At 66.9% G+C, this 55,686-nt stretch carries 48 protein-coding genes and 12 tRNA genes; 48 read left to right on the top strand and 12 right to left on the bottom strand.

Annotated features, from left to right (window positions below; translation table 11 throughout):
• Positions 1–121 precede the first annotated feature (121 nt).
• The 14 genes from RHOFW104R8_RS05860 (at position 122) to RHOFW104R8_RS05795 (ending at position 10,056) form a co-directional block, all read left to right on the top strand.
• A tRNA-Arg gene (locus RHOFW104R8_RS05860) sits at positions 122–198 on the top strand.
• A 177-nt stretch (positions 199–375) separates the two neighbouring features.
• A tRNA-Pro gene (locus RHOFW104R8_RS05855) sits at positions 376–452 on the top strand.
• A 24-nt stretch (positions 453–476) separates the two neighbouring features.
• A tRNA-Arg gene (locus RHOFW104R8_RS05850) sits at positions 477–553 on the top strand.
• A 13-nt stretch (positions 554–566) separates the two neighbouring features.
• Positions 567–643 (top strand) — tRNA-His (locus RHOFW104R8_RS05845).
• 20 nt (positions 644–663) lie between these two features.
• A tRNA-Lys gene (locus tag RHOFW104R8_RS05840) sits at positions 664–739 on the top strand.
• 274 nt (positions 740–1,013) lie between these two features.
• A tRNA-Leu gene (locus RHOFW104R8_RS05835) sits at positions 1,014–1,098 on the top strand.
• A gap of 92 nt (positions 1,099–1,190) precedes the next feature.
• Entirely contained in the window at positions 1,191–2,483 is a 1,293-nt protein-coding gene (gene tig, locus RHOFW104R8_RS05830) for a trigger factor (RefSeq protein ID WP_068095616.1), read from the top strand.
• 38 nt (positions 2,484–2,521) lie between these two features.
• Positions 2,522–3,151 (top strand): ATP-dependent Clp endopeptidase proteolytic subunit ClpP, encoded by a 630-nt coding sequence (clpP, locus tag RHOFW104R8_RS05825; protein WP_068095615.1) that lies wholly within the window; start codon positions 2,522–2,524, stop codon positions 3,149–3,151.
• 109 nt (positions 3,152–3,260) lie between these two features.
• Positions 3,261–4,553, top strand: a complete 1,293-nt coding sequence (gene clpX / locus RHOFW104R8_RS05820; RefSeq protein WP_068095613.1) for an ATP-dependent Clp protease ATP-binding subunit ClpX — start codon at positions 3,261–3,263, stop codon at positions 4,551–4,553.
• A gap of 175 nt (positions 4,554–4,728) precedes the next feature.
• Complete coding sequence (lon, locus tag RHOFW104R8_RS05815) at positions 4,729–7,203, top strand: endopeptidase La (RefSeq protein ID WP_068095611.1); 2,475 nt, start codon at positions 4,729–4,731, stop codon at positions 7,201–7,203.
• Between the two features lie 348 nt (positions 7,204–7,551).
• Positions 7,552–7,824, top strand: a complete 273-nt coding sequence (locus RHOFW104R8_RS05810; RefSeq protein WP_007511239.1) for an HU family DNA-binding protein — start codon at positions 7,552–7,554, stop codon at positions 7,822–7,824.
• Between the two features lie 19 nt (positions 7,825–7,843).
• Positions 7,844–7,918 (top strand) — tRNA-Val (locus tag RHOFW104R8_RS05805).
• 9 nt (positions 7,919–7,927) lie between these two features.
• Positions 7,928–8,004: transfer RNA gene (locus tag RHOFW104R8_RS05800), tRNA-Asp, on the top strand.
• A 150-nt stretch (positions 8,005–8,154) separates the two neighbouring features.
• Positions 8,155–10,056, top strand: a complete 1,902-nt coding sequence (locus tag RHOFW104R8_RS05795; protein ID WP_068094847.1) for a SurA N-terminal domain-containing protein — start codon at positions 8,155–8,157, stop codon at positions 10,054–10,056.
• A gap of 73 nt (positions 10,057–10,129) precedes the next feature.
• Here RHOFW104R8_RS05795 and RHOFW104R8_RS05790 read toward each other — a convergent pair whose 3' ends face one another.
• On the bottom strand, positions 10,130–11,380 hold the full coding sequence (locus RHOFW104R8_RS05790; RefSeq protein ID WP_235605133.1) for a transglycosylase SLT domain-containing protein: 1,251 nt from the start codon (positions 11,378–11,380) through the stop codon (positions 10,130–10,132).
• Entirely contained in the window at positions 11,296–12,060 is a 765-nt protein-coding gene (gloB, locus tag RHOFW104R8_RS05785) for a hydroxyacylglutathione hydrolase (protein ID WP_068094853.1), read from the bottom strand. Before gloB ends, RHOFW104R8_RS05790 begins: the two co-directional genes overlap by 85 nt.
• Before the next feature lie 253 nt (positions 12,061–12,313).
• Here gloB and RHOFW104R8_RS05780 point away from each other — a divergent pair, with 253 nt between their 5' ends.
• From RHOFW104R8_RS05780 to dnaQ, 3 genes are read left to right on the top strand one after another with little or no spacing between them, the layout of a single operon-like run.
• Positions 12,314–13,000: a class I SAM-dependent methyltransferase gene (locus RHOFW104R8_RS05780; protein WP_068094872.1), complete on the top strand. Its 687-nt coding sequence runs from the start codon at positions 12,314–12,316 to the stop codon at positions 12,998–13,000.
• Between the two features lie 25 nt (positions 13,001–13,025).
• Complete coding sequence (gene rnhA, locus RHOFW104R8_RS05775) at positions 13,026–13,469, top strand: ribonuclease HI (RefSeq protein WP_068094856.1); 444 nt, start codon at positions 13,026–13,028, stop codon at positions 13,467–13,469.
• Positions 13,466–14,176 carry a DNA polymerase III subunit epsilon gene (dnaQ, locus tag RHOFW104R8_RS05770; protein WP_068094859.1) on the top strand — a complete coding sequence of 237 codons (711 nt, stop codon included), beginning with the start codon at positions 13,466–13,468 and terminating at the stop codon, positions 14,174–14,176. The genes rnhA and dnaQ overlap by 4 nt, the downstream gene beginning before the upstream one ends.
• Before the next feature lie 16 nt (positions 14,177–14,192).
• Here dnaQ and RHOFW104R8_RS05765 read toward each other — a convergent pair whose 3' ends face one another.
• From RHOFW104R8_RS05765 to ppsA, 3 genes are all read right to left on the bottom strand, one after another.
• Positions 14,193–14,894, bottom strand: coding sequence for a PP2C family serine/threonine-protein phosphatase (locus tag RHOFW104R8_RS05765; protein WP_068094862.1), 702 nt, complete (start codon positions 14,892–14,894; stop codon positions 14,193–14,195).
• Positions 14,895–15,102: 208 nt separating this feature from the next.
• Positions 15,103–15,192, bottom strand: a tRNA-Ser gene (locus RHOFW104R8_RS05760).
• 101 nt (positions 15,193–15,293) lie between these two features.
• Complete coding sequence (ppsA, locus tag RHOFW104R8_RS05755) at positions 15,294–17,720, bottom strand: phosphoenolpyruvate synthase (RefSeq protein ID WP_068094864.1); 2,427 nt, start codon at positions 17,718–17,720, stop codon at positions 15,294–15,296.
• A gap of 233 nt (positions 17,721–17,953) precedes the next feature.
• Here ppsA and RHOFW104R8_RS05750 point away from each other — a divergent pair, with 233 nt between their 5' ends.
• Positions 17,954–18,769, top strand: a complete 816-nt coding sequence (locus tag RHOFW104R8_RS05750; RefSeq protein ID WP_068094868.1) for a pyruvate, water dikinase regulatory protein — start codon at positions 17,954–17,956, stop codon at positions 18,767–18,769.
• A 28-nt stretch (positions 18,770–18,797) separates the two neighbouring features.
• Entirely contained in the window at positions 18,798–19,265 is a 468-nt protein-coding gene (locus tag RHOFW104R8_RS05745) for a DUF1249 domain-containing protein (protein ID WP_068094870.1), read from the top strand.
• A 49-nt stretch (positions 19,266–19,314) separates the two neighbouring features.
• Here the strand turns inward: RHOFW104R8_RS05745 and RHOFW104R8_RS05740 are convergent.
• From RHOFW104R8_RS05740 to RHOFW104R8_RS05730, 3 genes are all read right to left on the bottom strand, one after another.
• Positions 19,315–19,391 (bottom strand) — tRNA-Asp (locus RHOFW104R8_RS05740).
• A 28-nt stretch (positions 19,392–19,419) separates the two neighbouring features.
• Positions 19,420–19,495 (bottom strand) — tRNA-Glu (locus tag RHOFW104R8_RS05735).
• An 8-nt stretch (positions 19,496–19,503) separates the two neighbouring features.
• Positions 19,504–19,579 (bottom strand) — tRNA-Ala (locus tag RHOFW104R8_RS05730).
• 169 nt (positions 19,580–19,748) lie between these two features.
• Between RHOFW104R8_RS05730 and RHOFW104R8_RS05725 the strand changes: the two genes are divergently transcribed.
• The 5 genes from RHOFW104R8_RS05725 (at position 19,749) to RHOFW104R8_RS05705 (ending at position 24,748) form a co-directional block, all read left to right on the top strand.
• A complete protein-coding gene (locus RHOFW104R8_RS05725; RefSeq protein ID WP_068095822.1) occupies positions 19,749–21,521 on the top strand; it encodes a cation:proton antiporter in 1,773 nt (590 codons plus the stop codon).
• Positions 21,522–21,678: 157 nt separating this feature from the next.
• Positions 21,679–22,425, top strand: coding sequence for an FKBP-type peptidyl-prolyl cis-trans isomerase (locus tag RHOFW104R8_RS05720; RefSeq protein WP_068095820.1), 747 nt, complete (start codon positions 21,679–21,681; stop codon positions 22,423–22,425).
• A 147-nt stretch (positions 22,426–22,572) separates the two neighbouring features.
• Entirely contained in the window at positions 22,573–23,916 is a 1,344-nt protein-coding gene (locus tag RHOFW104R8_RS05715) for a UDP-glucose/GDP-mannose dehydrogenase family protein (RefSeq protein WP_068095830.1), read from the top strand.
• A complete protein-coding gene (locus RHOFW104R8_RS05710; RefSeq protein WP_068095818.1) occupies positions 23,913–24,137 on the top strand; it encodes a SlyX family protein in 225 nt (74 codons plus the stop codon). Before RHOFW104R8_RS05715 ends, RHOFW104R8_RS05710 begins: the two co-directional genes overlap by 4 nt.
• 50 nt (positions 24,138–24,187) lie before the next feature.
• Positions 24,188–24,748 (top strand): DUF2058 domain-containing protein, encoded by a 561-nt coding sequence (locus tag RHOFW104R8_RS05705; RefSeq protein WP_068095816.1) that lies wholly within the window; start codon positions 24,188–24,190, stop codon positions 24,746–24,748.
• Positions 24,749–24,826: 78 nt separating this feature from the next.
• Here RHOFW104R8_RS05705 and RHOFW104R8_RS05700 read toward each other — a convergent pair whose 3' ends face one another.
• A complete protein-coding gene (locus tag RHOFW104R8_RS05700) occupies positions 24,827–26,893 on the bottom strand; it encodes a 3-hydroxyacyl-CoA dehydrogenase NAD-binding domain-containing protein (protein ID WP_068095815.1) in 2,067 nt (688 codons plus the stop codon).
• A 307-nt stretch (positions 26,894–27,200) separates the two neighbouring features.
• Here RHOFW104R8_RS05700 and RHOFW104R8_RS05695 point away from each other — a divergent pair, with 307 nt between their 5' ends.
• The 11 genes from RHOFW104R8_RS05695 to recO all read left to right on the top strand — a co-directional run bounded on the left by RHOFW104R8_RS05695 (position 27,201) and on the right by recO (position 39,439).
• Positions 27,201–27,695: a hypothetical protein gene (locus RHOFW104R8_RS05695; RefSeq protein WP_068095814.1), complete on the top strand. Its 495-nt coding sequence runs from the start codon at positions 27,201–27,203 to the stop codon at positions 27,693–27,695.
• Between the two features lie 32 nt (positions 27,696–27,727).
• Positions 27,728–30,292, top strand: coding sequence for a bifunctional diguanylate cyclase/phosphodiesterase (locus RHOFW104R8_RS05690; protein ID WP_068095828.1), 2,565 nt, complete (start codon positions 27,728–27,730; stop codon positions 30,290–30,292).
• A gap of 179 nt (positions 30,293–30,471) precedes the next feature.
• On the top strand, positions 30,472–31,095 hold the full coding sequence (rpoE, locus tag RHOFW104R8_RS05685) for an RNA polymerase sigma factor RpoE (protein ID WP_201028776.1): 624 nt from the start codon (positions 30,472–30,474) through the stop codon (positions 31,093–31,095).
• On the top strand, positions 31,092–31,778 hold the full coding sequence (locus RHOFW104R8_RS05680) for a sigma-E factor negative regulatory protein (RefSeq protein WP_068095813.1): 687 nt from the start codon (positions 31,092–31,094) through the stop codon (positions 31,776–31,778). The genes rpoE and RHOFW104R8_RS05680 overlap by 4 nt, the downstream gene beginning before the upstream one ends.
• A 162-nt stretch (positions 31,779–31,940) precedes the next feature.
• On the top strand, positions 31,941–33,407 hold the full coding sequence (locus tag RHOFW104R8_RS05675; RefSeq protein ID WP_068095811.1) for a Do family serine endopeptidase: 1,467 nt from the start codon (positions 31,941–31,943) through the stop codon (positions 33,405–33,407).
• 199 nt (positions 33,408–33,606) lie between these two features.
• Entirely contained in the window at positions 33,607–35,397 is a 1,791-nt protein-coding gene (gene lepA, locus RHOFW104R8_RS05670; protein ID WP_068095809.1) for a translation elongation factor 4, read from the top strand.
• 99 nt (positions 35,398–35,496) lie between these two features.
• Positions 35,497–36,393 carry a signal peptidase I gene (lepB, locus tag RHOFW104R8_RS05665; RefSeq protein WP_068095807.1) on the top strand — a complete coding sequence of 299 codons (897 nt, stop codon included), beginning with the start codon at positions 35,497–35,499 and terminating at the stop codon, positions 36,391–36,393.
• Positions 36,394–36,569: 176 nt separating this feature from the next.
• Positions 36,570–36,953 (top strand): DUF4845 domain-containing protein, encoded by a 384-nt coding sequence (locus RHOFW104R8_RS05660; protein WP_068095805.1) that lies wholly within the window; start codon positions 36,570–36,572, stop codon positions 36,951–36,953.
• Position 36,954: 1 nt separating this feature from the next.
• Positions 36,955–37,617 carry a ribonuclease III gene (rnc, locus tag RHOFW104R8_RS05655; RefSeq protein ID WP_068095804.1) on the top strand — a complete coding sequence of 221 codons (663 nt, stop codon included), beginning with the start codon at positions 36,955–36,957 and terminating at the stop codon, positions 37,615–37,617.
• Between the two features lie 78 nt (positions 37,618–37,695).
• Positions 37,696–38,628, top strand: coding sequence for a GTPase Era (era, locus tag RHOFW104R8_RS05650; protein WP_068095803.1), 933 nt, complete (start codon positions 37,696–37,698; stop codon positions 38,626–38,628).
• A gap of 97 nt (positions 38,629–38,725) precedes the next feature.
• Entirely contained in the window at positions 38,726–39,439 is a 714-nt protein-coding gene (gene recO / locus RHOFW104R8_RS05645; protein WP_068095802.1) for a DNA repair protein RecO, read from the top strand.
• On the opposite strand, the gene RHOFW104R8_RS05640 is transcribed toward recO, so the two are convergent.
• A complete protein-coding gene (locus RHOFW104R8_RS05640; RefSeq protein ID WP_068095800.1) occupies positions 39,436–40,173 on the bottom strand; it encodes a response regulator in 738 nt (245 codons plus the stop codon). The two genes, recO and RHOFW104R8_RS05640, sit on opposite strands and share 4 nt — an antisense overlap.
• A 45-nt stretch (positions 40,174–40,218) precedes the next feature.
• Here RHOFW104R8_RS05640 and RHOFW104R8_RS05635 point away from each other — a divergent pair, with 45 nt between their 5' ends.
• The 11 genes from RHOFW104R8_RS05635 to fabV all read left to right on the top strand — a co-directional run bounded on the left by RHOFW104R8_RS05635 (position 40,219) and on the right by fabV (position 51,231).
• Positions 40,219–42,240 carry a hypothetical protein gene (locus tag RHOFW104R8_RS05635; RefSeq protein WP_068095825.1) on the top strand — a complete coding sequence of 674 codons (2,022 nt, stop codon included), beginning with the start codon at positions 40,219–40,221 and terminating at the stop codon, positions 42,238–42,240.
• A 41-nt stretch (positions 42,241–42,281) separates the two neighbouring features.
• Positions 42,282–42,884 carry a YdbL family protein gene (locus RHOFW104R8_RS05630; protein WP_068095797.1) on the top strand — a complete coding sequence of 201 codons (603 nt, stop codon included), beginning with the start codon at positions 42,282–42,284 and terminating at the stop codon, positions 42,882–42,884.
• Positions 42,885–43,027: 143 nt separating this feature from the next.
• Positions 43,028–44,365 (top strand): 23S rRNA (uracil(1939)-C(5))-methyltransferase RlmD, encoded by a 1,338-nt coding sequence (gene rlmD, locus RHOFW104R8_RS05625; protein WP_068095796.1) that lies wholly within the window; start codon positions 43,028–43,030, stop codon positions 44,363–44,365.
• Positions 44,366–44,524: 159 nt separating this feature from the next.
• Positions 44,525–45,046 carry a CYTH domain-containing protein gene (locus RHOFW104R8_RS05620; protein WP_068095795.1) on the top strand — a complete coding sequence of 174 codons (522 nt, stop codon included), beginning with the start codon at positions 44,525–44,527 and terminating at the stop codon, positions 45,044–45,046.
• Positions 45,040–46,056, top strand: coding sequence for a beta-N-acetylhexosaminidase (nagZ, locus tag RHOFW104R8_RS05615; RefSeq protein ID WP_068095794.1), 1,017 nt, complete (start codon positions 45,040–45,042; stop codon positions 46,054–46,056). Before RHOFW104R8_RS05620 ends, nagZ begins: the two co-directional genes overlap by 7 nt.
• Complete coding sequence (locus tag RHOFW104R8_RS05610; protein ID WP_068095791.1) at positions 46,053–46,616, top strand: hypoxanthine-guanine phosphoribosyltransferase; 564 nt, start codon at positions 46,053–46,055, stop codon at positions 46,614–46,616. The genes nagZ and RHOFW104R8_RS05610 overlap by 4 nt, the downstream gene beginning before the upstream one ends.
• A 242-nt stretch (positions 46,617–46,858) precedes the next feature.
• Positions 46,859–47,620 carry an S-methyl-5'-thioinosine phosphorylase gene (locus tag RHOFW104R8_RS05605; protein ID WP_068095789.1) on the top strand — a complete coding sequence of 254 codons (762 nt, stop codon included), beginning with the start codon at positions 46,859–46,861 and terminating at the stop codon, positions 47,618–47,620.
• A 159-nt stretch (positions 47,621–47,779) separates the two neighbouring features.
• Positions 47,780–47,983, top strand: a complete 204-nt coding sequence (locus RHOFW104R8_RS05600; protein WP_008434829.1) for a cold-shock protein — start codon at positions 47,780–47,782, stop codon at positions 47,981–47,983.
• Between the two features lie 83 nt (positions 47,984–48,066).
• On the top strand, positions 48,067–49,116 hold the full coding sequence (locus RHOFW104R8_RS05595) for a N(4)-(beta-N-acetylglucosaminyl)-L-asparaginase (protein WP_068095823.1): 1,050 nt from the start codon (positions 48,067–48,069) through the stop codon (positions 49,114–49,116).
• A gap of 12 nt (positions 49,117–49,128) precedes the next feature.
• On the top strand, positions 49,129–49,851 hold the full coding sequence (locus RHOFW104R8_RS05590) for a copper homeostasis protein CutC (RefSeq protein ID WP_068095787.1): 723 nt from the start codon (positions 49,129–49,131) through the stop codon (positions 49,849–49,851).
• 177 nt (positions 49,852–50,028) lie between these two features.
• Entirely contained in the window at positions 50,029–51,231 is a 1,203-nt protein-coding gene (fabV, locus tag RHOFW104R8_RS05585) for an enoyl-ACP reductase FabV (RefSeq protein WP_068095784.1), read from the top strand.
• A gap of 280 nt (positions 51,232–51,511) precedes the next feature.
• Here fabV and RHOFW104R8_RS05580 read toward each other — a convergent pair whose 3' ends face one another.
• Positions 51,512–52,015, bottom strand: coding sequence for a PepSY domain-containing protein (locus tag RHOFW104R8_RS05580; protein WP_068095783.1), 504 nt, complete (start codon positions 52,013–52,015; stop codon positions 51,512–51,514).
• 281 nt (positions 52,016–52,296) lie between these two features.
• Between RHOFW104R8_RS05580 and RHOFW104R8_RS05575 the strand changes: the two genes are divergently transcribed.
• Positions 52,297–53,502 carry a serine hydrolase gene (locus tag RHOFW104R8_RS05575; RefSeq protein ID WP_068095781.1) on the top strand — a complete coding sequence of 402 codons (1,206 nt, stop codon included), beginning with the start codon at positions 52,297–52,299 and terminating at the stop codon, positions 53,500–53,502.
• A gap of 43 nt (positions 53,503–53,545) precedes the next feature.
• Here the strand turns inward: RHOFW104R8_RS05575 and RHOFW104R8_RS05570 are convergent, their stop codons facing one another.
• Entirely contained in the window at positions 53,546–54,439 is an 894-nt protein-coding gene (locus RHOFW104R8_RS05570; RefSeq protein ID WP_068095778.1) for a LysR family transcriptional regulator, read from the bottom strand.
• A 115-nt stretch (positions 54,440–54,554) separates the two neighbouring features.
• On the opposite strand from RHOFW104R8_RS05570, the gene RHOFW104R8_RS05565 reads away from it, so the two are divergent.
• Positions 54,555–55,538, top strand: a complete 984-nt coding sequence (locus tag RHOFW104R8_RS05565) for an aldo/keto reductase (protein WP_068095775.1) — start codon at positions 54,555–54,557, stop codon at positions 55,536–55,538.
• The last annotated feature ends 148 nt before the right edge of the window (positions 55,539–55,686 follow it).

The raw sequence follows: 55,686 nt of genomic DNA, 5'->3' as shown, positions 1-55,686 counted from the left end.
CTCGATGAAGAAATTTTTCAAAAAGGGTTGACGCAAGCGGATGGAGTCTGAATAATTCCGCTTCTTGCTTCACCGCCTCGATGCCGAGCATCGAAGCGAAGCGGCAAACAAGTTTTTCAGTGCGCCCGTAGCTCAGTTGGATAGAGTACCTGGCTACGAACTAGGTGGTCGGGAGTTCGAATCTCTCCGGGCGCACCATTTTTATTCGGCGAGACGGGGTGCATGCGCCCCGTTTTGTTTTCGACGGAGGTGATGGCTGCCTTGCGTTGAAAACGATGGTTCGGTGTCACAAGGTGTGCTTCGATACGGATTGACTGGGCAAGGTGTCACCCGTAACATTCCAAGGCTCCGGCGGGTCATGTCGGGGTTCGATAACGGGGTATAGCTCAGTCTGGTAGAGCGTTGCGTTTGGGACGCAAAAGTCGGGGGTTCGAATCCCTCTACCCCGACCAGCGACACGTTCTGCTGCAGCGACTGCGCCTGTAGCTCAACCGGATAGAGCATCGGCCTTCTAAGCCGACGGTTGCAGGTTCGAGTCCTGTCTGGCGCACCAGTATCAAACGATGGTGGATGTAGCTCAGCTGGTTAGAGTCCCGGATTGTGATTCCGGTTGTCGTGGGTTCGAATCCCATCATCCACCCCAGTTTCAAACCCAGGTTTCCTGGGCCGTTAGCTCAGTTGGTAGAGCAGTTGACTCTTAATCAATTGGTCGAAGGTTCGAATCCTTCACGGCCCACCAATCTGGCAAAACGCCGATCGCATGCGATCGGCGTTTTGCTTTTTGCGCCGCGTGGCACGACGGCGCCCCGCTGCAGTCCGGAGCGTGTGCGACGGCCTTGGCCATGCGCTTGTGCTGCACGGTGGGGCGACCGTAAAATGGTCCGCTTTCGTATAAGGGAATCATCGACTTAGACGGGCGCGACCGACAGGGCCGGGCCACTGCCGGATTTTCCCGGCAGGTGGCAATCGGGTTGAGAATCCTGTAGTTACGTACGTCTGGCGGGGATGGCGAGGCGAAAGTGGCGGAATTGGTAGACGCACCAGATTTAGGTTCTGGCGGTTAACCCCGTGGGGGTTCGAGTCCCCCCTTTCGCACCATGTCCCGCTGGTTTCCTTAGTTTTTGCAGGCGACCGTTGTCGCCAGGGCCCCTGTGGCGGGCCCACAACATCAGGTAGTACCAGGAGACGTCATGCAGGTTTCGGTTGAGAACATCGGCACGCTCGAGCGCAAGCTCACGGTGAAGTTTCCGGCGGAGCGGTTCGAGACGCAGGTGAGCGCGCGCATTGCGGAGATGGGCCGCACGGTGCGCCTGAAGGGCTTCCGCCCGGGCAAGGTGCCGACGACGGTGATCAAGCAGCGTTTCGGCGACCAGGTGCGGGGCGAGGTGCTGTCCGAGTTGATCGGCAGCACGCTGCGCGAGGCGGTGCAGCAGGAGAAGCTGCAGCCGATCGCGAATCCGGCGATCGACACCACCGGCAAGCCGGAGAACGGCGAGATCGCCTACACCGCGACGTTCGAGATCATGCCGGAGTTCCCCGAGATCGACGTCGCCGGCCTCGAGATCACCCGCCCGGTGGCGGTGGTGACCGATGCCGACATCGACAAGATGCTGGAAACCCTGCGCCAGCAGCGCCGCAGCTTCGATGAAGTGGACCGCGCTTCGGTCGAGGGCGATTTCGTGATGTTCGAGTACTCGGCCGAAGCCGGCGACTACCGCTTCCCGGCCGAGGGCCTGGAGCGTGCGGGGAGCGTGCTGGGTTCGGGGACCCTGTTCAAGGCGCTCGACGAGGCACTGGCAGGTCGCCAGGCCGGGGACGATTTCGATGCCGAGATCGCCTTCCCGGAGGATTTCCGCAACGAGCAGCTGGCAGGCAAGACCGCCAAGGTCGGTTTCCGGATCATCAAGGTGCAGGAGCCGAAGCTGCCGGCGGTCGATGCCGAGTTCGCCAAGCTGTTCGGCATTGCCGACGGCGACCTGGAGGCGTTCCGCAAGGAAGTGCGTGCGAACCTCGAGCGCGAGTTGAAGGCGGCGCTGATGGGTCGCCTGAAGTCCGAGGTGGCCGAGAAGCTGGCCGACGCGCACACCGGGCTGGACGTGCCGCGGCTGATGGTGCAGTCCGAGGCGCGCAACCTGGCCGCCGGCAGCGTGCCGCAGGGCCAGCAGCCGCCCCCGCAGCTGATCGATGCGGCGATGCCGATCGCGCGCAAGCGGGTGATCGCCGGCCTGCTGATGGGCGAAATCGCCCGCAAGCGCGAGATCAAGATCGACCGCAAGCGCGTGGCCGAGCAGCTGGCGGCGATCGCCTCGACCTACGAGGAGCCGGAGAAGGTCATTGAACTCTACAACGGCGACCCCCAACTGATGTCCGGGCTGCAGAATCGCGTGATGGAAGACCAGGTGGCAGAGTGGGTGGCGGAACATGCCAGGACCAACCAGCTGGACCTGAGCTTCGACGACGTGATGCGCCCGGTCAACGCCTGAGCGATTTCGCCAGGCCCATCAAGCGGAGAGCTGCAAACATGGCCATGGATCCGATCCAGAACCTCAATTTGGTACCGATGGTCGTCGAGCAGACCGCTCGCGGCGAGCGCTCTTACGACATCTACTCGCGCCTGTTGAAGGAGCGGGTGATCTTCCTGGTGGGCGAGGTCAACGATCAGGTCGCCAACCTGATCGTTGCGCAGATGCTGTTCCTGGAGTCGGAGAACCCGGACAAGGACATCAACTTCTACATCAACAGTCCCGGCGGCGCGGTCACGGCTGGTCTGGCGATCTACGATACCATGCAGTTCATCAAGCCGAACGTCAGCACGATGTGCATCGGCCAGGCTTGCAGCATGGGCTCGTTCCTGTTGATGGCAGGCGCCAAGGGCAAGCGTTTCGCCCTGCCGAACTCGCGCATCATGATCCACCAGCCTTCGGGCGGCGCGCAGGGCCAGGCCACCGACATCGAGATCCAGGCGCGCGAGATCCTGTATATCCGCGAACGCCTGAACAAGCTGTACGTCCAGCATACCGGCCAGCCGCTGGAGAAGATCGAGGCGGACATGGAACGCGACCGTTTCATGAGTCCGGTCGACGCCAAGGCTTACGGGCTGATCGACGAGGTGCTCGACAAACGGGCCGGCGAAACGGTGAAATCGGCCTGATTTCCGGGCTGAACCCCAGGGTCGCGGGATGGGCTCTGCGCCTGCAGGCAGGCGCGGGGCCCTGTGCTATTCTCGCGGCGCACACAGATTTACCAGCGGGATCGAAAGTATGAGCGACGACCGGCAGGGGCGTTCCAGCGACAGCGGCAAGATTCTCTATTGCTCGTTCTGCGGCAAGAGCCAGCATGAAGTGCGCAAGCTGATCGCGGGTCCGTCCGTGTTCATCTGCGACGAGTGCGTGGAGCTGTGCAACGACATCATCCGCGAGGAGCTGGAGGAAAAGGCGGCTTCCGGCCGCACCCAGCTGCCCAAGCCCAAGGAGATCCGCGAATCGCTGGACCAGTACGTGGTGGGCCAGACCCGCGCCAAGAAGGCGCTGGCGGTGGCGGTGTACAACCACTACAAGCGGATCGAGTCGCGCCAGAAGAGCGACGACATCGAGCTGGGCAAGTCCAATATCCTGCTGATCGGCCCGACCGGTTCGGGCAAGACGCTGCTGGCCGAAACGCTGGCGCGCCTGCTCAACGTGCCGTTCACGATCGCCGACGCCACCACGCTGACCGAAGCCGGCTACGTGGGCGAGGATGTCGAGAACATTATCCAGAAGCTGCTGCAGAAGTGTGACTACGACGTCGAGAAGGCACAGTCGGGCATCGTCTACATCGACGAGATCGACAAGATCTCGCGCAAGAGCGAGAACCCGTCGATCACCCGTGACGTATCCGGCGAAGGCGTGCAGCAGGCGCTGCTGAAGCTGATCGAGGGCACGCTGGCCTCGGTGCCGCCGCAGGGCGGGCGCAAGCATCCGCAGCAGGAATTCCTGCAGGTTGACACCAAGAACATCCTGTTCATCTGCGGCGGCGCGTTCGCCGGGCTGGAGAAGGTCATCCAGCAACGCTCCGAGAATACCAGCATCGGCTTCTCCGCCGAGGTGCGCAGCAAGGAGCGCACCGAGAACCTGGGCAAGGTGCTGGCCGATGTGGAGCCGGCCGACCTGGTGCGTTTCGGCCTGATCCCGGAATTCGTCGGCCGCCTGCCGGTGGTGGCCACGCTGGACGAGCTGGACGAGGCGGCGCTGGTGAAGATTCTCACCGAGCCGAAGAACGCCGTCACCAAGCAGTTCAGGCGGCTGTTCGAGATGGAGGAGGTGGAGCTGGAGTTCCGCCCCGAGGCGCTGCAGGCGATCGCCCGCAAGGCGCTCAAGCGCAAGACCGGCGCACGCGGCCTGCGCACCATCCTGGAGCAGGTGCTGCTGGACACGATGTACGAACTGCCTTCGCTGGAGCACGTCAGCAAGGTGGTGGTGGATGACGCGGTGATCGAAGGCCAGGCCGAGCCCTACCTGATCTACCGCGGCAGCCTGCAGCAGCGCGTTGCCGGCGAAGGCGGCGACGCGGCCTGACGATTTTTACTCGGTCTGTCGCAACGACGGCTCCGGCGGATTTGCCGGGGCCGTTTTGTTTTCGGCGGTCCGCATGCCTTGAGTCGGCCTCCGGCCGCCTCCACTTGACGAGTTGAAACGCCCGGCGCAGTGTCGGGATGCACCCAGATCCGAATCCCGAGGGACCCCTTTCCCCATGGCCAAGAACGCCCCCCTTCCTGTCGTGCTGGACGCTCTGCCGGTGTTGCCGTTGCGCGACGTGGTGGTCTACCCGCACATGGTCATCCCGCTGTTTGTCGGTCGCGACAAGTCCATGCGCGCACTGGAGCGCGCGATGGAGGGCGAGCGCCAGATCCTGCTTGTCGCGCAGAAAAGCCCGGATATCGACGACCCGGAGGCCTCCGACCTGCACCAGATCGGCACGCTGGCCGGCGTGCTGCAGTTGCTGAAACTTCCCGACGGCACGGTCAAGGTGCTGGTCGAGGGCCAGTCGCGCGTGGCGATCGAGGATTTCCAGGAAGAGGGCGGCATGCTCACCGCCCGCTCGCGCGTGATCGAGCCGGTCTACAACGCCAAGGAACGCGAGCTCGACGTGGTCTCGCGCACGCTGATCTCGCTGTTCGAACAGCTGGTCAAGCAGAGCCGCAAGCTGCCGCCGGAAGTGCTGGCCAGCCTGTCCGGCATCGACGATCCGTCGCGCGTGGCGGACTCCATCGCCGCACACCTGTCCGTGCGCATGGCCGACAAGCAGAAGGTGCTGGAGACCGCCGACGTCGGCCAGCGGCTGGAGCTGCTGATCGGCCTGGTCGATGGCGAAATGGATCTGCAGCAGGTGGAGAAGCGCATCCGCGGCCGGGTCAAGTCGCAGATGGAGAAGAGCCAGCGCGAGTACTACCTGAACGAGCAGATGAAGGCGATCCAGAAGGAGTTGGGCGACAGCGAGGATGGCCCGAACGAGATCGAGGAGCTGCAGAAGAAGATCGAGGGTTCCGGCATGCCCAAGGCCGTGCTGACCAAGGCACGGCAGGAATTCGGCAAGCTCAAGCAGATGTCGCCGATGTCGGCCGAGGCCACGGTGGTGCGCAATTACCTCGACTGGCTGGTCGGCGTGCCGTGGAAGAAGCGCAGCAAGGTGCGCAAGGACCTGCAGCTGGCGCAGGAAGTGCTCGACGCCGATCACTTCGGCCTGGAAAAGGTCAAGGACCGCATCCTCGAATATCTCGCCGTGCAGCAGCGCGTATCCGTGATGAAGGGACCGATCCTGTGCCTGGTCGGCCCGCCCGGCGTGGGCAAGACCTCGTTGGGGCAGTCGATTGCCAAGGCGACCAACCGGAAATTCGTGCGCATGAGCCTCGGCGGCGTGCGCGACGAGGCCGAGATCCGCGGCCACCGGCGAACCTATATCGGCTCGATGCCGGGCCGCATCGTGCAGAACATCAACAAGGTGGGCACCAAGAATCCGCTGTTCGTGCTGGACGAGATCGACAAGATGTCGATGGACTTCCGCGGCGATCCGTCGTCGGCGCTGCTGGAGGTGCTCGACCCGGAGCAGAACCACGCGTTCAACGATCATTACCTCGAGGTCGACCTGGACTTGTCCGAGGTGATGTGGGTCGCCACCGCAAACTCGCTGAACATCCCCGGGCCGCTGCTGGATCGCATGGAAGTCATCCGCATCCCCGGCTACACCGAGGATGAGAAGCTTGGCATCGCGCAGAAATACCTGCTGAAGAAGCAACTCAAGGCGAATGGCCTGAAGCCGGAAGAGCTTAGCGTCACCGAGGACGCCCTGCGCGACATCGTGCGCTACTACACGCGCGAGTCGGGCGTGCGTAACCTGGAGCGCGAGATTTCCAAGATCTGCCGCAAGGTGGTCAAGGAGCTGGCCCTGGGCCAGGTGAAGCAGGGCAAGGCGAAGGCGACGCCGGCGAAAACGACCAAAGCCAAGGCGAAGGCCGCCCCCGGCAAGGTCAGGGTGGATTCGGCCAACCTCGACCATTACCTGGGCGTGCGCCGTTTCGATTTCGGCCGCAAGGAGTTGCAGAACGAAGTGGGCCTGGTCACCGGGCTGGCCTGGACCCAGGTCGGCGGCGAGCTGCTCAGCATCGAGGCCTCGGTGGTGGCGGGCAAGGGCCGGCTGGTGCACACCGGCCAGCTCGGCGACGTCATGAAGGAATCGATCCAGGCCGCATTGTCGGTGGTGCGCGCACGCGCGGATCGGCTGGGCATCGATCCGGAGTTTCACCAGAAGTTCGACATCCACGTGCACGTGCCCGAGGGTGCCACGCCCAAGGACGGCCCCAGTGCCGGCATCGGCATGTGCACGGCGCTGGTCTCCGCGTTGACCAAGGTGCCGGTGCGCTCCGAGGTGGCGATGACCGGCGAGATCACCTTGCGTGGCCGCGTGCTGCCGATCGGCGGGCTCAAGGAAAAACTGCTGGCGGCGCATCGCGGCGGCATCACCACGGTGATCATTCCTGAGGACAACAAGAAGGACCTGGCCGACATGCCGGCCAACATCACCTCGTCGCTGGAGATCCATCCGGTGCGCTGGATCGACGAAGTGCTGGACATCGCGCTGGAGCGTCCGCTGCGGCCGAATCCGGCCAAGACGGAGACGCCGAATGCGGTGGCTGGCGAATCGGCCGAAGCGCATTCGCTCACGCACTGATCCGGTCGGATCGTTCCTTGCCGCATCCGCATGAACCTGTCCTGCTCCGGCAGGGCAGGTTCTGCCGTTTTCGCCGCGGGTCGGCGAAGTTTCGCCCTAGTCTTCCGGCACCTGTTTTGCAAGCGGTTTCGCGGGCCGCGAATCTTCCGGAAACGTTGCTGTGGCTTGTGTTGCGGATTCCGGCAGGGCACTGGTATAAAGGCGATACCGCAGTCCCGGCGTTACTTCATTCAGCGCAGCGATGCGGGGTTGCGTTACGGCGTTAGTCTCGAGCCAGCCATCCATGCCGTCGTTGTCTCGTCCTCACGGACGACTGCGTCAGGCGAAATCGAACAAGGGAGTTTTTCAATGAACAAAACCGATCTGATCAATGCCATCGCCGAGAAGGCCGAGCTGACCAAGGCCGATGCGGGCCGCGCGCTCGAAGCCTTCTTCGAAACCGTGCAGAAGTCGTTGAAGAAGGGCGAGGATGTCTCGGTGGTTGGCTTCGGCACGTTCACTGTGCGCAAGCGCGCCGCGCGTACCGGCCGCAATCCGCGCACCAACGAAGCGATCAAGATCAAGGCCTCGAAAGTGCCTGCGTTCAAGGCTGGCAAGACCCTCAAGGATGCCCTAAACTAAGCGGCTAACGCTTGGTTTCGGGTGCTTAGCTCAGCGGTAGAGCGCCGCCCTTACAAGGCGATGGTCGTAGGTTCGATCCCTACAGCACCCACCAGAAAAATGCGGAGTGGTAGTTCAGTCGGTTAGAATGCTGGCCTGTCACGCCGGAGGTCGCGGGTTCGAGTCCCGTCCACTCCGCCACAGTTCGCAAGGGCGCCCGAGTGGCGCCCTTGTCATTTGAGCGGCGCGTGTCCGTGTCGTGCATCGGCGGGATGCAGGCCGGCGCGGCGGCATCTGCCATCCGCGCGCCACGCGCTTCATGCGGCTTCACCATCTTGCGGGAAGATTTCAATGCTGCAGGCAATGCGAAACAAGATGCACGGATGGCCGTCCATCATTGTTCTGGGTCTCGCTGTTCTGGCGATGTCGCTGTTCGGCATGGAAAGTTACTTCACGTCGCGCGACAGCTCGTACGTGGCGAAGGTCGGCAAGCACGATATCGACCAGCGCGCATTCCAGGACCGGGTCAACCAGCTGCGGCAGCAAGCCAGCGCCGAGCAGGGCGAGCATTTCGATTCCAGCATGTTCGAGAAGCCCGAGACCAAGCATCGCATCCTGGACGGGATGATCGACGAGCAGCTGCTGCTGCAGGCCAACGCCGACTGGGGGCTGCGGGTGTCGGATCTGGCCATGCGCGACTACATCGCCTCGATCCCTGCGTTCCAGCTCAACGGCCGGTTCGACGGCACCAGCTACCGCGCCTGGCTGGCCAGCCAGCGCAAGACGCCGGGGATGTTCGAGGACGAGGTCCGCTCGTCGCTGGCCGTCCAGTTGCTGCCGTCGGCGATCAACGACAGCACCATCGTCGATGCCGTGCAGATTGACCGCTTCCTTGGTTTGCTGACCCAGCGCCGCGACCTGCGCTATTTCCAGCTGCCGCGCCCCGCACTGGCCGACAGCGCGGTCGGCGATGCCGAGATCGAGGCCTGGTACAAGGCGCACCAGGCTGACTACATGAAGCCTGAGCAGGTCTCGGTGAAGTACATCGAGGTCAACGGCGCCGAGCTGCCGCTGGCGGCCGCACCGGATGACGCGGAACTGAAGAAGCGCTACGCGAGCGAAAAGCAGCGTTTCGTGCAGCCGGAACAGCGGCTCGCCTCTCACATCCTGATCGACGTGCCGGCCAATGCCACGCCGGAGCAGCAGAAGGCCGCGCTGGCCAAGGCCGAGAAGATCGCGGCGGAAATCAATCCGGGCAACTTCGCCAAACTGGCCGAGCAGGATTCGCAGGATCTCGGCTCGCGGCGCCAGGGTGGCGACCTCGGCTGGCTGGAAAAAGGCGTGACCAGCGCGGCCTTCGACTCCGCGTTGTTCGCCCTGCAGAAGGACCAGATCTCCAAGCCGGTGCTGTCGTCGGACGGCTATCACATCATCTGGTTGCGCGACGTACGCAGCGGCGAATCCAAGCCGTTCGAGGAAGTGCGCGACCAGCTGGTGAAGGAAGCCACGGCTGCCGAACGCGACCGCACGTACAACGAAGTCGCCGGCAAGATGTCCGACAACACCTACCAGAATCCGACCTCGTTGGAGCCGGCCTCGGTGGCACTGAAGCTGCCGATCAAGACCACCGCGCTGTTCTCGCGCAAGGGCGGCGAAGGCCTGGCGGCGAATCCTAAGGTGGTTGCCGCTGCCTTCGGCGACGACGTGCTGGTACAGGGCAACAACTCCAACCTGATCGATCTGGGCAACAGCCACTCGGTGGTGATCCACGTCGACCAGCACGTGCCGGCGGTGGTCAAGCCGTTGGCCGAGGTCCGCAACGACGTGCGGCAGAAGATCATCGACGAGCGCGTCGCCGCCGTCGAGAAGAAGCAGGCGGATGAAGCGCTGGCGCGCCTGCGCAAGGGCGAGTCGATCGCGGACGTGGCGAAGTCGCTGAATGCCGACGTCACCACGGCTAACGAAGTGGTTCGCCACGGCCAGATGCCGGCGCCGCTGCTGACGCAGGCGTTCCTGTTGCCGCATCCCGCGGCGGGCAAGCCGCAATACGCCGTGGTGGACATGCAGGACGGCAGCTATGTGCTGCTGGCCGTGGACAAGGTGCAGGACGGCGACCTGTCCAAGGTGCCGGCGGAACAGCGTGACGTCCTGCACCAGCAGATGACCCAGGCCTATGGCTACGAGGCGACGCGCGAGCTGATCAGCCAGCTGAAGACCAAGACCGAGATCAAGGTCAATGAGAAGCTGATGTAGGCATTCCGCGGCGTCGGCTTGGCAAACGAAGGGGCGGCCATGGCCGCCCCTTCGTTCGTGCACGGGCGCGGGATCAGTTTGTCGCGCTGACCTGCAACACCTGGCCGGGCTTGAGCGCTTGTCCCTGCAACTGGTTCCAGCGCTGCAACTGACTGACATCCACCGCATAGTCGCGTGCGATCTGCCACAGGCTGTCGCCACGCTTGACGGTATGGGTTCTTGGCGCCGCTTGCGCACCCGCAGGGCTTTTGCCGCCGCTGGAGGCGTCGCCGGCTTGCGCCGGCATGGCCTCGCGGAATTGCTGGGCATGGCTGGCGGGCAGCAGCAGGTAGGAGGCCGCACCGGCGTCGATCATGTTGCCGCGGAACGCCGGGTTGAGCTGCTTCAGCGCATCCGCCGGCATGCCGGCGTGGTCGGCGGCCTGCGTGATCGGCATGGAGTGGGAAATGGTCATCTTCACCAGATGTTCCTCGCCCGTCAGGCTCGGCAGGCTGACATTGAAGCGCTCCGGCTCGCGCACCACACAGGCCATGGCCAGCAGCTTGGTCAGATGCTCGCGGGTCACCCTGCGTACCGGCCAGTCCGGGATCACCGGCCGCTCCGCCGGCATGCCGTGGCTGCGGATGATCCTGCGCACGCTGAATTCCCCGGCGTTGTAGGCATAGTCCGCCACGCGCCAGTCATGGAACTGGTCGTGGTACCGCTCCAGCAATTTCATCACTGCGTGGGTAGCGGCCGGAACGTCGAGGCGGCCGTCATAACGGCCGTCCACGCGCAAGCCCATGGCGCCGGCAGTTACCGGCATCAGCTGCCACATGCCGGCCGATCGGTGCCGCTTGCCGGTTGGAGCAGGATGGAAATGGCTTTCCACCCAGGGCAGCAGCACGAATTCACCGGCGACGTCGTACTGGTCGGCCACTTGTTGCACGTAGGCCAGGCGCGGCAAGACTGCCTGCAATTGGTTCTCGAACTGCTTCGGGTTGCGCGTATAACGCGAGGCCCAGGCCATGATCGCGGGATCGGCATTGCAGTCGGCCATGGCGAAGCTGCCTCGCAGTCGCTCCCAGATGTCGGCCTGCGGTGCCGGTGCGGGCTTGTCGATGACGGACCTGGCGGCCGGTTCGGCGGCGGGTGTTGCGGGCGGGCCCTCAACCGCAGGGTTCCTGGGTGAAGGCATGCTGGCACATGCGCCAAGCAGGATCGACAGCAGCAGCGGCGGCAGGCATCGCAGAGGCTTGCTCATCCGTGGAATCCATCCTTGGCGGAGCGTACGGCGGCAAAACGGGCGACCCGGTCGCCGCCGCCGGCGTGCAGCCGGCACCATTCGGCGACCCCCGCACTGTCGATGCGCAGGAACGGATTCGTGGCCAGCTCGCCGGCGAGGCGCACCGGCAGGGTGGGCTGGCGTTCGGCACGCAGGCGGGCGACCTCCTGCAGCCGTCGCTGCAGTTCGGGATTGGCCGGCTCGACGGTGCGGGCGAAGCGGCCATTCGCCTCGGTGTACTCATGCCCGCCGCACACCAGGGTCTCGCCCGGCAGCCGCGACAGGCGATCCAGCGAGGCGAGCATCTGCGCCGGCGTGCCCTCGAACAGGCGGCCGCAGCCCAGGCTGAACAAGGTGTCTCCGCACAGCAGCAGGCCGGCTCCGGCGTAAGCGATGTGGCTGAGGGTGTGGCCGGGGATGGCGATGACTTCGAAACGCACGGAGGGTGCGGCCAGTTCGACCCGGTCGCCGTCGCGCACCCGCACGGTCGCCTCGTCGATGCGCTCGTCGACGGGGGCGTATACCGGCACGTCGTAGCGCGCGCGCAGCGCCGGCACGCCGCCGATATGGTCGTGGTGGTGATGGGTCAGCAGGATTGCCCGCAATTGCAGCCTGCGCTCGGTCAGCGCGCGCTCGACCACTCCGGCATCGCCCGGATCGACGACGAGGGCGTTGCCGGCGTCGTCGTGCAACAGCCAGATGTAGTTGTCGGCGAGGGCCGGTAACGGGACGAGATGCAAGGCGGGCTCCGCTGCGTTCGAGGAACATCCGGACGGGGTCCGGGATGCTGGTTCCGGGGTCAACGACAGACGCAGCCGTCCTGGGCGCGCATGAGGCGGTCGACTATAAAGTGGTGCTGTCGCCAACTCGTTAGAACAACGTTAATCGACCATGCTGCCGTTCAGCAGCGTGCGGCAGTTCCATTCCGTCTGCGACCTGCTGCCGCATCGCGCCAGCCGTTACACTCTCCGCTACAGACGAAAGGCCGGTTGCATGCATCATCGTGATGACGACATCTATGCCAGCGCGCCCTTGCGCCGGTTGCTGGATGAGCAGCGGCGGGCATTGATGCCGGAACTGCAACGCTGCTACGGCACGCACGCGCTGCTGCTGGGCGCGTTCGCCGACGACGTACCGCCGGCGTTGCCGATGCTTGGTTGCTGGACCGTGCTGCAGCTGGCACATGGCCGTTACCGTGGCGACCTGCTGGCGTCGGCGGGCGAGCTACTGCCGTTCGTCGATGATGCGTTCGAACTGGTGCTGCTGCGGCATGCACTGGAGCAGGCACCCGACGCACCAGCCTTGCTCGACGAGGCGGTCCGCGTGCTGGCGCCGGGTGGCGTGCTGGTGCTGACTGGCGTGCATCCGGTCAGCGGCTGGTCGCCCTGGTTCCACTGGCGCACGCACGGCAGGCGGTTCGCCCTACAGATGCCGTGGCGTCTCGGGCACCGGCTGCGGCAGGCCGGGCTGGAGGTCGAGCAGGTGCAGCGGGTAGGCCGCATCTGGCCGGGCCTCGCGGTGCACCCGGCGGTCCCGGTCAATCCCTGGGGCGGTGGCTATGTGCTGATGGCGCGCAAGCGCCGCCGCATGGCCACGCCGTTGCGGATCAGGCCGGCGCCGGTGGCCGTGCCGGCCGGCAACCGGCTGTCGCCGAGCACCCGGCGCAGTTCGGCGGTGTGACTTTCTATGGAATACGTGGATAACGATGAGCGAAGTGGAAGCATTTACCGACGGCGCCTGCCTGGGCAACCCCGGCCCGGGCGGCTGGGCTGCCTTGTTGAAGGCGAAGGGCAGCGAGCGCATGGTATCCGGCGGTGAGCCGGCCACCACCAACAACCGCATGGAGCTGATGGCGGCGATCGGTGCGCTGGAGGCCTTGAAGCGACCGTGCCGGGTGACCCTCACCACCGATTCGCGCTACGTGATGCAGGGCATCGAGCAGTGGGTGCCGAAATGGCGCGCCAATGGCTGGCGTACCGCCGACAGGAAGCCGGTGAAGAACCAGGACCTGTGGCAGCGCCTGTCCGATGCAGTGGGCGCCCACCAGGTGCGCTGGCAGTGGGTAAAGGGCCACAACGGCCACATCGAGAACGAACGGGTCGACCAGGCCGCGCGTGAACAGGCCGAGCTGATGAAGGGCAGGGCATGAGGCAGATCGTTCTGGATACCGAAACCACCGGCCTGGAAGTGCGCCAGGGCCATCGACTGGTGGAAATCGCCTGCGTCGAACTGGTCGAGCGCCGGCTCACCGGCCGGCACTACCAGACCTATCTGAACCCGGATCGGGCGATCGACGAAGGCGCCCGCCTGGTGACCGGCATCGAAGACGAGTTCCTGCTCGACAAGCCGCGCTTTGTCGAGGTGGCGGAGGAGTTCCTGGCCTTCATCGACGGTGCGGAACTGATCATCCACAACGCCAGCTTCGACATCGGCTTCCTCGATGCCGAGCTGGCCCGGCTGGGCGAAAACGCGGGGCGGATCGGCGACCGTTGCAGCGTGCTGGATACCCTGGCCATGGCGCGCGAGCGCTACCCCGGCCAGCGCAACAGCCTCGATGCGTTGTGCAAGCGGCTCGGCGTGGACAACTCGCGACGCGACCTGCACGGCGGCCTGATCGACGCCCAGTTGCTGGCCGACGTGTACCTGGCGATGACTTCGGGGCAGGTGGCTTTCGACCTCGGCTTCGAGGGGGCGGCCGAGCAGCGGGACGCCGTGGTAATGGCGCCGGTGGTCCTGCATGCGCGCCCGCGCGTGCTGCATGCCTCGGCCGAAGAACTCCGGCAGCATGAACAGCGCCTCGACGCATTGGACAAGAGCAGCGCGGAAGGCCGGAGCGTGTGGCGGCGGCTGGGTTGAGCGCGCGGCGCCGGGTTCAGCGGGAACGCACGATCAGTACGGTGATGTTGTCGTCACCACCGCCGTCAAGCGCGTCCAATAACAACTGATCCACGCATTCCTGCGCAGCCAGTTCGGAGCGTGCGACCGTGCATGCGATCGTCGCGTCACTGACGTTTTCGGTGAGCCCGTCGCTGCACAGCAGGAAGGCCGTGCCCGGCTCCAGCTGGCCCCGGGCCATGCCGATGTTCAACTGTTCGGCGGTGGTCACGCCGAGCGCCTGGGTCAGCACATTGCGCTGCGGGTGCTGCGATGCCTGCGCCGGATCGAGCCGGCCGGCCTCGACCAGCGCCTGCACCAGCGAGTGGTCGTGGCTGATCTGCCGCAAGCCCTGTTTCCACAGATAGACCCGGCTGTCGCCGACCCAGGCGACTTCGTAGCCGTCGCCGCTCGTCCGCAGTGCGGCAATCGTGGTGCCCATCGGCAGCACGTCGATGCCGTGCCGGGTTTGCGCCAGCAGCCGTTCGGCAGCCGCGTGTATCGCCTCGATCAGACTTTGCCCGCGGCCGACCAGCTCGACCATGGTGTCGCGCACCAGGGCCGATGCCACTTCGCCATGCTGATGTCCGCCCATGCCGTCCGCGACCAGGAACAGGCCCAGCGAGGCATCGGCATAGTAGGTGTCCTCGTTGCGCGTGCGGCGCAGGCCGACGTGGGTGCCGTGTCCGAATTCGATCATGGGTACAGCATGCCGGATGTGGGGTTTGGGAGCAAAGTTGCGCGTCGGCGTCTTGAAAGCTGAGCCGAACCATCTGCGCGCAACGCGAAGGGCAGCCTGCGGCTGTCCCGATTCGCTTCCGACGTATCGGTCGGGCCCTGGCGGGTTCTCACCCGGTTGCATCATCGGAAAAGCAAAACGCCCCCGCGAGGGGGGCGTTTTGCGTATATGGCGGAGAGGGTGGGATTCGAACCCACGGTACGCTTACACGTACGCCTGATTTCGAGTCAGGTACATTCGACCACTCTGCCACCTCTCCGAAGGGGTGCGCGTGGTCCGCGCGAGCCGGCAAGTTTACGCGGTGCTTCCGGCCGTGACAAGCGTGGCGGATGCTTGCCTGCCACGACCGGACGGGCGTGCTCAGCCGGCCTTCTTCTTCGCCAGCCGCAGCCAGGTGTCGACCACCGTGTCGGGGTTGAGCGATACCGACTCGATGCCCTGGTCCATCAGCCACTCGGCCAGGTCGGGATGGTCGCTGGGGCCCTGGCCGCAGATGCCGATGTACTTGCCCTTGGCGCGGGCGGTCTTGATCGCCATGGCGAGCAGCTTTTTCACCGCCGGGTCGCGTTCGTCGAACAGGCTGGCCACGATGCTGGAGTCGCGGTCCAGGCCCAGGGTGAGCTGGGTGAGGTCGTTCGAGCCGATCGAGAAGCCATCGAAGATGTCGAGGAACTCGTCGGCGAGCAGGGCGTTGGAAGGTACCTCGCACATCATGATGACCTTGAGGTCGTGTTCGCCCTGCTTCAGGCCGTTCTTCGCCAGTACCTCGATCACCTTGCGGCCTTCGCCCAGCGTGCGCACGAACGGGATCATCACCCACACGTTGGCCAGGCCCATCACTTCGCGCACGCGCTTGACCGCCTTGCATTCCAGCCCGAACGCCTCGGCGAAGCTGGGATCGACGTAGCGGCTGGCGCCGCGGAAGCCGATCATCGGGTTCTCCTCGTGCGGCTCGTAACGGCTGCCGCCGAGCAGGTTGGCGTACTCGTTCGACTTGAAGTCGGACATGCGCACGATCACCGGTTTCGGGTACACCGAGGCGGCGATGGTGGCGATGCCCTCGGCGAGGCGGTCGACGTAGAACTCGACCGGGCCCGCATAGCCGGCGATGCGCTCGTCGATCTTCGCCTTGGTCTCGGCATCCTGCCTGGCGTATTCCAGCAGTGCCTTCGGATGCACGCCGATATGGCTGGCGATGATCATCTCCAGGCGGGCCAGGCCGATGCCGGCGTTCGGCAGCATGCCGAAGTCGAACGCGCGCTCTGGGTTGGCCACGTTCATCATGATCTTCAGCGGTGCCTCGGGCATGGCGCCGAGGTCGGCGGTTATCCGCTCGAACTTCAGGATGCCCTGGTAGATCGTACCGGTGTCGCCCTCGGCGCAGGACACGGTAACGTCGGCGCCGTCCGGGATCAGCTCCAGCGCGTTGCCGGTGCCGACCACGGCCGGCACACCCAGCTCGCGCGCGATGATCGCCGCATGGCAGGTGCGCCCGCCGCGGTTGGTGACGATCGCCGAGGCGCGCTTCATCACCGGCTCCCAGTCGGGGTCGGTCATGTCGGCGATCAGCACGTCGCCGGGCTGCACCTTGTTCATGTCGGCCAGTGAGCGGATCACGCGCGCCTTGCCGGCGCCGATCTTCTGGCCGATGGCGCGGCCCTCGGCCAGCACCTTGCCTTTCTCGCTGAGGTGGAAGCGCTCGAGCTGGGTGGCGTGCGCGCGCGACTTCACCGTTTCCGGACGCGCCTGCACGATGTACAGCTTGCCGGTATGGCCGTCCTTCGCCCACTCGATGTCCATCGGTCGGCCGTAGTGCTGCTCGATGATCAGCGCCTGCTTCGCCAGCTCCTGCACGTCGGCATCGCTGATGCAGAAGCGGTTGCGCAGTTCGGCCGGAGTGTCCTCGGTTCTCACCCGCTCGCCAGGCGCGCTGGAATAGACCATGCGCAACTGCTTGGCGCCGAGGTTGCGGCGCAGCACGGCGGGCTTGCCGGCCTTCAGCGTGGGCTTGAACACGTAGAACTCGTCCGGGTTGACCGCACCCTGCACGACCATCTCGCCGAGACCGTAGGAGCCGGTGACGAACACCACGTCGCGGAAGCCGGATTCGGTGTCCAGCGTGAACAGCACGCCCGCCGCGCCCACGTCCGAGCGCACCATCAGCTGCACGCCGGCGGAGAGGAACACGTCCTCGTGCTTGAAGCCCTGGTGCACGCGGTAGGCGATGGCGCGGTCGTTGTACAGCGAGGCGAAGACTTCCTTCACCTTGTGCAGCACATCCTCGATGCCGACCACGTTGAGGAAGGTTTCCTGCTGGCCGGCGAACGAGGCGTCGGGCAGGTCCTCCGCGGTGGCGGAGGAACGCACGGCCACGGCGACCCCATGCGATCGTCCCCGATCGCCAGAATCAAGAACCGGCCTTCCATGGCCGGACTCTTCACCAAGAGCGTCCTTGCAAAGTTTTTCGTAGGCGTCGCGGATCGCCTGCTCGAGCTCGGCGGGCAGGGCGGTGTCGACGATCCAGCCGCGGATCTCCTTGCCGGCCGCCACCAAGGTGTCGACGTCGTCGACGTCGAGCGTGGCCAGCCGATCCCGGATGCGCCTGGCCAGGCCGCTCTTTTCCAGGTACCGCTGGAACGCATCGGCGGTGGTGGCGAAGCCGCCGGGCACGGAGACACCGAGTTTGGCCAGGTTGCCGATCATCTCGCCGAGTGAGGCATTCTTGCCGCCGACCTTGCCAAGGTCGGTCATGCGCAGTTGGTCGAGCCAAAGCACCAGGTCGTTCAAGGGTGTCTCCTCAAGGAAAGCACTGCAGATAAGTGGAATGGGCGCGGCACGAAGGCCCGGAGCGGGTCGCAAAGAACTGGTATTGTCCGCTGCGGATGGTGCGCGGCACAAGAAGACCATTCGGGGCCGATGTCATTCCAACCGCATACCAGTCAGCCGGGAGTCAATCGGCGACAGCTTTTCGCGCTTGCGCTAAGGTGCCGCCAAACGCCATGGCGGGACCAGGACGCTGTATGTATCGGACGGTTTTTTTCATCTCGGACTCTACCGGCATCACCGCGGAGACGATCGGCAACAGCATCCTCGCGCAGTTCGAGGGCATGCAGTTCGACAAGCATCGGCTGCCGTTCACCGACAATGCGCACAAGGCGGAGGCGGCTGCGCTGCGGATCAAGACCAACTACGCGCAAACCGGGCAGCGGCCGATCGTGGTCAACACCATGGCCGACCGTGCGCTGTGCGAGATCGTCGCCGCCAGCGGTGCGCTGATGCTGGACGTGTTCGCGCCGTTCATCGGCCCGCTGGAGGACGAACTGGGTGCCAAGCGTTCCGGTGCGGTCAACCGTTCGCACGGCATGGTCGATTTCGACAAGTACGAGGCACGCATCAACGCCACCAACTACGCGCTCACGCATGACGACGGCATCGACGTGAACTACGCCGAGGCCGACCTGATCCTGGTGGGCGTGTCGCGTTCCGGCAAGACGCCGACCTGCCTCTACATGGCCTTGCATTACGGCGTCAGTGCCGCCAATTATCCGCTGACCGACGAGGACCTCGAGAAGCTCGAGCTGCCGGCGCGCCTTCGCCCGTACCGGGACCGGCTGTACGGACTGACCATCGATCCGCTCCGGTTGGCGCAGATCCGCGAGCAGCGCCGCGCCGGCAGCCGCTACGCCACCTTGCAGCAGTGTCGCTGGGAGCTGGAGCAGGCCGATCGCCTGATGCGCCAGGCCGGCATTCCCAGCCTCAACACCACGCACGTGTCGATCGAGGAAATCGCCAGCAAGATCTTCGACCGCTTCGGTATCGAGCGGACCATGTTCTGATTGCCGACCGGAGTCGCGCGCGCCCGCCATGAGTGCCGTACTGGACAATCGCCGCAGCCTGCTGCCGGGACGCTTCGAGTTCCTGATGGGCCTGTATGCGGAGAACTACCACCGCCTGATGCGGCTGTTCGCGCCGCAGCAACTGGCGCCGGGCCGCTACGTCTCCGACGTGGACGATGGACTCGACGTCCATTTGCACGTGCAGGAATGCCATCCGTATACGCTGGAGCTGGAGCTCACCTACGGCTTCGTCGATGCGCATACCGGGCAGCGCGCGCCGTCGGCGCAGTTGCGCATGTATACCGACGCGCACGTGGCCGAGGCCCTGCATTGCCATCCGGGGCGGCACCTGTGGCAGGTGCTGGGACCCTTCCCGCCGGCGCACAGCGTGTTCCAGCACCGCCTGCGCATGAACGGGTTCCTGTCGCGCTGGCTGGAGTACCTGGCCGAGCAGGGGCATTCCGTCGGCACGCTGGAGCCGCAACGCGGACCCTGATCCACCCACAGCAAAAAGCCCGCACGGGGCGGGCTTTTTGTCTGAATAGTGGCGGAGTGGACGGGACTCGAACCCGCGACCTCCGGCGTGACAGGCCAGCATTCTAACCGACTGAACTACCACTCCGCATTTCATCCAGCGTTGCGAGCCAACTTGGCGTCCCCACGGGGATTCGAACCCCGGTCGCCACCGTGAAAGGGTGATGTCCTAGGCCTCTAGACGATGGGGACGGATAAGTTGGTGGAGCCAGGCGGGATCGAACCGCCGACCTCCTGCATGCCATGCAGGCGCTCTCCCAGCTGAGCTATGGCCCCGCCGCTGGAAGCCCGAAAGAATAGGTCCGAGCCGGATATCCGTCAAGCTTTTTTTCTGTACCGATTGCCGGGCCGTCGAAGGTCTCCTGCGGCGGCTGCCATTCGCGCGGCGGATAGCACCGGCGGTTCGTTTAAGCTGCGGCGAGACGCGACCGGAAGGACTGGGCGGATGCACGAGATCGGCTTCATCAGGGACCTCGCCGTGGTGATGCTGGTGGCCGGCGCCACCACGATCGTGTTCCAGCGCCTGCACCAGCCGGTGCTGCTCGGCTACATCCTTGCCGGCGTGCTGATCGGCCCGCATGCGCCTGGCATGCTGGTGGCCGACCCGCGCGCCATCGACGACATCTCCAACCTCGGCGTGGTGCTGCTGATGTTCACGCTGGGGCTCGAGTTCAGCGTGCGCAAGCTGCGCGAGGTCGGCATCGGCGTGCTGGCGGTGGCCGTGGGCGAAGTCGGCGTGATGCTGTGGGCTGGCATCGGGGCCGGCCAGCTGCTCGGCTGGAAGGGCATGGATGCGTTGTTCCTTGGCGCGACCATCTCGTTGTCGTCGACCATGGTGGCCACCCGCACCCTGGCCGAGAACGGCCAGCAACAGCAGCCGTTCGCGAAACCGGTGGTGGGCTTGCTGGTGGCCGAGGATCTGCTGGCCATCGTCATGCTGACCCTGCTCACGGCGATCGCGATCGGCGGTTCGACGCTGGCCGAAACCGCGTTCACGCTGATCGGTCATCTTGGGTTGTTCGTGGTCGTAATGATGATTCTCGGCCTGTTGTTGCTGCCGCGTCTGGTGGATTACGTGGCCGGTTTCGGGCGCGATGAAACCTTGCTGGTCAGTGTCCTGGGCATCTGTTTCGGGGCAAGCCTGCTGGCGGCCTGGATGGGTTTCAGCATGGCGCTGGGAGCGTTCCTCGCCGGCGCGGTGGTGGCTGAGTCGCGCAGCGTGGGCCGCGTGCTGCAACTGGTGGAGCCGCTGCGCGACATGTTCGCCGCGCTGTTCTTCGTGGCGATCGGGCTGAAGATCGATCCCGCAATGCTGTGGCAGTACGCGCTGCCGGCGCTGGCGATCGCCGCGGTGGTGATCGTCGGCAAGACGCTGGCGTGCGGCCTGGGCGTTTTTCTGGTGGGGCACGACGCGCGCGCGTCGTTCCGCGCGGGCCTTAGCATGGCGCAGATCGGCGAGTTCTCGTTCGTGATCGCCACGCTGGGCCTTTCGCTCGGCGTGATCAGCAATTTCCTGTATCCGATCGCCGTGGCGGTCTCGGTGGTGTGCATGGCGGCTTCGCCGTACCTGAACCGCTCGGCCGACGGGCTGGCCGATCGCCTGCGGCGGATCACGCCGCGCTCGGTGCGGCTGCTGGCGGCCAGTTACAGCGGCTGGCTGGAAAATCTGATGCCGGTCAACGAGAACAGCGCGTTGGCCGCGGTCTTCCGGCGGCTGCTGTGGCATATCGGGATCAATGTCCTGCTGGTGGTGACGCTGTTTGTGATCGGCGCTTATCTCAATGCGCACAACTGGAGCTGGTTCTCGATGCTCGGCATCGATCGGGACCTGCGCCATACGCTGATCTGGGCCGGTGCGCTGTTCCTGTCCCTGCCGATGCTGATCGCGGTTTACCGCAAGGCCGAGGCGCTGGGCATGCTGCTGGCGGAGATCGGCATACGCGAGCGGTTGGCCGGTTCGTATACCCAGGCCATCCGCAACGTGCTGGCGCGGGTGATTCCGCTGGCGACCCTGCTGGCGCTGGGCCTGCTGGTGAGCGCACTTGGCTCGGCCATCCTGCCGCCGCGCGGCATCGCAATCAGCCTGGCGGTGCTCGGGGTGGTGCTGGCCGTGGTGTCGTGGAGGGGCCTGGTGCGGATCCATGCACGGCTGCAGGCGGCGCTGAAGGAAACCCTGGAGAAACCCGAACCTCCCCCCGGCGGCTCCGGGCCGACGTGAACCTTCCCGGGCAGGCCGATGAACCTTTGTTCCGATTCATGGTCGTAGTCAAGATCGTTGCCAAGTCCCGGCAAGCGCCGCACAATGCGCGGGGCCTGCCTCCATCGGGGAGGCCCGGTCGGCAACGCCGGCATATCCATACTTGAGGGAGTTACGAATGAAGCACTTTCTGCGTCCCACGCTGACGGCGGTCGCGATGGCCGTTGCGCTGGGCATGACGGCAGGCGTCGCCGCCCAGACCGCCGGCGCTGCTGGCACGGTTGACAAGGCCAAGGCCAGCTACGTTGTGGGTTGGGAGATTGCTTCCCAGGTTCCGCCGATCATGCGCGACGAGCTGGATCCGACCGCGGTGGCGAATGCGGTGAAGGCCGCGCTGTCCGGCCAGAAGCCGACCATGAGCGAGACCGAGGCCAAGCAGGTGCATGACGCCTTCATGGCCAAGATCCAGGGCAAGTACCAGGCCGAGATGGCCAAGCTCGCCGCCAAGAACAAGACCGAAGGCGATGCCTTCCTGGCCAAGAACAAGACCGCGCCGGGCGTGAAGACGACCGCGTCGGGCCTGCAGTACCAGGTGCTCAGCCAGGGCACGGGCGCCCGTCCGGGTCCGAACGACACGGTCGAGATCAACTACACCGGCAGCTTCGTCGACGGCCAGGTGTTCGACGCCTCCGCCAAGCACAACCCGCCGGGCGCCGCCAAGATCCCGCTGGCCGGCGTGATTCCGGGCTTCCGCGAGGGCCTGCAGTTGATGCAGGTGGGTGGGCACTACAAGCTGTTCATTCCGGCCGCGCTGGCCTATGGCGCCGAGCCGCAGCCGCCGATGCCGCCGAATGCCACGCTGATCTTCGACGTGAGCCTGGTCAAGACCGGCCCGACGCCGGCCGGTGCTCCGGGCGAGAAGTAATCCACCGGCGCCGATTCGGGGCCTTGGCGGAACGGAAGGGCGCGAAGCGATTCGCGCCCTTCTGCATTTTCGGCGCAGGCGGCGCCGTGCGGCATGCGTGCGCGGCTACAATAAGCAGTTGACGCCAAGGGAATCGCCACCACGATGATGAAAGTCACCATTTTCGGTACCGGCTATGTCGGCCTGGTCACGGGCGCCTGCCTGGCAGAGATGGGCAACCACGTGCTTTGCGTCGATATCGACGTAGCCAAGGTCGAGCGCCTGCAGCGCGGCGAGATTCCCATCTACGAGCCCGGGCTGGAAGCCATCGTGCGGCGCAACCATGCCGGCGGCCGGCTGGATTTCACCACCGAGGCGGCACCGGCGATCGCTCACGGCGAACTGATCTTCATCGCCGTCGGCACGCCGCCGGACGAGGACGGCAGCGCCGACCTGAAGTACGTGCTGGCGGTGGCCGCAAGCATCGGCAGGCACCTGGACCGCTACGCCGTGGTGGTGAACAAGTCGACCGTGCCGGTGGGCACCGCCGATCGCGTGCGCGAGGCCGTCGCGGCCGAGCTGGCCGCGCGCGGGGTCGCCGCCGGTTTCGACGTGGTCTCCAATCCCGAGTTCCTCAAGGAAGGCGCGGCGGTGGACGATTGCATGCGTCCCGACCGAATCGTCGTGGGCGCCTCCAGCGAGCGCGCGGTGGCACTGCTGCGCAAGCTGTACGCGCCGTTCAACCGCAACCACGACCGCATGGTGGTGATGGACGAGCGCTCGGCCGAGCTGACCAAGTACGCCGCCAACGCCATGCTGGCGACCAAGATCAGCTTCATGAACGAGATCGCGAACATCGCCGAGCGGGTCGGCGCCGACGTGGAGCTGGTGCGCCAGGGTATCGGTTCGGATCCGCGCATCGGCTACCACTTCATCTATCCGGGCGCCGGCTACGGCGGCTCGTGCTTCCCCAAGGACGTGCAGGCGCTGGAGCGCACCGCGCATGCCCATGGCTACGATGCGCAGCTGCTGGGTGCGGTCGAGGCGGTCAACCGGCAGCAGAAGGACAAGTTGCTCGAGCTGATTTCGCGGCACTTCGACGGCCGGCTGGCGGGCAGGACGGTCGCGCTGTGGGGCCTGGCGTTCAAGCCGAATACCGACGACATGCGCGAAGCGCCCAGCCGCCAGCTGATGGAGACATTGTGGCAAGCCGGCGCGAAGGTGCGGGCGTTCGACCCGGAGGCACGCGAGGAAGCGCAGCGCCTGTACGGCCGGCGCGACGACCTGGTGCTGTGCGAGCAGGCGATGGACGCCGTGCGGGGTGCCGACGTGCTGGCCGTGGTCACCGAGTGGAAGGCGTTCCGCAGTCCGGATTTCGCCGCCATCCGCGCCGCGCTGGCGGAGCCGGCGCTGTTCGACGGGCGCAACCTGTACGATCCGGCCGTGGTGGAGGAGGCGGGGCTGGCTTATTACGGCATCGGCCGAGGCCGCAGCCTGCGGCGGCCGCGATGAGCCACCCGAACGCCCCCCTCGCGCAGCGGCTCGACGACATGGAGGTCAGGCTGACCTTCATCGACGAGGCGGTGCAGGCGCTGACCACGGCCGATGCCGACCAGTCGCAGCGGATCGCCGCGCTCGAGCGCGCCCTGCGCGATCTGCGCGGCGAAATGGCCGCGTTGCGCACCGCGCAGGCGGACGACCCGCACGACGAGCCGCCGCCCCCGCATTATTGACCCTGTTGCCTGCCGACCGATCCCTGTCCCACCGATTACGGAATACCCGCATGGCCGACTCCCTGCGCGATCAGCTGCTCAAGAGTGGCATCGTCAAACAGGTCCAGCAGAACCGGGCGCACGAACCGAAACGCCCGTCGCCGCCGTCAGGCAAACCCGCGCGCAAGGGCGGCAAGCCGCCTGTCCCGGGCCGGCAGAGCCTGCAGGATATCGACTTGGCCAAGGCCTATGCGCTGCGCTCGCAGACCGAAGCACGCGAGCGCAAGCGGGTCGAGCAGGAAGCGGCCGAACAGGCCAGGCTGCGCCACGAGCGCAAGCAGAAGATCCAGCAATTGCTCGACGGCAAGGCGCTGAACAAGGCCGAGGCCGACCAGCCGCGCCATTTCGAATACGGCGGCAAGATCCGCCGGGTGCACGTGGACGCCGAGCAGATGGCGGCCCTCAATGCCGGCAGGCTCGGCGTGGTGCAGCAAGGCGGCCGCTACCTGCTGGTCAGCCGCGAGATCGCCGAGCAGGTGCGCGACATCGATGCGCATCTGGTGGCGCTGCTGATCGAGCCCGGCTCCGTCGGAGTCGGCGACGATGGGGTACCCGACGACCTGATGTGGTGATTGGACGAGGAGTGAGTGGAGAGGAGTGAGAAACGAGTAGGCAATACGTCGCTCTCACTCATTTTCACTCCTGCACACTCATTTCTCGCTGTTGCTTTTCTGCGCCAGCGCCGCAAGGTCCCAGCCGTTCTTCGGCTTGAAACGGTCGCCGTAGCGCTGGGCCAGCTGTTCGAGCCGGGCCTTGAGCTGGTCCACGCCTTCGCTGCGCGCGTACTGGATCGGGCCGCCGCGGAACGGGGCGAAGCCGGTGCCGAAGATCACCCCGGCGTCGAGCAGGTCGGCGTCGTCGACCACGCCGTCGGCGAGGCAGGCGACGGCCTCGTTGACCATCGGCAGGATCATGCGCTCCTGCACGTCGGGCGGCATCACGTACTCCTTGTCGACCTCGGGCTTCAGCGGCTTGCCGTCCTGCCATACGTACAGGCCCTGGCCATCCTTCTTGCCACGCTTGCCCGCCTCGAGCCTGGTGTCCAGCCCCGGCGGCAGCTCCAGCCCCAGGAACGGCGCCAGCTCCCGGCCGACCGAGGCGCAGACGTCGAGGCCGACCGTGTCGGCCAGCTCGATCGGGCCCATCGGCATGCCGAATTTCTTCGCTTCGCGATCCAGCACCGGGCCCGGCACACCCTCGCTGTAGAGCAGCATCGCCTCCAGCAGGTAGGGCATCAGGATGCGGTTGACCAGGAAGCCGGGCGTGCCCTTGACCGCCACCGGCAGCTTGCCGATCGCCTTGCAGAACGCCAGCGCGCGCTTCTCCACGTCCGGGTCGAGCCGGTCGTGGCGCACCACCTCGACCAGCGGCATCTGCGCCACCGGGTTGAAGAAGTGCAGGCCGAGGAAGCGCTGCGGCGCCTTCAGGTTCTTGCGAAGTTCGTCCAGCGGGATGCTGGAGGTATTGCTGGCGAGGATTCCGTCGGCCTGGAAGTGCGGCTCGATGCCGGCGTAGAGCGCTTCCTTCGCCTCGGCGTTCTCGTAGATCGCCTCGATCGCCAGGTCCGCCGAAGCCACGCCGGCACCCTCGACGTCGGCGCGCAGGCGGCGCATCGCGGCCTCGACCTTCTCCGGCGCCTTCAGCTTCTTCCCGTACAGCGCCCGGGCGCGGTCCAGCGCGGGCTGGATGAACTTCATCCCGCGGTCCTGCAGGGTCACCTCGAAGCCCTTGAGCGCGGCCCACGCGGCGATGTCGCCGCCCATCACGCCGGCACCCACCACGTGCACGTGCCTGATGCCGTGCTCGACGCCGCTGCCCTGGCCCTTCAACCGCTCCTGCAGGAAGAAGATGCGGATCAGGTTCTGCGCGGTCGGCGTCTTCGCCAGCTTCGCCACCGAGCGTGCCTCGATCTTCAGCCGTTGCTGGATGTTCGAGCCACCGAGCTTCCACACGTCGATCAGCGCGAACGGGGCCGGGTAGTGTTCCTTGCGCACCTTGGCGGCGGTCTGCCCGAGCACCATCGGCGCCAGGATCTGCCGCACCAGCCAGGTATTGCTGGCCCAGGCCTTGGCCCGCCGCGCGAACGGGCGCGTCGCGGCGTGGCGCAGCAGCAGTCGCGCCTCGACCAGCAATTCCTCGGGACGGGCCAGCCGGTCGACCACGCCCAGGCCCAGCGCGCGTTTCGCCGACAGCGACTTGCCGGTCAGCATCAGCGGCAGCGCCTCGGTGGCGCCGATCAGGCGCGGCAGGCGTGCGGTACCGCCCCAGCCGGGATGGATCCCCAGCATCACTTCGGGCAGCGCGATCCGGGTCTTGTCGTCGTCGGCGCCGATGCGCTGGCGGCAGGCCAGGATCAGCTCGGTGCCACCGCCCATGCAGGCGCCGTGCACGGCGGCCACGGTGGGACAGGGCAGCCGCGCCAGCGCCTCGTAGACGCGCTGGCCGTGCTCGATGTTCTCCAGCACGGTGTCGTGCTTCGCGTACCCGACGAATTCCTTGATGTCGGCACCGACGGCAAACCCCGAAGGCTTGGCCGAATGGATGATGACGCCGGCCGGCTTCTCGATCGCCAGCCGCTCGACGATCTGCTCGAGTTCGTCCAGCACCGCCCGGGAGATCGCGTTGACGCTGCTGCCGGCGCGGTCGAGGGTCAGCGTGACGATGCCGTCGTCGCCTTCGCTGGTCTTCCAGTGGTTGAAGCGCAGTCCTTCGAACATGGGCGTACAGGCGTGGTGGATGAGGCCTGAACCATACCGTTCCGCCGCCTTGATTGCGAGATGTGACGCAGCCGCTTGACCGCTGCGGCAGCGCCGGTGTGAAATCGGGCCGTCATCGGAAAAATCGCCGGCCGTGGCTGTCCGGCGGGGCGTCAGGACCATGTGACAGGGGCTGGATAGTGGAGCGTATCGCCATGCTTCGATCAGCCTTGCCGCAACCTGGCCTCGCCCGGCCATCCCCGCCACCGGTCGCCGGCGGGTCGGCTTCACCACTGCATTACCGCCGAAACCGCAGGACGGAGACGCAATGACCTTCGCAATGGCCTCCGCTCCACCGCAAGCCGGTACCGAGATTTTCGAGCGGATCGTGGCTGCCCCCAGCGGCCTCGTCGTGCTGGACAGCAAGGACGTTTCCACCCTGATCGACCAGTTTCGCGCGCTTGCCCGGCATACCGGACAGGCGGTGTACCTGTGGCAACCCGATACCGGCCTGGGCAGCCTGCGCGATGCGCAGGTGCGGGTGCCGGACTGCCAGCGGCTTGGCAACGCCTTGCGCTACATGCAGCAGAGCATGCATTTCGGGGTGTATTTCCTGCTCGGGCTGGAACTTCCCCTGTCGGCGATGGATGCCACCTTGCTGCGCCAGCTCGCCCGCGCGCCCAAGGGATACCTGCGCCGCGTCGTGCTGATCGACGCGCCGGTGGCGCTGGTCGAGCATCTGGGGGAGCTGGCCGTGCATCTCGGCAGCGAGGACAGCAAGCCGCGGCGTCTGCGCCTGCGCGACGGCCGCTGGCTGGTCTGAGACCATGGACAGGCTTTGAGGCGGGCATGCAGATGAATTCCGGTATCCTGGTCGTCGCCGCCCAGCGCGAGTTGCGCCGCAGCCTGTTCGATGCGCTCGACCAGGCGGGCTATCCGCAGATTCACAGCGCGCGCGACGTGTCGCACGCCGCGATCCTGCTGGAAGGCCGCCCGCCGCTGCCACCGCTGCAGCTGATGGTGATGGTCCTGGCCGGCGACGAACGGCAGGCGCGCATCAGCTGCGAGCAGCTGCGCCGCCTTCCGGGCGGTGGCGACACGCCGCTGATCCTGGTGCTGGCCGAGGAGACCACGCTCGGCCCCGCCGACCTGCCGGCCGGAATCACCGATTGGCTTTCCGCCGCGCAGATCGGCAGCGAACTGGTGCCGCGCTGGCGTCGCTCGCAGGCCGCCGGTCTTCGCGCGCGCAAGGCGGTGCCCGCCACGCCGGACGCCGTGCACGACGACTATCGCTATGTCTTCGAGGAAGGTGACAGCGAGTGGCTGATCGTCGATGCGCAGAGCCGGCGTCTGCTGGAAGTCAGCCCCATGGTGGCCCGGCACAGCCGCATGCACGCCAGCCAGTGGGAGGGGCTGGCGCTGGCCGAGGTGCTGCGTTTCGAAGGCATCGCGACCGAGCAGGTGCTGGCCGAGGCCAACCGCAATTGGTATCCCTGCCAGCGCAAGTCGGCACAGGGCGCCGACACCGGCCAGGCCAGCGTGCGCCGGATCCGGCACGCCGGGAGCGACGCGCTGGCGCTGATGTTCCGCAGCGACCGTGCCGACCTGCGCGCGGAGGCGGCGCTGTCGCTGCTGTCGCGCATCTTCGCCTCCACCAGCGGGGTCGACGCGCAGAGCGCGGCCGGCCGCATGCTGTTCGACGAACTGGGGCTGGATTACCTGGCTGTCTGGTCGGCACGCCAGGACGGCGCCGATGCGCCGACCCAGATGCTGCAGCTGTGGAATGGCGACGACCCGGCATGGCCGCCGGCGCAGATGCAGAGTTCGCTGCAGCTCGTGCTGGGCGGCAAGCCGATCCTGTATCGCACCGATGCGAAGCGGCTGGCGCAGGTCGATCCGTTGTTGCGGCAGCTCGACCTCGCCGGTTTCGCCGGCCTGCCGCTGTACGACGAGCGTCACACGGTGCTTGGCGCGATGCTGGCCGGCAGCCGCCGCGGCTTCGGCGAGATGGGCATCATCGAGCCGGTGCTGCGTTGCACCGCGGCCCGTTTCGCGCAGATGCTGGAGCTTGGGCGTACCCGCGAACAGGGGCGCGCCGAGGGGCTGGTCGATGCGCTGACCGGCCTGCCGAACCGGCTGCTGTTCAACGACCGTCTGGACACGATCATCCGCGAGGCGACCCGCAACGGCGAGTGCTTTGCCGTGCTGTTTGTCGACCTCGACCGCTTCAAGGCGATCAACGACACCCACGGCCATGCCGCCGGCGACCAGGTGCTGCGCACGGTCACCCAGCGCCTTTGCGGCAGCATACGCGCCTCCGACACGGTGGCGCGCTATGCCGGCGACGAGTTCACTGTCGTGCTGCGGCACATCGTGAAGAACGACGATGCCTTGCGCGTGGCCGAGAAGATCGTGCAGGTGATGGAGACGCCGCTGTACCTCGAGGACGGCACCGAGCTGCAGGTGACCGCGTCGATGGGGCTGAGCTTCTTCCCCGACGACGCCGGCGACACGCAGACCCTGCTCAAGCACGCCGACGAGGCGATGTACGCGGCCAAGCACCAGGGCCGCAACAACTTCCAGATCTACGAGGTCAGTCCCGAGTACGCGTTGCAGCACGGCATGGCGCTGAAGACCCGGTTGCGCCACGCCGAGGGCAACGGCGAGCTGCGCGTGGTCTACCAGCCGCAGGTCGACACCAAGAGCGAGGACATCGTGGGGATGGAGGCGCTGGTGCGCTGGGAGCATCCCGAGCTGGGCATGATCAGCCCGGCGGTGTTCATCCCGCTGGCCGAGGAAACCGGCCTGATCGTCTCGATCGGCGAATGGGTGATGCGTACGGCCTGCCGCCAGGCGAAGGAGTGGGAACAGCGCTACGGCCTGCGCCTGCGGCTGGGCGTGAACCTGTCCGCGGTGCAGCTGATGGAGCCGCAGCTGCTGGACACCGTGGCCAGGGTGCTGCGCGAAACCGGCCTGGATCCCGACTTGCTGGAGATGGAGGTCACCGAAAGCATCAGCATCAAGGCCGTGCCGAACCTGGTCGAGAACCTGCACGGGCTGCACGACCTGGGTTGCCACATCGCGATCGACGATTTCGGCACCGGCGCGGCCTCGCTGGATTACCTGCGCCGGCTGCCTGCCGACCGCATCAAGGTCGACCAGAGCTTCGTGCGCAACATCGGGGTGGATCCCGACGACGAGGCGATCGTGCGCGCCACCATCGAGATGGCCCACCGCCTGAAACGCGCGGTGGTGGCGGAGGGCGTGGAGATCGAGCAGCACCTGCAGTTCCTGCGCGAGCACGGTTGCGACGAACTGCAGGGCTACCTGTTCTGTCGTCCGTTGCAGCCGGTCAGCTTCGACAAGCTGCTGGCCGAGCGCCAGCGCCTGCTGGAGGCGCGGGTGGCCGAGCCGGCTTGAGCCGGCGGCGGGCACCCCCATAACTGATCCGGCCCGTCACGGGTCCGGGGCGCCCATCGGGCATGACAACCAGCCAACGGGCTGTGCGTTATGGTGTCGGAGCGATCCCACGCAGGCTGAACTCGGGCGCCAGACTGTGGTCTGAGCGCCGCGTTCAGTTCAAACAAGCTCCGCAGCGGATGACGGCATTGACGACGGATACGGCCCGGACGGGCGAAAACGAACTGGATCGCGCGCTGGTCGAGCGGGTCCAGCAGGGGGACAAGCGGGCCTTCGACCTGCTGGTGCGCAAGTACCAGCACAAGGTGATAGGGCTGGTTTCCCGCTACGTGAGAAACCATGCCGAGTGCGAGGACATCGCGCAGGAGTCGTTCATCCGCGCCTGGCGGGCGATCGGTTCGTTCCGCGGCGACAGCGCGTTCTACACCTGGCTGTACAAGATCGCAGTGAACACCGCCAAGAACCACTTGGTGGCGCTGGGACGGCGCCCGCCGTCGGGCGACATCGATGCCGACGACGCCGAGTTCATGGCCGGCGCCGAGCGCATGCACGACAGCGCCACCCCCGAGCGCGAACTGATGCGCCAGGAAATTGAACAATCCGTGTTTTCCACTGTCCAATCGTTGCCCGAAGAGCTGCGGACCGCCATCACGCTGCGCGAGGTGGATGGCCTCAGCTACGATGAAATCGCCGAAGCGATGGGCTGCCCGATCGGCACGGTGCGTTCGCGCATCTTCCGGGCACGCGAGGCGATCGACGAGAAGCTGCGGCCCCTGTTGTCGGACCGCGAGGATCAGACATGAACCAGGCAGGCAATAACCAGGCAGGCGCGGACCAGCAGTTCCGCGAGAGCCTTTCCGCGGGCGTCGATGGCGAGCTGTCGAAGGAGCAGTTGCGCTTCCTGCTGCGTCGGCTCGATCACGATGCCTCCCTGCAGCAGGCCTGGGGCCGCTACCACATCGCCCGCGACTGCCTGCGCCGGCAGTTGCCGCCGATGGCGGAAAGCGGTTTCGCCGCGCGGGTGAGCCTGGCGATCGAACGGGAATCCCGGCCGGCGGCTGCCACCCGGCGAGGCCACTGGCTGCGCTGGTCGACCGGCGGCGCCATCGCCGCCAGCGTGGCCGCCGCCGCCCTGATGATCGGCCAGCCGACCGGCGACGCCGAGCGCACGATGGCCGCGACCACCCAGCAGGCCACCAGCACCGTTGCCGTTGCCGCATCGACGGGCAGGCCCGTGGCGCCGGCCACGGTGCCGCCGTGGCTGAGCGGCAATTCCGCCGGCCTGCTCAGCCAGCAGGCGTCGGCCACCTTCGGTGCGCCGTTCGTGCAGGGCCAGTCGTCGTATGCGCGCCGTCTGTCCGGCTACCCGCCGCTGCGCCGCTACCGCACGCTCGACAACAACGACGGCAGCTACCTGCTGCTGCTCGATCCGGAGCAGCAGGCTGTGCCGGATATCTCGCGCCGGGCTTCCGCCGTCGCGCAATAAAACGGGCCCGCGTGTGATTGCCCGCGGCTCGTCCTCGCTGCTTTCGCCCTCATCGGCCCGTCGCGCGGGTCGGTCGGTGGCGCGTGTCCGGACCAGGCACGCCGCAGCCCGAGCCATCGATTCACTTGAAGCCTGTCGGCCGAAATCAACCAAGGAGGAGACATGAACCATTCCATCTTGCGCATCCTGGCGTGCTGCGCGCTGCTAGGCATCGCCGGCGTCGATACCGTGCAGGCGCAGGCGCCGGCAGCGAGTCTGCCGGATTTCACCGGGATCGTGCAGAAGAACGCACCGGCCGTGGTGCACGTGGAGGCCCGCTACAACGGCGAGCGGCAGGTCGGCAGCCGGGGCGTGGGGCAGGCGATGCCCGGCCAGGGCATGCCGGACGATCCGCAGGCCGAGATCCTGCGGCGTTTCTTCGGCATGCCGATGATGCCGTCGCCGCAGGACCAGAAGCGCACCTCGCTGGGCTCGGGCTTCATCATCTCCGGCGACGGCTACATCCTCACCAACAACCATGTGGTCGACCATGCCGACAAGGTGACCGTGCGCCTGCAGGACCGGCGCACGCTGACCGCCCGGGTGGTCGGCACCGACCCGACCTACGACATCGCCCTGCTCAAGGTCGATGCCGGCGGCAGCCTGCCGGTGGTGAGCCTCGGTGATTCGCGCAGCCTGAAGCCTGGCCAGTGGGTGCTGGCGATCGGCTCGCCGTTCGGTTTCGACTACACCGTGACCCAGGGCATCGTCAGCGCGGTGGGCCGCAACCTGGGCCAGCGCGACCAGCCGTACACCTCGTTCATCCAGACCGACGTGCCGATCAACCGCGGCAACTCCGGCGGCCCGCTGTTCGACCTGCAGGGCCGGGTGGTCGGCATCAATTCGCAGATCTATTCCAACACCGGCACCTATTCCGGCGTGGCGTTCTCGATCCCGATCGACGTGGCGATGAACGCGGTGCAGCAGATCAAGAGCAAGGGCTACGTCTCGCGCGGCATGCTCGGGGTGATGGTCCAGCCGGTCGACGACGACATGGTCAAGGCATTCGGCCTGGACAACGGCGTAGGCGCTGCGGTGGTCGATGTCACGGCGGACAGCGGCGCCGCCAAGGCCGGCCTCCAGCCCGGCGACATCATCCTGGCCTACGACGGACGAACCTTGCAGCAGGCCTCGGACCTGCCGCCGCTGGTGGGCATGACCAAGCCGGGAACCAGGGTGCCGGTGGAGATCCTGCGCAATGGCAAGCGGCAGACGCTCGAGGTCACCATCGGCGAGGCTGCGCGCGACCGGGATGCGGTGGGCGGCCGGGGTGCCGCGCCGTCCCCGGGCAGCAGCGGTTCGGCCGCGCTGGGCCTTGCCGTGGAGCCGATCGACAGCGATACCCGCAAGCAGCTGGGGCTGAAACCCGGGCAGGGCGTGGTGGTCAGCGACATCACCGGATCGGTGGCGGCGCAGGCCGGCCTGCGCGCCGGCGACGTGATCACCATGGTCAACCAGCAGAAGGTCGGCAGCGTGGCCGAGTTCCAGGCCGCCACGAAGGACGTGAAGGCCGGCAGCACGGTGCTGTTGCTGGTGCGCCGCGGCGACCAGAGCAGCTTCATCGGCCTGACGGTACCGGACGGCAAGTAGGCAGCAGGCAGGCTGCCGCGCCCGTGCGGCCCGGCCTTGGCGCGGCCGTCCCCGTGAGCGGGAGACGGCCGCGCCGCGCGATCCGGTGGCGGCGACGGGTTCCATGCGATAATGCCGGGTTAGCGTCGCGCCATCGCGACGCGCCGTCACGCGTGGTGCGTGCCGGCGAGACCCAAGCCCGACAGGCCGCCTGCGCTCCATGGAATTGATCCGCAACTTCTCCATCATCGCCCACATCGACCACGGCAAGTCGACGCTGGCCGATCGCATCATCCAGCTTTGCGGCGGCCTGGCCGACCGCGAGATGGAGGCGCAGGTGCTGGACAACAATCCGATCGAGCGCGAGCGCGGCATCACCATCAAGGCGCAGTCGGTGTCGCTGCCGTACAAGGCGCGCGACGGCAAGACCTACCAGCTCAACTTCATCGACACCCCGGGCCACGTGGACTTCTCCTACGAGGTCAGCCGCTCGCTGGCCGCCTGCGAGGGTGCGCTGCTGGTGGTAGACGCCGCCCAGGGCGTCGAGGCGCAGTCCGTCGCCAACTGCTACACCGCGGTGGAGATGGGCCTGGAAGTGGTGCCGGTGCTGAACAAGATCGACCTGCCCACCGCCGACATCGAGAAGGTGAAGGTGGAGATCGAGGCGGTGATCGGCATCGACGCCACCGACGCGGTGGCGATCAGCGCCAAGACCGGCCTCAACGTGGTCGAGGTGCTGGAGGCGATCGTGGCGCGCATCCCGCCGCCCAAGCCGCGTGACACCGACCGGCTGCAGGCGCTGATCATCGACTCCTGGTTCGACAACTACCTCGGCGTGGTGTCGCTGGTGCGCATCATGCAGGGCGAGATCAAACCCGGCGACAAGCTGCTGGTGATGTCCACCGGCCGCGTGCACGAGGTGGACGACGTGGGCGTGTTCACGCCCAAGCGCAAGAAGCTGGACAAGCTCGGCGCCGGCGAGGTGGGCTGGATCAATGCCTCGATCAAGGACGTGCACGGCGCACCGGTGGGCGACACGCTGACGCTGGCCGCGAAACCCGCGGAAAAGCCGCTGCCCGGGTTCCAGACCATGCAGCCGCGCGTGTTCGCCGGCCTGTTCCCGGTCGCCGCCGACGACTACCCCGCGATGCGCGAGGCGCTGGACAAGCTGCGCCTGAACGACGCCGCGCTGTTCTTCGAGCCGGAATCCTCCGAGGCGATGGGCTTCGGCTTCCGCTGCGGCTTCCTCGGCATGCTGCACATGGAGATCGTGCAGGAGCGGCTGGAGCGCGAGTACGACCTCAACCTGATCACCACCGCGCCGACCGTGGTCTACGAGGTGCTCAAGACCGACGGCAGCACGCTGCCGCTGGACAACCCGGCCAAGCTGCCGCCGTCGCCGCAGATCGAGGAGATCCGTGAGCCGATCATCGTCGCCAACATCCTCACCCCGCCGGACTACATCGGCAACATCATCACCCTGTGCGAGGAGAAGCGCGGCGTGCAGCGCTCGATCCAGTACCTGGCCACCCAGGTGCAGATCAGCTACGAGATGCCGCTGGCCGAGGTGGTGCTGGATTTCTTCGACCGTCTGAAGTCCGTTTCGCGCGGCTACGCCTCGATGGATTACCACTTCGACCGTTTTGAGGCCGGCCCGTTCGTGCGCGTGGACGTGCTGATCAACGGCGACCGCGTGGATGCGCTCTCGCTGATCGTGCACCGCAGCCATGCCGACCGGCGCGGCCGCGACCTGGTCGAGCGGATGAAGGACCTGATCCCGCGCCAGCAGTTCGACGTGGCTATCCAGGCCGCGATCGGCGCCCAGGTCATCGCGCGCTCCACGGTGAAAGCCTTGCGCAAGAATGTTCTGGCCAAGTGCTACGGCGGCGACGTCAGCCGCAAGAAGAAGCTTCTGGAAAAGCAGAAGGAAGGCAAGAAGCGCATGAAGCAGGTCGGCCGCGTGGAAATCCCCCAGGAAGCCTTCCTGGCCGTATTGAAAGTGGACAAATAGGCCGGGATTCGGGATTCGGGATTCGGGATTCGACAGAGCATGTCTGCGCTCCGAATCCCCCATCCCGAATCCCCATTCCCGGCTCCAACGGAGCCCCCCATGGAATTCGATTTCTCCGCCATCCTGCTTGCCCTCACCGTGCTGTTCGGCGTGGTGTGGGGACTGGATCGGCTGTTTCTGTACAAGCGGCGCAAGGCACGCCTGGACGCCGCCGGCGAGGAGTATCGCGACCCGGCCCCGGTGGACTGGTCGCGCTCACTGTTTCCGGTGGTGCTGGTGGTACTGCTGCTGCGCTCGTTCGTGGCCGAGCCGTTCCGCATCCCGTCCGGCTCGATGATGCCGACGCTGGACGTGGGCGACTTCATCCTGGTGAACAAGTTCGCCTACGGCCTGCGCGTGCCGGCGTTCAACAACAAGTTCGTCGACCTCGGCGAGCCGAAGCGCGGCGACGTGGTGGTGTTCCGCTTTCCCGGCTACCTGTGCCAGGACGGCGGCAGGCTGGTGCGCAGCGGCGACATGAGCTGCAGCGACCCGCAGGCGCCGGTGCCGGCGCAGAACTGGATCAAGCGGGTGATCGGCCTGCCGGGCGACAGCATCGAGGTGCATGGCGCCGACCTGCTGGTCAACGGCCAGCGCGTGAACGCCGAGGAGATCGGCCCGTACGTGGGCAATCCGCAGCGCAGCGTCGACCAGATCATGCTGAACATGGGCGCCACGGTGTGGACCGAGCACCTGGGCAAAGTCAGCCACATGGTCGCGCGGATGCCGGCCTATACCACGCCGAATTCGATCCCGAACGACCGGGTGCCCGCGAAGGTGCCGCCGGGTTGCTACCTGGTGATGGGCGACAACCGCAACGACAGCCTCGACAGCCGCTGGTGGGGCTGCCTGCCGGAACGGAACCTGGCCGGCAAGGCGTTCCTGATCTGGATGAGCTGGAAGGGATGGGGCACCGGCGGCGTGGATTTCTCGCGGATCGGCACGGTGATCCACTGAGGCGGATGCGGCGCGGGGTGTTTGCCAAAGCGTGACGGGGTCGCACTGTCGCGCGCGCGGCAGCCGACAGTGCGAGAATCCGCAGGCATAATCGGCACGCCGGCGGGGCCAGTCCCCGCCGCATCGGGACCAATCACAGACAGGTACGCCGCGCGGGCGGCATTAGCGAGGGGACTATGAAATCGAAGCAGTCGGGCGTCACCCTGATCGGGTTCCTGATCGTCATGGCCTTCGTGGCCTTCCTGGCCTACATGGCGATGAAGCTGGCACCGTCGTATTCGGAATACATGGGCGTGGCGAAGGCGATGAACCAGGTCGCCACCGAAGGCACCAATGGCAAGTCGCTGGATGAGATCCGCCGGAGCCTGATGTTCAAGATGGGCTTCCAGTACGTCGACGACGCCACCATCCAGCCGAAGGACATCACCATCGTGCGCAACAGCGGCGGCGCCAGCCAGCTGCGCGTGGCCTACGACAAGCAGATCCCGTTCATGTACAACATCGACTTCCTGCTGCACTTCGACAAGAGCGTGCCGCTGCAGGGCAACGTGGGCGAGTGATTTGTCGGAACTGAACTACCGCTTCCGCGATCCGGCACTGGCGCAGCTGGCGCTGACCCACCGCAGCGTCGGCAAGCCGAACAACGAGCGGCTGGAGTTTCTCGGCGACGCACTGCTCGGCGCGGTCGTCGCCGAGATGCTGTACGAGGCGCACCCCAAGGCCAGCGAGGGCGAGCTGTCGCGGTTGCGAGCGCAACTGGTCAACGGCCAGGCGCTGGCGGTGATGGCGCGCGAACTGGCGCTGGGCGACGGGCTGAAGCTCGGCCCCGGCGAGCTGAAAAGCGGCGGCTTCCGGCGCGACTCGATCCTCGCCGACGCGTTCGAGGCGACGGTGGCGGCGGTGTACCTGGATGGCGGCTTCGATGCCTGCCGCGAGACCGTGCGGGGGCTGTTCGTCGGGCGCATCGCAGCCCTGCGCCGCTCCTCCAAGGACGCCAAGACGCGGCTGCAGGAATGGCTGCAGGCGAAGGGTCTGCCGTTGCCGCAATACGAGCTGATCGCCAGCCACGGCGAAGACCACGCCAAGACCTTCGACGTCAGCTGCACGGTCGCCGAGCCGCTGGCGTTCACCGCCGAGGCCCGCGGCGGCAACCGCCGCGCCGCCGAGCAGGACGCGGCCGAGACCGTGCTCAACCGGCTGCTGGAACAGCAGCGCGACGCCTGACCCCGCCGCCTCGCCGCCCGCGTGCCGCTCCCGGTGAAGCACTACACTTGTCACCCGACCCGCCGAGCAACCCGTGTCATGAACCAAGAACTGGACTCCGCCGCCGGCAGCCTGCCGCACGAGAACTTCCGCTGCGGCACGGTCGCGCTGGCCGGGCGTCCCAACGTGGGCAAGTCGACCCTGCTCAATGCGCTGATCGGCTTTCGCCTGTCGATCACCAGCCCGCGGCCGCAGACCACCCGCCACCGCATCCTCGGCATCAACACCAGCGAGGCCGGGCAGATCATGTACGTCGACACGCCGGGCCTGCATCGCGGCGCCAAGCGGGCGATGAACCGCAGCCTCAACCGCGCCGCGCGCTCGGCGATCAGCGACGTCGACCTGGTGGTGCAGGTGATCGAGGCCGGCCGCTGGACCGACGAGGACGAGGCGCTCTACGCCGCCCTGGTCGAGCAGTCGACGCCGCGCGTGCTGGTGATCAACAAGGTCGACCTCAGTAAGGACAAGTCGGCGATGCTGCCGTTCGTGGCCGAGCTGGCGGCGAAACACGGCTACGACGAGATCCACTACGTCAGCGCGCTCAAGAAGCAGGGCCTGAAGGAGCTGGAGCAGGCGATCCTCAAGCGCCTGCCGGTGCAGCCGCCGGTGTTCGGCGAGGACGAGGTGACTGACCGCAGCGAGCGCTTCCTCGCCGCCGAGATGGTGCGCGAGCAGCTGATGCTGCGGCTCGACCAGGAACTGCCGTACGCAACCACGGTGGAGATCGAGCAGTTCAGCGACCGCCCCGACGGCATCGCCGAGATCCACGCGGTGATCTGGGTCGAACGCGACGGCCAGAAGGCGATCGTGATCGGCAACGGCGGCGCCCAGCTCAAGGCGATCGGCATGAACGCGCGGCGCCACATGGAGCGCATGTTCGAGCGCAAGGTGTTCCTGAAGCTGTGGGTGAAGGTGCGCGAAGGCTGGGTCGACGACGAGAACATGCTGAAGAAGTTCGGCTATACCGATTAGGAGTGAGTGAAGAGGAGTGGGGAGTGAGTGAAAAGCGAAGAGCGGCAGATCTGCTTTCTCTCGTTACTCACTTCTCATCATTCACTCTTGGCTTTTCATGCGCATCGAACAGCAACCCGCCTACGTCCTGCACGCACGCGCCTACCGCGAGACGTCGCTGCTGCTGGAATGCCTGACCCGCGAGCATGGCCGGTTGGGTGTGGTGGCGCGCGGCGTGCGCGGCGAGCGCTCGCGGCTGCGGCGGGCCCAGCTGGAGCCGTTCCAGCCGCTGGTGCTGGATCTGCTGCTGCGTGGCGAGCTGGCCACGCTGACCGCGGTCGAGGTGGTGGACACGCCGGCACGCTTGTCGGGCGACGCCGGGCTGGCCGGGTTGTACCTCAACGAATTGGTGGTGCGCCTGACCGGGCGGCAGGATCCGCACCCGCTGCTGTTCGATGCCTACGCGCGGACGCTGGCGCGGCTGGCTGCCGGCGAATCGCTGGCGTGGAGCCTGCGCCGTTTCGAGCGCGACCTGCTCGAGGCGATCGGCTACGGCCTGCAGCTGCAGCACGACGCCGACACCGGCGAGGCGATCGAGCCGGCGGCGTGCTACCGCTATGTGGCGGAGCAGGGCGCCATGCGCTGTGCCGCCGGCAGTCCGCGCGCATTGCGCGGCAGCGACCTGCTGGCACTGGAGCAGGACGAGATGCCCGACAGCGTCGGCCTGAAGGAGCTGCGCGACATGATGCGCGAGGTCATCCGCTTCCACCTCGGCGGCGGCGAACTGCGTGCCTGGCGGGTACTGGCGATGGCCGTGTCGCGGCGGCCCTAGTCGTCCAGCGCCTGCAGCGTCGCCTGCAGCACGGTGCGGAAGCGGGCCAGGGCGGCCGGTGTGGCGCCGCGTCGCGAAACCTGCTGCTGCAGCAGCACGGTCTGCCGCGACAACGCGGCCGCGCCGCAGAACCCGCAGGACGAGCGCAGCCGATGCAGGCGCTCGCTGAAGCCGTCGCGGTCGCGGCTCAGCGTATCCAGTTCCTGCTGGAGCAGGGCCAGTTCTTCGCGCAGCAGCAGGCGCAGTGCGCGCATGGTGGTGGCATCGCCGGTGGTGTCCAGCGCGGTGCGGTCGTCCAGCACGCAAGCGCCGTCGCGCTCCGGCTGCACCAGGGCCAGCACGCGCTGCAGGTCCGCCAGCCCGCAAGGCTTGACCAGGACCTCGCTGAAACCGGCGTCGAGCAGGGGCTGGCGGCCCTCGGGCGCCAGCTCGGCGGTGGTGGCGACGGCGAGGCTTTCCGCCGAAGGCGCCTGCGGGTCTTCGCGCAACGCGGCGAGGATCTGCCGCGCACCGGCGCCCGGCATGCGGCAGTCGAGCAGCAGCAGGTCGAAGGCCTCCGTACGGGCGAGCTGCAGGGCCACCAGGCCGTTCATGCAGGCCTGCGCGCGGGCACCCAACGAGTCCAGCCCGTCGCACAGGAAACGGCAGCTGCCGGGGTCGTCGTCGGCCACCAGCACGCGTGGACGGGCGAGGTCGATCGGGTCCGGATCGGGGCCGGCAAGGTGGCTGGTCATGACGAAATCCGTGTCGTTCAGCTTGATTTGGCAGAATGGCGCTACATGCGCCCAAACTCAAGCCACCTGTTGCTGCTTTGCTGCCTGCTGCTGGGCCTCGGCTGGGCGCTGCCTGCGCGGGCGGACGTGGTGCTGACCGCGAAGTCGGTCAGCGTACCCGGCCTGCGCCTGCAGGGGGTGAGCGTCCGGCTTGGCGAGGATGCGGCCGGCGGCCTGCGCCTGCAGTTGAGCGCGGAGCAGGCGGACGTGCCGGCGATGGGCTGGCGGCGGCTTGCCCTGAACCTCGATGGCAACCTGCAGCGGGATGCCCGGCTGCGCTGGATCATGGACGGCAACGTGCGCCTGGCCGGGGCCCCCGGCGGCGCGCTCGCCGACGCCCACGTGAACGTGCTGCTCAGCGAAGCGGCCAACACGCTGCAGGTCGACATCCGGCAGGGCAAGACGCATGTCCGCAGCGCGCTGCCGCTGGACCAGCCGACCCACGCGCAGATCAACCTCTACAACCTTCCCGCCGGATGGCTGCAGGGCCTGCTCGGCACGGTGTGGTCGGGCCGCCCCACCGGCGGACGGCTGGATGCCGAGCTGGCGCTGGACCTGCGCAATCCCGGCCTGCAATCGTCCGGCCAGTTCACCCTGCGCGGCGTTGGTTTCGACACGCCGAGCGGCACCATGGCCGGGCAGGGACTGGGCGGCACCGGGCGCTACAGCCTCGATACCACCGGCGGCCCCGCCCGGGTCGAACTGGACGCCAGCCTGCACGGCGGCGAGCTGCTGCTCGGGCCGCTCTACGCGAAGCTGCCGGATCATCCGGTGCAACTCGCCCTGCACGCCAGCGCGCAGAACGGGGCGATCGAACTGAGCCGGCTGCGGCTGAACGACGCCGACGCACTGCAGCTCGACGGCGCGCTGGCCTTCGACGCCAAGGGTGGCTTGAGGACGCTGCGGCTGGAACGCCTGCACGCCAGTTTTCCCGCCGCCTACCAGCGCTACGGCGAGGCCTGGCTCGGCACGCTGGGCCTGCGCAACATGCGCATCCGCGGCCAGTTGAACGGCAGCCTGGACCTGCGCCCGGATGGTCCGCACAGCTTTGCGTTCAATACCGATGGCCTGGACCTGGCCGATGCGGACGGCCATCTGGCGATCGACGGCCTGCAGGGCGGGCTGGACTGGGTGGCCGACGGCGAGCGCCCGGCCAGCACGCTCGGCTGGCGCCGCCTGCAGTTCTACCGCGTTCCCTTCGGTGCCGCGCAGGCGCAATGGCGCAGCCGCAACGGCACGCTCGGCCTGCTGCAGCCGCTGCAGATGCCGGTGCTGCAGGGCCAGTTGCGGATCGGCGAGCTGGACTGGCGCCCGGCCGCGGCGAAAGGCCAGCGGCTCGCGGCGTCGCTGGCGCTGACCGGGGTGGACATGGGCGCCTTCAGCCAGGCGATGGGCTGGCCGGCGTTCCCCGGCACGCTCGGCGGCGCAGTGCCGTCGCTACGCTGGATCGACGACGGCTTCGAGCTGCAGGGCGGGCTGTCGGCCAACCTGTTCGGCGGCTTCGTCGACATCACCCGGCTCTCGCTGCAGCATCCGTTTGGGGCGAATCCGGTGCTGACCGGCGACATCGTGATGCAGCAGATGGATCTGGCGGCGATCACCAGCGTGTTTGATTTCGGCAGCATCACCGGGCCGCTGGACGGTTCGATCCGGAACCTGCGGCTGGTCAACTGGAGCCCGGTCGCGTTCGAGGCCAGCCTGCGCGCCGGCCAGGGCGGACGGATCAGCCAGCGCGCCGTGAACAACCTCACCGCGGTCGGCGGCGGCGGCATCGCCGCGGGCCTGCAGGGCGCCATGCTGAAACTGTTCAAGACCTTCGGCTACAAGCGCATCGGCCTCGATTGCACGTTGCAGGGCGCGGTATGCCAGATGGGCGGGCTGGACACCACCGATGACGGTTACACTATGGTCGAAGGCAGCGGCTTGCCGCGGCTGCAGGTGATCGGTCACCAGACCAGGGTCGACTGGCCGACCCTGGTGCGGCGCCTGCAGGAAGCCGTGCACGGGGCGGCCCCGGAAGTTCGCTGAGCGCCGCCCTTGATCCTCGTCGTCAAACCGGGAGTAACGTCATGCGCAAGCTCGTCTACGTCGTCCTGACCGCACTGGCCGTGGCGCTGGTCGGCTGCGTCACCATCAACGTGTACTTCCCCGAGGCGGCGGCACAGAAGGCCGCCGACCAGTTCATCGGCAAGGTGCTGGACAATGCGGGGTCCCATCCCGCGCCGGCGCCGAAGCAGTCCAAGCCGGCCGCGCCGGGCGGCCAGCCCTCGGCGATGCTGCTCGATCTGCTGGTGCCGGCCGCGCACGCCGCCGACACGCCGGACATCCGCATCCAGACCAGCGCCACCGAGGCGATCAGCCAGCGCATGCAGGGCCGTTTCCAGGGCGCGCTGGGCGAGCTGCTGGACAGCGGCGCGGTGGGCTTCACCCGCGACGGCATGGTGGCGATGCGCGATGCCGCCAAGGTGCCGCTGAGCCAGCGCGCGCAGGCCAATACCACGGTGGCCGACGAGAACCGCGACCGCGCCGCGCTGTATCGCGAGGTCGCCAATGCCAACAACCATCCGGAATGGGAGGCGCAGATCCGCGCCACGTTCGCCAAGAGCTGGATCGAGAAGGCGCACGCGGGCTGGTACTACCAGGATGCCTCCGGCGCCTGGCAGAAGAAATAAATGCAGGAGCGCACCCTGTGCGCGCTGGCTTTTCGTCACGTCACGAAGAGCCATCGCGCGCAGGGTGCGCTCCTACGGGCGTCGTCCGGGCCGATCTGTGATAATCGAAAGTCGGCCGGTGCGGCCCCATTTGTTTACGCCTCATGTCCCGATCCAACTCAGTTTCCCAAACACCTTTCGAAGCCCACATCACCGACCTCGGCCATGATGGCCGAGGCGTGGCCCGGGTCGACGGCAAGGCGGTGTTCGTCAGCGGCGCCTTGCTGGGCGAGCACGTGCTGGCCCGCCTGCGCAAGCGCCATCGCCATTTCGACGAGGCCGACGTCACCGAAGTCATCACTCCCTCGCCGCACCGGGTAGAGCCGCGCTGCCGGCATTTCGCGCAATGCAGCGGCTGCTCGCTGCAGCACCTGGATGCCGCCGCGCAGATCGAGGCCAAGCAGCGCGTGCTGGCGGAAAATTTCGAGCGCATCGGCAAGGTCACGCCGCAGGCATGGCTGCCGCCGCTCACCGCCGAGCCGTGGGGCTACCGGCGCAAGGGTCGGCTATCGGTGCGCAACGTGGCGAAGAAGGGCCGCGTGCTGGTGGGCTTCCGCGAGGAACAGAACCCGCGCTTCGTCACCGAGATCCAGCAGTGCGAGGTGATGCACCCGGCGCTGGGCCCCAAGGTCGGCCTGCTTGCCGACCTGCTCGGCGGGATGGAGGCGGTCAACGACATCCCGCAGATCGAGTTCGCCGCCGGCGACGACACCATGGCGCTGGTGTTCCGCCACATGCAGCCGCTGGGCGAACGCGACCTGGCCGCGCTGACCGCGTTCGGCCGGCAGCACGGTTTCGCGATCTTCCTGCAGCCGGGCGGCACCAGCAGCGTGCATCCGCTGTGGCCAGAAAATCCGCGGCTGGCCTTCCGCATCGCCAGCGGCGACGCGCGCTTCGCCGACGTCGAGCTGGAGTTCCAGCCGCTGGACTTCGTGCAGGTCAACGCCGGCATGAACCAGCGGATGATGGCGCGTGCGCTGGAACTGCTCGACCCGCAACCGGCCGACCGCGTGCTGGATCTGTTCTGCGGTCTCGGCAACTTCACCCTGCCGATCGCCCGCCGCGTGGCCGAGGTGGTCGGTGTGGAAGGCGAGCATGGCCTGGTCGAACGGGCGGCGCAGAACGCCGCGCGCAACGGCATCGCCAACGCACGCTTCCACGTGGCGAACCTGTTCGAGGACCAGCGTGCCGCCGACTGGGCGCGAGTGCCGTGGGACAAGCTGCTGCTCGACCCGCCGCGCGCCGGCGCGGACAAGCTGCTGGAATACCTGCCGCACAAGCAGACCCGTCGCATTGTCTACGTTTCGTGCCACCCCGCCTCGCTGGCGCGCGACGCCGGCATCCTGGTCGACCGGCATGGCTTCACGCTGGCCTCGGCCGGGGTGATGGACATGTTCCCGCACACTTCGCATGTCGAATCGATCGCGTTGTTCGAGCGCTGAGGAGCGAGGAGAGAGTGAAGAGGAGTGAGAAGTGAGAGAAAGTCAGTGCATGATCCTTCACGCCGTTGCCGTGTCGATTCGGGCGAGGCAGTGCATGCCTGACGCTCTTGTTTTTGCTCTCTCTCACTGCTCACTCCTCTCCGCCCGCTCCTGACTTTTATGGCCATCGAAATCGAACGCAAATTCCTGTTGGCCAACGATGGCTGGCGCGCCGCCGTCGAACGCAGCGAGCCGATCGCGCAGGGCTATCTGGTGGGTGCGCGGGCATTGCGCGAGGGACACGCACACGCCTCGGTGCGCGTGCGCCTCGCCGGCGAGCGCGGGTGGCTCAACATCAAGGCCGCGAGGCTCGGTATCGAGCGGGCCGAGTTCGAGTACCCGATCCTGCTCGACGACGCCAGGATCCTGCTGGCCACGCTGTGCGACGGCGTGCTGGAGAAGACGCGCCATTACGTGCGGGTCGACAGCACGCTGTTCGAGATCGACGAATTCGCCGGCGACAACCGCGGGCTGGTCGTCGCCGAGGTCGAGCTGCCGGCCGTCGACGCGCCGTTCCCGCGGCCGCCGTGGCTGGGCCGCGAGGTGAGCACGCTGGCGCACTACTACAACGTCAACCTGATCGCGCACCCGTACCGGCAATGGTCGCCGGCGGAACACACCGCCGGGGATGCCGCATGCTGATGATCGGCGTGGCCGCGCTGGAACTGGCCGAACGCGAGAAGCGCTGGCTCGCCGCGCCCGGCGTGGCCGGCGTGCTGTTGTTCGCGCGCAACTACGCCTCGCGCGAACAGCTGATCGCGCTATGCGAGGCGATCCGCGAGGCCGGCGGCGAGGAGCTGCTGATCGCGGTGGACCAGGAAGGCGGCCCGGTGCAGCGCTTCCGCGACGGCTTCACCCGGTTGCCGCCCTTGGCGGCGATCGGCGCGGTGCATGACCGCGACCCCGGCGAAGCGGTGCGCCTGGCCGAGGAGCACGCCTGGGTGATGGCCAGCGAGCTGCGCGCCAGCGGCGTCGATTTCAGCTTCGCGCCGGTGGTGGACCTGGCCCGCGGCAACGCGGCGATCGGCCTGCGCGCGTTCCACCCCGATCCGGCGGTGACCGCCGAGCTGGCCCAGGCCTACGTGCGCGGCATGCACCTGGCCGGCATGGCGGCGGTGCTCAAGCATTTCCCGGGGCACGGCTCGGTGGCCGTCGACACGCACAAGGCGGCGGCGATCGACCCGCGCGGCCTGGACGCGATCCGCCGCGACGACCTGCTGCCGTTTGCCGAATGCATCGAGGCGCGGGTGGAGGCGGTGATGATGGCGCACGTCACCTATCCGGCGGTGGACAGCCGGCCGGCCGGCTACTCCAAGGTGTGGATCGGGCAGGTGCTGCGCGGCGAGCTGGGTTTCGCCGGCGCCGTGGTCAGCGACGACATCAGCATGGCCGCCGCCGGCGCCGCCGGCGGCGTGGGCGAACGGGTGCGCGCGCACCTGGACGCCGGCTGCGACCTGGTGCTGGCCTGCTTCCCCGAGGTGGTGGACGAGGCGATCGCCGCACTGCCTGCTGCCGCCGCACCGGTGCCGCCGCGACTGGCCGCCCTGCGCGGCGCCATCGGCGCCAGCTGGGACAGCCTCACCGACAACCCCCAGCGCGACCGCTTCGTCGCGCGCATCACGGCCCTGCACGCCGACCGAGGAACCGCATGACCACTCCCACTCCATTGCTGGCCGACGCGCTGGCGCAGGCCGAACTGCTGTACGAGCGCGGTACCCTGGAAAGCGCGATCGCCGACATCGGCCGGCGCATCGACGCCACGCTGGACGGTGAGCGCGCGGTGTTCCTCACCGTGATGAACGGCGCGCTGATCTTCGCCGGCCAGCTCGCGCTGGCGATCCGCACCGACCTGGAGTTCGACTACGTGCACGCCACCCGCTACCGCGGCGTCACCAGCGGCAGCGAGCTGCACTGGCTGCGCGAGCCGGCGGTGCCGCTGGCCGGCCGCACGGTGCTGCTGGTCGACGACATCCTCGACGAAGGCCACACGCTGAAGGCGGTCCGCGACGACTGCTACCGGCGCGGTGCGAAGCGCGTGCTGATCGCCAGCCTGTGCACCAAGCGGCACGACCGCCTGGTCGAGGGCATCGCCTCCGACTTCAACGGCGTCGAGCTGCCGGACCGCTACGTGTTCGGCTATGGCATGGATTATTACGAACAGGGCCGCAACCTGCCGGCGATCTATGCTTTGAAAGCCGGGGGCGGGGAATAGGGATTCGGGATTCGTCCAGCCGGTCCCGCGCTCTGCATCAGTCGGCGTCCGTAATATCTCCATGGATCACAGCTTCGTAGGGCGGGCAGCGCCCGCCATGCTTTTCGACAACGCGCACGGCCAAGAGCGGCGGGCAGTGCCCGCCCTACGAAGCTAGAGCACCGCGCATGACCGAAGGAAGTCCCTTGTGGACAGGGTGCGCTCCTACGTCTTTGTCCATCATCTGCAGACGGATCACCACGATGCCTCATCCTGACCACGCCCCCATCGACCTCGCCGTCATCGGCGGCAGCGGCCTGTACCAGTTTCCGGGCCTGGAGAATGCCGCGCGGCATGCAGTGGATACGCCTTACGGCGCGGCGTCCGGCGACGTGGTGCTCGGCGATTTCGCCGGCCGGCGCGTGGCCTTCCTGGCCCGCCACGGCGAGAGCCACACGCTGCCGCCGCACCGGGTCAACTACCGCGCCAACCTGTGGGCGCTGCACAGCCTGGGCGCGCGCCGGGTGGTGGGAGTCAACGCCGTGGGCGGCATCCGCGGCGACATGGGGCCGCGGGTGATCGTGGTGCCCGACCAGCTGATCGACTACACCCACGGCCGCACCACCAGCTATTGCGACGTGGAGGGCGCCGAGGTGAAGCACATCGACTTCAGCGAGCCGTATACCGAGGCGCTGCGCCTGCAACTGCTGGCGGCGGCGCGCGCGGCGAACGTCGAGGTGGTCGGCGGCGGCTGCTACGGCGCCACCCAGGGGCCGCGGCTGGAAACCCGCGCCGAGATCGCCCGGCTGAAGCGCGACGGCTGCGACCTGGTCGGCATGACCGGCATGCCCGAGGCGGCGCTGGCGCGCGAGCTGGGGCTGGAATACGCCTGCCTGGCGCTGGTCGCCAATTTCGCCGCCGGCTGCGGCGACGAAGCGGAGATCAGCATCGAGGAGATCTTCGCCCACCTGGCGGCGGCCACCGCCGAGGTGCCGCGCATCCTCGCCGCGATGCTGCAAAGCTGAGCGGCATGGCGAATTCGTGCACTGCCCGGATATTTTCGTATTGCACTCGGCCTTCACATATTGTTACTTTTCTCCGGCCAGGGCGGCGAACCGAGGGGGAGAACAGTGGTTCAGCGCAGATCCTGGCGCACCCATTCCATGGATCCAGAGGTTCACGCAATGCGTTTCGGTACGGTCAAATGGTTCAACGATGCCAAAGGTTTCGGTTTCATCGCGCCTGAGGACGGCGGGGAGGACGTGTTCGTCCATTTTTCGGCGATCAATTCCAAGGGCTTCCGCAGCCTGCAGGAAGGCCAGCGCGTGCAGTTCGAAGTGACCCAGGGCCCCAAGGGCGCCCAGGCATCGGCAGTCGAAGCCGCCTGATCTTCCAGGCCAACGTTGTAAAGCACGAACGAGACCCCGCATCCTGTGCGGGGTTTCTTTATTTCCGGATCAGGAGAATGCTGGTGACCGACCGCAGGCGTTTCCTCAAGGCCTCCCTGCTGGGGGCTTCGGCTTCGATGTTCGCGTGGGGCGACCGGCTGGCCGCATGGCCGGCGGCCCGGCTCCCGAAAACGTCGAACGTGCGGGTCGTCTCGACCTGGGATTTCGGCATCGCCGCCAACCAGGCGGCCTGGGCGATCCTGGGCAAGGGCGGCCACGCGCTGGACGCGGTGGAGTCCGGCGTGCAGGTGCCCGAGTCGGACCTGAAGAACCACAGCGTGGGCAAGGGCGGTTACCCGGACCGCGACGGCCACGTCACCCTCGACGCCAGCATCATGGACGCCGACGGCAACTGCGGAGCGGTGGCCGCCCTGGAATACATCGAGCATCCGATCTCGGTGGCACGGCGCGTGATGGAACGCACGCCGCACGTGCTGCTGGTCGGCGAAGGCGCGCTGCAGTTCGCGCTGGAGCAAGGCTTCAGGAAGCAGAACCTGCTCACGCCCGAGGCCGAGCAGGCCTGGCACGAATGGCTGAAGACGGCGAAGTACCAGCCGTCGATCAACAGCGAGGTGCATGACTACGGCAAGGGCGGTACCACCGGCATGCCCGGCGGCGCCAACAACCACGACACCATCGGGATGCTCGCGCTGGATGCGCACGGAAAGCTGGCCGGCGCCTGCACCACCAGCGGCATGGCGTGGAAAATGCGCGGCCGCGTCGGCGACAGCCCGATCATCGGCGCCGGCCTGTACGTGGATGGCGAGGTCGGCGGCGCCACTTCCACCGGCGTGGGCGAGGAGGTGATCCGCAATGCCGGCAGCTTCCTGGTGGTCGAACTGATGCGCCAGGGCCGCTCGCCGCACGAGGCCTGCAAGGAGGCGGTGATGCGCATCGTCAAGAAGCGCCGCGAAGCCTCCAAGACCTTGCAGGTCGGCTTCCTGGCGATGAACCGCGAGGGCGAGGTTGGCGCCTACGCCATCCAGCACGGCTTCTCCTATGCCGTGTGCGATGCGAAAAAGCAGGACGCCCTGGTCCCGTCGCAAAGCGTCTACACGACGAGCTATTCATGATCCCGCTTGCCCATGATGCTTGAGATCGCCGCCAACTCGGTCGCCTCCGCGCTGGCCGCCCAGGAAGGCGGGGCGGGGCGGGTCGAACTCTGCACCGCGCTGGAACTGGGCGGCCTCACGCCGTCGCATGCGCAGATCGCGCTGGCCCGCGAACGCCTGCGCATTCCGCTGTACGTGCTGATCCGCCCGCGTGCCGGCGACTTCCTCTACAGCGAGCTGGAATGCGAGGCGATGCAGCGGGACATCGAAACCTGCGTGGCGCTGGGCTGCGACGGCGTGGTGTTCGGCGTGCTCGACGCCGATGGCGACGTGGACATGGCGCGTTGCTGCACCCTGGTCGCCGCCGCCGGCAAACTGGGCGTAACCTTCCACCGCGCCTTCGACATGAGCCGCGACCCGGTGCGCGCGCTGGAGGACATCGTCGCGCTGGGCTGTGAGCGCGTGCTGACCTCGGGTGCGCGGGCCAGCGCCGTAGAGGGCGCCGCGCTGATCCGCGAACTGGTGGCGCAGGCCGGCGGGCGCCTGGCGGTGATGCCCGGTGCGGGCGTCACCGCGCAGAACGTCGCGGCCCTGGCCGCCACTACCGGTGCCCGCGAGTTCCATGCGTCCGCCAAGTGCCGGTTGCCATCCGGCATGCGGCGCGCGCGGGCCGTGTCGTCGGAGATGGAAGGCGGCGAGCTGCGCAGCGATGTCGCACGCGTCCGCGCGCTAGCGACTGCCTTGCACGCGATGTAGGAGCCCGCTGGCGGGCGATGCTCTTGTCTTTGGCATCCGGGGAAGGCATCGCCCGCCAGCGGGCTCCTACGGGGAAGTCTCGGGCGTCGTTCCCTACGGCAGCGCATGGCCGCCCCGCTTGGTTAATATGGCGGAATGCCTGATACCGGCAGCCGAATACCAGCAGGAGCCACCCGAGTGATCATCAAGCCCAAAGTCCGCGGATTCATCTGCATCACCGCCCACCCGGTCGGTTGCGAGCACAACGTGATCGACCAGATCAAGGTCACCCAGGCCGCGGGCCATGCGGCAGGCAAAGGCCCGAAGCGCGTGCTGGTGATCGGCGCCTCCACCGGCTACGGCCTGGCCTCGCGCATCACCGCCGCGTTCGGCTACGGCGCCGCCACGCTCGGCGTGTTCTTCGAGAAGCCCAGCAGCGCGGAGAAAACCGGCACCGCCGGCTGGTACAACTCCGCCGCGTTCGACAAGGCCGCCAAGCAGGCCGGCCTGTACAGCAAGTCGATCAACGGCGACGCGTTCGCCAACGAAACGCGCGCGCGCGCGATCGAGATCATCAAGAACGAAATGGGCGGCCCGATCGACCTGGTGGTCTATTCGCTCGCCTCGCCCGTGCGCAAGCTGCCGGACACCGGCGAAGTGGTGCGCTCGGCGCTCAAGACCATCGGCCAGCCGTTCACCAACACCTCGGTCGACACCAACAAGGACACCGTGATCGAGGCCACCGTCGAGCCGGCCACCGAGCAGGAAATCAAGGACACCGTCACCGTGATGGGCGGCGAGGACTGGGCGCTGTGGATCGACGCGCTGAGCAAGGCCGGCGTGCTGGCCGAGCACGCCAAGACCGTCGCCTACAGCTACATCGGCACCGAGATCACCTGGCCGATGTACTGGCACGGCACCCTGGGTCAGGCCAAGCAGCACCTGGACAACACCGCCAAGCAACTGCGCAGCCGCCACCCCGGCCTCGACGCCTACGTCGGCGTGATGAAGTCCGTGGTCACCCAGGCCAGCGCCGCCATCCCGGTGATCCCACTGTACGTGTCCATCGCCTTCAAGATCATGAAGGAGAAAGGCATCCACGAAGGCCCGATCGAACAGGCCAACCGCCTGTTCCACGACCGCCTCTACCGCGCCGACGGCGCCCCCGCACCCACCGACGACGAAGGCCGCTTGCGCCTGGACGACTGGGAACTGCGCGACGACGTGCAGATCCCCTGCAAAACCCTCTGGCCCACCGTCACCACCGAAAACCTCAAGCAGATCACCGACTACGTCGGCTACAAGCACGAGTTCTTGCAGCTGTTCGGGTTTGATCGGGCGGATGTGGACTATGACGCCGAGGTGGAGGCGGATCGGCGGTTTGATTGTTTGGAAATTTGAGAGCCGCTAATAGCAATACGGTGCTTTTCATCTCAGGGGAGAGACAGCAATGGAACAGGCCATAGCAGCGGTAACCAATCTGCGTGATCAGTGGTCGGGACTAGTTGAAGCGCGGCCAAACGAACTTGACTTGAGCACGATCGGTCTCAACGCTTCAGCCGAATCGCTGAAAACTCTATTCCAAGGATGGCTAGATACACTCCGCTTTCGACGGTGGACATCACCGAAAAGCCCGATGCGTTGCGCACCGGGCTTCTGTGACCATCGCAAGCGCAACGCGTCAATCGCGTGACTTGGCTACCACGCTGCCATCGTCCGGATCGACCAGCAGGTCGACGTCACTGCCGCTCTTGGTCCTGGCGTCAGCGCTCCACAGGCCGTGCTTGTACTCCACGTCATGGACGTTCTCGTAGCCGGCCGCAGTCAGTTTGGCCGTGACCTCGTCCTTGTTGAGTTTGGACGGTGCGTCGTTGACGTAAACCTTGCCGTTCACCGGTCCCACGGCGAGCTCGACCCATTGCTTGTTGCCGCCGCGGGCCTTGCTGCGCCATACGCCGTCCTTGAACTTCAAGCCCTTGACCTCTTTGTAGCCGGCGTTGGCGATCGCGGTTTTGATGGCATCCTCGCTCAACGCGCCGGTTGGCGGTTGCGTGGTCCAGGTGGAAGCCGTGGTGGTGGTCCGGGTGGTCGTTGTCGCCGACTGAGTGGTGGCAGTTGGATCCTGCGCGAGGGCGACACTGCAAACCGACAGTCCGATCAGTAGGGGAAGCATGCGCTTGATCATCGAGAGCTCCTTTGGAGTTGTACAACATGGCGTCGCCGGCTTGCGCGGGCGCCGCTCGAACCAGTGAACCAACGAGCTGATACTCAGCGCCGGCTCATGGATCACTAATGGGACCACCGTGTCCGGAACGAGGGCGTGAAGGCGGGGCCAGAGTCGGAAAGCACTTGGTGAGCCGGATTTTAGCCGGGTACGAATCGTGCCCTTTCCGACAACGACCGGCCTTCATTCCGACAATGATCGGTAAAATGATGGCTCCGCAACCACGTCCGGCACGCTTCGCCATGTATTCAGCCATCTGCCTCCGCCTGCTCGCCGCCGCACTCTGCCTGACCATCTCGCTGCCGTTGGCAGCCAGCGAGCAGCGCGCCCCGACCATCGGCGAGCAACGCGAGGTGGTGCTGTTCTGGCCGCAGGCGCAGCGCGAGGCGCAGTTCCGGCGGATGGGCAAGTTGTTTCCCAGTGACCGTGCGGCGCACGGCACGCATGTCCACGAGTTGCCGCAGGGCCAGACGCTGGCGTTGGGCGGGCAGGGTGGGTCGGCGTGGTTGACCAGTTACATGGACGAGCACCACATCGCCGGGGTGATGGTGTTGCAGCGTGGTCGCATCCGTTTGCAGCGTTATGCGTTGGGCTTCGGGCCGGAGCAGCGCTGGGAGTCGTTTTCGGTGGCCAAGTCGGTCACCTCCACCTTGCTCGGGATCGCGCTGCAGCGGGGCGACATCCGCAGCCTTGACGACACGCTGGGCACGTACATCCCGGAACTGCGCGACAGCGCTTACGCCGATGTCACGGTGCAGCAGTTGCTGACGATGACCTCCGGCGTGCACTGGAACGAGGACTACGCCGATGCCAAGTCGGATGTGGCGCAGATGTATCTCGGCGCCTGTGTCGACGGCCAGGCGCATGTGCTGTCGTACCTGAAGAAACAGCCGCGGCAATGGCCCGCCGGCACGCACTGGAACTACAACACCGCGGAAACCGACCTGCTCGGCATCCTGGTGCAGCGTGCCACGCGCCGTTCGCTGGCTGCCTACCTGTCGCAGACTATCTGGCAGCCGTACGGTATGGCCGCCGATGCGTACTGGATCAAGGACGAATGCGATGGCAGCGACACCGGCGGCAGCGGCCTGTCGGCCACACTGGGCGACTACGCGCGCATCGGGCAGTTCATGCTTGACGGTGGCCGCATCGACGGCAAGCCGGTGATTGCTGCAGCCTGGTTGCAAGGCGCGGTGCGCAGTCAGGCCAGCGTCGATGCGCCCGACCGCGGCTACGGCTATCTGTGGTGGACGGATATCGACGGCAGCTATGCGGCGATCGGTATCTTTGGTCAGATGGTCTACGTCGATCCCGCGCGCCAGCTGGTGATTGCCCAGGTGGGTGCCTGGCCGCATGCCACGTCCAAGGCGCTGGTCGCCGCGCGGCGCGAGTTTGTGGCAGCCATCAAGCGTGCGGTGGATGCGGAACGGCAGCCGGCGACGCACTGAATCGGGAAGGCGCCGAAACCATTCGCGGCGTGCCGGGCAGGTATCAGCCCCGCTTCCGCAACGCGTCCACCAACAGCGAAAACGCCGGCGAAGGTTGCCGCCGGCTCGGGTAGTAGAGGTGGTAGCCGGGGAAGGGCGGGCACCAGTCGGCGAGCAGGCGCTGCAGGCTGCCGTCCGCGATGTCGGTCCGCACCATGTCCTCGGGCACGCAGGCCAGGCCGAAGCCGTCGCGTGCCGCGGTAATGATGTGGCGGGTGTTGTTGAAGATCAGCCGGCCTTCCACACGCACGTTCAGGGGGCGGCCTTTCTTCTCGAACTCCCAGGCGTACAGGCCACCGTGGGTGAGGAAGCGGAGGTTGATGCAGTCGTGGCCGGTGAGGTCGCGCGGTGTCTTGACCTTGGGGCGCGAGGCCAGGTAGTCCGGCGAGCCGACCACGGCCATGCGCATCGGCGGGCCGATGGGTACGGCGATCATGTCCCGGGCTACCTGTTCGCCGAGGCGGATGCCGGCGTCGAAGCGCTCGGCCACGATGTCGGTGAGGCTGGAATCGCTGATCACCTCGATGCGGATGTCCGGGTAGTCCGGCAGCAGCTTGCGCAACACCGGCCACAGGATGGTGCTGGCGGCGTGTTCGCCGGTGGTGATGCGGATGGTGCCGCTGGGCTTGTCGCGCAGTTCGCTGAGGCCGGCGAGGGCCGTGTCGATGTCCTCGAAGTTCGGCGTCAGTGCCTTGATCAGCCGCTCGCCCGCTTCGGTGGGGGCGACGTTGCGCGTGGTGCGGGTGAGCAGGCGCAGGCCGAGCCGCGCTTCCAGGGCGCGGATGGTGTGGCTGAGCGCCGAGGGCGACACGCCGAGCTGCGCGGCGGCACGCGTGAAGCTGCGCTCCCGCGCCACAGCGAGGAAGGCCTGCAGGTCGTTGTAGTTTTCGCGCGCCATGTGCCGACGACCGATTGATGAATGTCGATCATAAGTGCATTCGGATTACGGGGCCTAATCAAGACAAGCCGGCGCGCTCACACTGTCCGCATTCCACTCTCCACCGGAGCTGACCATGCAAACGCGCACCCTCGGCCGCAGCGGCCTCACCGTCTCCGCCCTCGGCTTCGGCTGCATGGGCCTGAACTATGGCTATGGCCCGGGTCCGGGCAAACAGGAGGCGATCACGCTGATCCGCGAGGCCTTCGCCAATGGCGTGACCTTTTTCGATACCGCCGAGGCCTATGGCCCGTTCACCAATGAGGAACTGGTGAGCGAGGCGCTGGCGCCGATCCGTGACCAGGTGGTGATCGCCACCAAGTTCGGCTTCAAGGACGGCAATGTGTCGGCGGGCATGGACAGCCGGCCGGCGCGCATCCGCGAGGTGGCCGAGGCGGCGCTCAAGCGGCTGAAGACCGACCGCATCGACCTGTTCTACCAGCACCGGGTCGATCCGCAGGTGCCGATGGAGGACGTGGCCGGCACGGTCAGGGAGCTGATCGCCGAAGGCAAGGTGAAACACTTCGGCCTCTCCGAAGCCGGCGTGCAGTCGATCCGGCGGGCCCACGCCGTGCAGCCGGTCGCCGCGCTGCAAAGCGAATACTCGCTGTGGTGGCGCGAGCCGGAGCAGGAGGTGCTGCCGACCTGCGCGGAGCTGGGCATCGGCTTCGTGCCGTTCAGCCCGCTCGGCAAGGGCTTCCTCACCGGCAAGATCGACGCGAGCACTTCGTTCGCCAAGGACGACTTCCGCAACATCGTGCCGCGCTTCTCGCCGCAGGCGCGCCAGGCGAACCAGTCGCTGGTCGAGCTGCTTGGCCGCATCGCCGCCGGCAAGCAGGCGACGCCGGCGCAGATCGCGCTGGCATGGCTGCTGGCGCAGCAGCCGTGGATCGTGCCGATCCCGGGCACCACCAAGTTGTCACGCCTCAAGGAGAACATCGGCGCGGCGGACATCGTGCTGGGCGCCGACGAGCTTCGGCAAATCGAAGAGGCGCTGGCGCAGATCCGGGTGCAGGGCGACCGCTACCCGGCACACCTGGCTGCACGCGTGGGCAAGTGAAATCGCGGTTTTTTTTAAGGAGAGCACCCTGTACACAAGGGACTCCCTTCGGTCGTGCGCGATGGCTCTTGCTTCGTAGATACTGTTATCGAGATCAAGCCCCATGAAGGATTGGGTCGAACGGTTTGCCGGACTTGAGGACGCCGAA

It is taken from the genome of Rhodanobacter sp. FW104-R8 (assembly GCF_001617365.1).
Taxonomy (GTDB): Bacteria; Pseudomonadota; Gammaproteobacteria; order Xanthomonadales; family Rhodanobacteraceae; genus Rhodanobacter.
Note: the sequence above shows the minus strand (reverse complement) of the source record. Positions and strands in the feature narration are given on the sequence as shown.

Excerpts from the sequence above, each read along its gene's own strand:
- tig (WP_068095616.1), top strand. The coding sequence starts at position 1,191 with ATGCAGGTTTCGGTTGAGAACATCGGCACGCTCGAGCGCAAGCTCACG.
- clpP (WP_068095615.1), top strand. The coding sequence starts at position 2,522 with ATGGCCATGGATCCGATCCAGAACCTCAATTTGGTACCGATGGTCGTC.
- clpX (WP_068095613.1), top strand. The coding sequence starts at position 3,261 with ATGAGCGACGACCGGCAGGGGCGTTCCAGCGACAGCGGCAAGATTCTC.
- lon (WP_068095611.1), top strand. The coding sequence starts at position 4,729 with ATGGCCAAGAACGCCCCCCTTCCTGTCGTGCTGGACGCTCTGCCGGTG.
- RHOFW104R8_RS05810 (WP_007511239.1), top strand. The coding sequence starts at position 7,552 with ATGAACAAAACCGATCTGATCAATGCCATCGCCGAGAAGGCCGAGCTG.
- RHOFW104R8_RS05795 (WP_068094847.1), top strand. The coding sequence starts at position 8,155 with ATGCTGCAGGCAATGCGAAACAAGATGCACGGATGGCCGTCCATCATT.
- RHOFW104R8_RS05790 (WP_235605133.1), bottom strand. The coding sequence starts at position 11,380 with ATGGTGCCGGCTGCACGCCGGCGGCGGCGACCGGGTCGCCCGTTTTGC.
- RHOFW104R8_RS05780 (WP_068094872.1), top strand. The coding sequence starts at position 12,314 with ATGCATCATCGTGATGACGACATCTATGCCAGCGCGCCCTTGCGCCGG.
- rnhA (WP_068094856.1), top strand. The coding sequence starts at position 13,026 with ATGAGCGAAGTGGAAGCATTTACCGACGGCGCCTGCCTGGGCAACCCC.
- dnaQ (WP_068094859.1), top strand. The coding sequence starts at position 13,466 with ATGAGGCAGATCGTTCTGGATACCGAAACCACCGGCCTGGAAGTGCGC.
- RHOFW104R8_RS05765 (WP_068094862.1), bottom strand. The coding sequence starts at position 14,894 with ATGATCGAATTCGGACACGGCACCCACGTCGGCCTGCGCCGCACGCGC.
- RHOFW104R8_RS05750 (WP_068094868.1), top strand. The coding sequence starts at position 17,954 with ATGTATCGGACGGTTTTTTTCATCTCGGACTCTACCGGCATCACCGCG.
- RHOFW104R8_RS05745 (WP_068094870.1), top strand. The coding sequence starts at position 18,798 with ATGAGTGCCGTACTGGACAATCGCCGCAGCCTGCTGCCGGGACGCTTC.
- RHOFW104R8_RS05725 (WP_068095822.1), top strand. The coding sequence starts at position 19,749 with ATGCACGAGATCGGCTTCATCAGGGACCTCGCCGTGGTGATGCTGGTG.
- RHOFW104R8_RS05720 (WP_068095820.1), top strand. The coding sequence starts at position 21,679 with ATGAAGCACTTTCTGCGTCCCACGCTGACGGCGGTCGCGATGGCCGTT.
- RHOFW104R8_RS05715 (WP_068095830.1), top strand. The coding sequence starts at position 22,573 with ATGAAAGTCACCATTTTCGGTACCGGCTATGTCGGCCTGGTCACGGGC.
- RHOFW104R8_RS05710 (WP_068095818.1), top strand. The coding sequence starts at position 23,913 with ATGAGCCACCCGAACGCCCCCCTCGCGCAGCGGCTCGACGACATGGAG.
- RHOFW104R8_RS05705 (WP_068095816.1), top strand. The coding sequence starts at position 24,188 with ATGGCCGACTCCCTGCGCGATCAGCTGCTCAAGAGTGGCATCGTCAAA.
- RHOFW104R8_RS05700 (WP_068095815.1), bottom strand. The coding sequence starts at position 26,893 with ATGTTCGAAGGACTGCGCTTCAACCACTGGAAGACCAGCGAAGGCGAC.
- RHOFW104R8_RS05695 (WP_068095814.1), top strand. The coding sequence starts at position 27,201 with ATGACCTTCGCAATGGCCTCCGCTCCACCGCAAGCCGGTACCGAGATT.
- RHOFW104R8_RS05690 (WP_068095828.1), top strand. The coding sequence starts at position 27,728 with ATGAATTCCGGTATCCTGGTCGTCGCCGCCCAGCGCGAGTTGCGCCGC.
- rpoE (WP_201028776.1), top strand. The coding sequence starts at position 30,472 with ATGACGGCATTGACGACGGATACGGCCCGGACGGGCGAAAACGAACTG.
- RHOFW104R8_RS05680 (WP_068095813.1), top strand. The coding sequence starts at position 31,092 with ATGAACCAGGCAGGCAATAACCAGGCAGGCGCGGACCAGCAGTTCCGC.
- RHOFW104R8_RS05675 (WP_068095811.1), top strand. The coding sequence starts at position 31,941 with ATGAACCATTCCATCTTGCGCATCCTGGCGTGCTGCGCGCTGCTAGGC.
- lepA (WP_068095809.1), top strand. The coding sequence starts at position 33,607 with ATGGAATTGATCCGCAACTTCTCCATCATCGCCCACATCGACCACGGC.
- lepB (WP_068095807.1), top strand. The coding sequence starts at position 35,497 with ATGGAATTCGATTTCTCCGCCATCCTGCTTGCCCTCACCGTGCTGTTC.
- RHOFW104R8_RS05660 (WP_068095805.1), top strand. The coding sequence starts at position 36,570 with ATGAAATCGAAGCAGTCGGGCGTCACCCTGATCGGGTTCCTGATCGTC.
- era (WP_068095803.1), top strand. The coding sequence starts at position 37,696 with ATGAACCAAGAACTGGACTCCGCCGCCGGCAGCCTGCCGCACGAGAAC.
- recO (WP_068095802.1), top strand. The coding sequence starts at position 38,726 with ATGCGCATCGAACAGCAACCCGCCTACGTCCTGCACGCACGCGCCTAC.
- RHOFW104R8_RS05640 (WP_068095800.1), bottom strand. The coding sequence starts at position 40,173 with ATGACCAGCCACCTTGCCGGCCCCGATCCGGACCCGATCGACCTCGCC.
- RHOFW104R8_RS05635 (WP_068095825.1), top strand. The coding sequence starts at position 40,219 with ATGCGCCCAAACTCAAGCCACCTGTTGCTGCTTTGCTGCCTGCTGCTG.
- RHOFW104R8_RS05630 (WP_068095797.1), top strand. The coding sequence starts at position 42,282 with ATGCGCAAGCTCGTCTACGTCGTCCTGACCGCACTGGCCGTGGCGCTG.
- rlmD (WP_068095796.1), top strand. The coding sequence starts at position 43,028 with ATGTCCCGATCCAACTCAGTTTCCCAAACACCTTTCGAAGCCCACATC.
- RHOFW104R8_RS05620 (WP_068095795.1), top strand. The coding sequence starts at position 44,525 with ATGGCCATCGAAATCGAACGCAAATTCCTGTTGGCCAACGATGGCTGG.
- nagZ (WP_068095794.1), top strand. The coding sequence starts at position 45,040 with ATGCTGATGATCGGCGTGGCCGCGCTGGAACTGGCCGAACGCGAGAAG.
- RHOFW104R8_RS05610 (WP_068095791.1), top strand. The coding sequence starts at position 46,053 with ATGACCACTCCCACTCCATTGCTGGCCGACGCGCTGGCGCAGGCCGAA.
- RHOFW104R8_RS05605 (WP_068095789.1), top strand. The coding sequence starts at position 46,859 with ATGCCTCATCCTGACCACGCCCCCATCGACCTCGCCGTCATCGGCGGC.
- RHOFW104R8_RS05600 (WP_008434829.1), top strand. The coding sequence starts at position 47,780 with ATGCGTTTCGGTACGGTCAAATGGTTCAACGATGCCAAAGGTTTCGGT.
- RHOFW104R8_RS05590 (WP_068095787.1), top strand. The coding sequence starts at position 49,129 with ATGATGCTTGAGATCGCCGCCAACTCGGTCGCCTCCGCGCTGGCCGCC.
- RHOFW104R8_RS05580 (WP_068095783.1), bottom strand. The coding sequence starts at position 52,015 with ATGATCAAGCGCATGCTTCCCCTACTGATCGGACTGTCGGTTTGCAGT.
- RHOFW104R8_RS05575 (WP_068095781.1), top strand. The coding sequence starts at position 52,297 with ATGTATTCAGCCATCTGCCTCCGCCTGCTCGCCGCCGCACTCTGCCTG.
- RHOFW104R8_RS05570 (WP_068095778.1), bottom strand. The coding sequence starts at position 54,439 with ATGGCGCGCGAAAACTACAACGACCTGCAGGCCTTCCTCGCTGTGGCG.
- RHOFW104R8_RS05565 (WP_068095775.1), top strand. The coding sequence starts at position 54,555 with ATGCAAACGCGCACCCTCGGCCGCAGCGGCCTCACCGTCTCCGCCCTC.